Origin of the sequence: Pseudomonas sp. NPDC087336, from assembly GCF_044744285.1 — a bacterium.
In the GTDB taxonomy this organism is placed as follows: Bacteria; Pseudomonadota; Gammaproteobacteria; order Pseudomonadales; family Pseudomonadaceae; genus Aquipseudomonas.
In genome coordinates, this window is sequence record NZ_JBIUYA010000004.1 from 108,542 (window position 1) to 162,514 (window position 53,973).

A 53,973-nucleotide genomic window follows, 5' to 3' on the forward strand; every position below is an offset into this window, starting at 1 on the left:
TGTTCTGCTTGTGCTCCTGCTTGCCGGCGCGATACCAGGCTTCGCCCAGTTCACCGCCGCCGCGCACGTGAGCGATGGCGAACGCCATGCCGCGATCGAGCAGGCTCAGGCGGGCGTGGGAGAACCACGGGTCGAGGCTTTCGCCATAGGCGCCATAGCCGTACAGGTAGAGCGGAACCGGCTTGCCAAGTGCTTCGCGCTTGACCACCAGGCTGATCGGCACTTGCGTGCCATCGGGCGCCGTGGCCCACAGGCGCTGGCTGACGTAGGCGTCGGCGTCGAACGGGCCAAGTACCGGGGTTTGCTTGAGCACTTTCTGCTCACCGCTGACCAGTTCCAGCTGGCGGATTTGCGCCGGACGGTTCAATGCTTCGTAGCGCAGGCGAATCCGCTCGCTGACGAATTCCAGGCTGTTCTGCACGTGCAGGCTGTAGGCTGCGTCCGGCAGTTGCACCCGATAGCTCGGCAGGTCCTGGGGATGAACTTCGATCACCGGCAAGCCGCCGACCCGCAGGCTCAGGGTCATGGCGCCGGCATTCAGGCTCATGCCATCGATCATCACCGTGTTGCTGTGGGGGATCAGGCTCTGCCAGTCGGCCTCGGCTGGGGCCACGCCGCGATCGACAGCGGTGTACAGGGCAAAATTGATGCCGTCGCGATTGGTGCGGATGAACCAGGTCCATTGGCCATCGAGCGCGCCGTGGTCAACGTCGTACTCATGGTTTTCCACCCGGGGCGCTACGCAGGTGAAGGGCATTTGTGGCAGGTTGGCGTCGAGCACCCAGACTTCGCTGGTGGTCTTGCTGCCCACGGACAGCAGCAATTGCTGTTCGGAGCTCGAACGGTAGCAGTGCATGAAGAAGCGGCCGTCCGTTTCATGGAACACTTCTTCGGCCGCCGTGCCGTCCAGGCGATAGCGCAACAGCTTGTGCGGGCGATGGGTGTCGTCCAGTTCGCCGAAAAACAGGGTCAGGCTGTCGTTGGCCCAGGTCATGCTGCCGTCGCAATCCTGGAACTCCAGTTCACTGACGCGACCGTCGGACAACTCCTTGACGAACAGCGTGTAGATTTCGTCCCCCGTGGAATCGATGCTGTAGGCCAGGCGCTGGTGATCGGGACTGATGCTGAACGCGCCGAGGGAAAAGAAGCCGCCTTTGGCCAATTCGTTGGGGTCCAGCAGCAGTTGTTCCTGGCTTTCGTCGAGCAACAGGCTGTCGTCGGCCGGGCGGGGGCAGCGGTAGTGGCGGGCGTACTCGTCACCTGCCGTGGTGCGCGTGTAGTACAGGTAGGGTCCCCAGGGCGAGGGCAAGGACAGGTCGGTTTCAAGAATCCGGCCCTTGATTTCCTCGAACAGGGTTTCACGCAAACCCGCCTGATCGGCGGTTTGCGCCTCCTGATAACGATTTTCAGCCTTCAGGTAGTCGAGCACCGCAGCGCTGTCGCGCTCCTGCAGCCAGGCGTACGGGTCGGATCCTTCGGCCTTGTGGGCAATCGGGGCGTCAGAAACGTTGGCGGATAGGGGCATGAAGGATTCTCGGACAATGTACTGAATAGGGACTGTCAGCTCCTACATGAAGGAGCCTGATGGACGAAAAGCCGTTATCATAAGCGCCTCTTTGCCTGCCTTGCCATGGACACCATGACCGAGAACGACTATCTGATCGCTTGGGGCCTCTACGCCTTTGCCGCTTTGGGCTGCCTGCTGGTGTGGATGCGCATCACCCGCTGGATGTGGCGCTGGCTGCGCGAACCCCTGCGCCTGCTGGTGGCGGTGCTGCTGTTCAGCCCGACCATCATCGACCCGGTGAAGGAAAAAGTGGCCCCGGCCATTGCCATCACTGCCCTTGACCTGTTGTTCAAGGTCGGCAACAACGCGTGGCGGGCGATTTCCGACCTGTTCATGTACGGCATGATCGCTTTCGGTATCTACCTGGTGTTCGTGGCGATTCGTTTCGTTCTCGAGCGTGGCGCCAGGGCCCGCAAAGAGCAGGCGGCTGCCGCCCAGGCCGCGATCCGTGCCGACGAGCCGGAAGAGGATCACCCCTTCGGCGGGGCCGGCGATGATCGTTACGGCCGTCCGCCGGTGCCGGGCAATCCCCAGCGGATGCGCGTCGAACCCCGTCTGTAACCGTGCCCCTGCCATAAAGCGAGAGTTTGAGCATGTGTGAGTTATTGGGCATGAGCGCCAATGTCCCGACCGATATCGTGTTCAGCTTCACCGGGCTGATGCAGCGCGGTGGGCGTACCGGGCCACACCGGGACGGTTGGGGCATCGCCTTCTACGAAGGCCGGGGTTTGCGCCTGTTCCAGGACCCGGCGGCGAGCTGCGAGTCGGAAGTCGCGAACCTGGTGCAACGCTACCCGATCAAGAGCGAAGTGGTGATCGGGCATATCCGCCAGGCCAACGTCGGCAAGGTCTGCCTTTCCAACACCCATCCGTTCGTGCGCGAGTTGTGGGGGCGTAACTGGTGCTTCGCCCATAATGGCCAGTTGGCGGATCTGCAGCCCCTGGCCAGCTTCTACCGCCCCGTTGGCGATACCGACAGCGAAGCGGCGTTCTGTGACCTGCTCAACCGCGTGCGGGCTGCATTTCCTGAGCCCGTGGAGGTCGAAGAACTGCTGCCGGACCTGGTCGCTGCCTGCGCCGAGTATCGCAGCAAGGGCGTGTTCAACTGCCTGCTCAGCGATGGCGACTGGCTGTTCTGCTATTGCTCGACCAAACTGGCGCAGATCACCCGTCGTGCCCCGTTCGGCCCAGCGCGCCTGAAGGACGTCGATGTGATCGTCGACTTCCAGGCCGAAACCACGCCCAACGATGTGGTCACGGTGATCGCCACCGAGCCCTTGACCGAAAATGAAACCTGGACCCGCTACGAGCCAGGCCAATGGAGCCTGTGGCGACGCGGTGAATGCGTCAGTCAGGGCCGCACCGAATAAGGATCTTCCCCCATGTTGCTCAGTTATCTACGGCTGGTGTTGTTTGCGGCGGGCCTGTTGATCGGTGTCCAGGTGCCGGGGTTCATCAATGATTACGCCAAGCGGGTCGAAGCTCACTTGATTGAAGCGCAGGCCGGGCTGAGCGGGTTCCAGAACACCGCCAATCAATTCTTCAAGGGCGACATGCAGGCCCTGGTCGCCCATTATCGCGCCAGTGAAGACCCGATCTTTCGCAGCGACGCCGACAGCCTGGGCCACCTGCTGACTCGCCAGGTGGCGTTGGACAAGCAGTTCCAGGCGATGCAAGGGCCGTGGTACATCCGCTTCCTGCAAGTGGTGCTGGCCGCGGATCCGGACATTCGCAAGGAAACCTGGAACGGCTACAGCTACCAGATCCTGTTGACCCCGGAGGCGATGATCTGGGGCATGAGCGGCGCGTTGCTGCTGTCGTTCGGGATCGAGTGCCTGTTCCGCCTGATCGATTGGGTGGTGCTGGGCGGCAAGCGCCTGCGCCAGAGCCGGCCGATCGAAGAGCGGGATTTGCGCGGTTTGTAGGAGCTGGCTTGCCAGCGAATCAAGCGATGCGGTGTGTCAGGCATTGCGCCTTCGCTGGCAAGCCAGCTCCTACAGGTCAACGTTGCAAAACGATGTAATTGTCACCCACCCGACGCGCATACCCCTCCAGCACCTGCTGGCACAACGTCACAATCTCCTCGACCCATTCCACGCCCACTCGCCACGACACCACCACTTGCAGGTCCGGTGGTCGCTGGTCGATGTCCAGCAAGGTCAATTCACCCCGTGCCAGTTCCTCGGCCACCAGCACCGGCGGCAAGGCACCGATGCCAAAGCCGTCACGCAGCAACCGGGTGATCGCCGAGACCGAGTTCACGCAGTTCAGCCGCGGCGCCAGCACGCCGTTGGCCTGCATCAGGGCGAGCACTTCCTGATGGGGGTGGGAATTTTTCGAGTAGGTAATGATCCGCTCGTTCGCCAGGTCCGCGATGCCTGAGTAGTCGCGGTTGTAGAGCGAATTGCTGGCGACGATCCAGCCCATGGGGTGGCTGGCCAGTTCCAGGCTGCGCACGCTTTCCTGGCGCAGCAGATCGGTTTGCAGGATGACATCGAGAAAGCCTTTTTGCAGCTGATCGCAGAGGTTGAGCGAGGTATCGGCCACCAGTTCGATTTCCACCAGCGGGTAGTGATCGGTCATCTGCGCCACCAACGGGCTCAGCCAGGTGTGGATCACCGTGTCCATCACGCCGATGCGCACCCGACCGGCCTTGCTCGAACGGGTCTCGATCGACTGCTTGAGCGCCTGCATGGTGTCCATCATCTGCTCGGCGTATTCGAGCACTTTCAAGCCTTCCGGCGTCAGGCTCACACCGCGTGAGTCGCGAAGGAACAGCTTCACCCCAAGCTCACCTTCGAGCACGGCGATGCGGCTGGAAATCGACGCCTGGGTGGTGAAGAGCTTGTCGGCGGTGAGGCGGAAACTCTTGAGCCGGGCGACCCAGACGAATGTCTCGAGAAACTTCAGGTTCATGTGATCAAGTTTTTCTTATGGCTAGGGCGGGTTTTTATTAGTTGGACGCAGAGGGCTGGCGCGTCCAAGAATCGACACATCCGGTTCCCACGATAGGCGTCGTCGGGGCTCAGAACAATACCAATAAAACCAGCGCGGAGATTTGCCATGAGTGCGCCCGACACCACCGCCATTCCGAAAGCCACGGCTCGCCCCGGACCTTTCGACTGGTATCGCAACATCAATCAGCAGGAACGCCGCACCTTCTGGAGCTGCAAGATCGGCTATGGCCTGGATGGCATGGACACCCAGATGCTCAGCTTCGTGGTGCCGACCCTGATTGCCATGTGGGGCATCACCACAGGCGAAGCCGGGCTGATTCACACCAGCACGCTGATCGCTTCGGCCATTGGTGGCTGGGTGGCGGGGATTCTCTCCGATCGCATCGGTCGTGTGCGCACCTTGCAACTGACCGTGCTGTGGTTTGCCTTCTTCACCTTCCTTTGCGGTTTCGCGCAAAACTACGAACAACTGCTGATTGCACGGACCCTGATGGGCTTCGGTTTCGGCGGCGAATGGACGGCCGGCGCGGTGCTGATCGGCGAAGTGATCCGCGCCCAGGACCGCGGCAAGGCCGTGGGCATGGTGCAATCGGGCTGGGCGCTGGGCTGGGGCCTGACCGCGATCCTGTACGCGCTGCTGTTCTCGATCATGCCGCCGGAAGACGCCTGGCGCGCACTGTTCATCCTTGGCATCGTGCCGGCGATTTTCGTGATCTTCGTTCGCCGCCTGGTCAAGGACCCGGAAATCTACCGTGAAGCCAAGGCCAAGGAGGCCCCGAGCAATCCCTCGAAGTTCTACGAGATCTTCGCCCCCGGCATGCTCTTCACCACGATTCGCGCTTCGCTGCTGACCACCGGTGCGCTGGGTGGCTACTACGCCATCACGTCCTGGCTGCCGACCTTCCTGAAGAACGAACGCGGTTTGAGCGTACTCGGCACGGGTGGTTATCTGGCGATGGTGATCGTCGGTTCCTACGTCGGTTATGTCATCAGCGCCTATTTGACCGACATCCTCGGTCGCAAAAAGAACTTCATCCTGTTCGCCGTCGGCTCGTTCACCATTGTGCTGCTGTATACCCAATTGCCGGTCAGCAACGGCGTGATGCTGTGGCTGGGCTTCCCACTGGGCTTCTTCGCCTCGGGGATTTTCAGCGGCATGGGTTCGTTCCTGACCGAGCTGTTTCCAACGCGGATCCGCGGTTCGGGCCAAGGCTTTTGCTACAACATCGGTCGGGCGCTGGCGGCGTTGTTCCCGCTGCTGATCGGCCTGCTCAGCCAGACGGTGCCACTGAGCGTGGGCATCGGGGCCTTTGCGGCAGTGTCCTACGGCGTGGTGATCCTCGCGGCCCTGAGTTTGCCGGAAACCCGTGGCAAGCAACTCGACGCCCAGTAACTGATAACCTGCGGGCATGTCCTACGGATATGTCCGGCAGCTAAAAAGAATAAAGCCTACAGGAGTGTTCATCGTGAGCCGCCTGCTATTGAACTGCGACATCGGCGAGAGTTTCGGTAACTGGACCATGGGTCTGGACGCGGAGGTCATGCCCTTCATTGATTGCGCCAACATCGCCTGCGGTTTCCATGCCGGCGACCCGAGCATCATGCGCAAGACCGTCAGCCTGGCCCTCAGCCACGGTGTGCAGATCGGCGCGCATCCGGCCTATCAGGACCTGGTCGGTTTTGGCCGCCGCTCCATGGCCTATACCGCCCAGGAACTGCAGGACATCCTGCATTACCAGATCGGCGCCCTCGACGGCATCTGCCGGGCCCAGGGCGGGCGGGTCAGCTACGTCAAACCCCACGGCGCGATGTACAACGACATGATGGCCAACCCTGCGCAACTGCGCGCCGTGCTGCAAGCGGTGGCGTCCTATGATCGCAGTCTGCCGTTGATGCTGATGGCCACCCGCGACAACAGTACCGCGCAGCAGCTGGGCGAAGAGTACGGCGTGACCCTGTGGTTCGAAGCTTTCGCCGACCGCGCTTACGACAGCGCCGGCATGCTGGTCTCGCGGCAACTGCCAGGGGCGGTGCATCACGATCCAGAGAAAATCATCGAGCAGGCGTTGATCATTGCCCGTGGCGATCACCTCACCGCCAGTGACGGCAGCGCCTTGCACTTGCAGGCCAACACCCTGTGCGTGCACGGCGACAATGCCAGTTCGGTAGCCGCCGTGCGGCGCATTCGTGACGCTCTGAATCAGCAGGGCGCGTCATGAAACTGCGGGTAGAAGTGGTCGCGCTCGATTGCCTGATGGTGCGTCTGTTCGATGAAATCGCCGAAGCCAACATGCCATGGATGCTGGCGGCCAGCGAAAGTCTGCGGGCGGCGTTCAATGAACACCTGATCGACCTGGTGCCGTCCTACACAACCTTGATGGTGCATTACGACCTGACCGCGTTGAGCCCGACCCAGGCCCGGGAATTGATTGCCCAGGCGCTGATCGACCTGTCGCCCAATGCGCGCACCCGTGGCAAATGCCATGTGCTGCCGGTGTGGTACGACTTGAGTGTCGGTCCTGAACTGAGCCTGTTGTCACAGCGCAGCGGATTGTCGGTAGAGGACGTCATCCGCCGTCATAGCGAACGTGAGTATCAGGTGTTCGCCTTGGGCTTTGCACCGGGGTTCGCGTTCATGGGCCTGGTGGAAGAAGTACTCGCCGCACCGCGCCTGAGCACACCGCGCAAGAAAGTCGCCGCCGGCAGTGTCGGTATCGCCGAACGTCAGACGGCTGCCTATCCGGTGGTATCGCCGGGCGGCTGGAATCTGATCGGCCGCACACCGGCCAAATTGTTTGACCGCAACCGTGACGGCTACAGCCTGATGCAACCGGGCGATACCGTGCGTTTCGAAGCGGTGGGCCATGCCGAATTCATCAACCTGGGCGGTGACGACACGTCATTGGAGGCCCAGGCATGAGCCGTCTGACGATTGAAGCGAGTACACCGCTGTGCCTGTTGCAGGACGCCGGCCGTTTCGGCGTGAGGCACCTGGGCGTGACCCAGGGCGGCGCGGCTGATTGGCGTTCGATGTCCTGGGCCAACTGGTTGCTAGGTAACGGGCTGGATGCGCCGGTGATTGAAATCACCCTCGGCGGGTTCACCGTCGTGGCGCAAGACGATTGCGTACTGGCGTTGGCCGGGGCCGATCTGGGGGCGAAGGTGGACGGCGAGCCGCTGGCGCCGTGGCGCAGCTTCAGGCTGAACAAAGGCCAGCGTTTGCAATTCACCCAGCCATTGCTCGGCGCCCGGGCCTATCTGGCCGCGCCGGGTGGTTTCGATGCGCTGAAGGTGTTGGGCAGCAGCGCAACGGTGGTCCGTGAGGAACTCGGCGGCCTGGATGGCATGGGGCGTGCGCTGGATAAAGGCGCGAGTTTGAGCTATTCGGGCAATTCGTTGATGTTGCTGCGTGAATTGAGCGCAGATCAGCGCCCGGACCTGAGGCTTGATACGCCGTTGGACCTGGTGCTCGGTGCGCAGATCGGTGAGTTCAGCGGGCAGAGTCTGTTCGATGCGTTTAACAGCGTGTGGAGCCTCGACAGCCGTGCCGACCGGATGGGCATTCGCCTGTTGGGTACGGCGTTGCAGTATCAGGGCAAGCCGATGATTTCCGAGGGGATTCCATTGGGGGCTGTGCAGGTGCCGCCGGACGGGCAGCCGATCGTGCTGCTCAATGATCGGCAGACCATTGGCGGTTATCCGCGGTTGGGGGCACTGACGCCGTTGGCGCTGGCGCGGCTGGCGCAGTGCTTGCCGGGTGCGCAGGTGCGGTTGCGGCCGGTGGTGCAGGAAGTCGCGCATCGCGAGCAGGTCGAGTATTTGCATCGCTTTTTGAAACCCTAAAAGCATCGCGGGCAAGCCCGCTCCCACAGGGGTAGCGGGTGTTCACGAAATGTGTGAACAGCGCTGATCCTTGTGGGAGCGGGCTTGCCCGCGATGGCTTCAGTTCAGGCGCCAGCAATTATTTGGAAAGAAACCGCATCCCTTCCTCCAACCCCCGCAACGTCAGCGGATACATCTGGTCCTCAATCAAATCCCGAACGATATTGGTCGACGAGGTATAGCCCCAGGTGTCCTTCGGATACGGGTTGATCCAGATAAGCTTCTTGTACTTCTCCTTGAACCGCTGCATCCACACATAGCCGGCTTCTTCGTTCCAGTGCTCGACGCTGCCACCCGGCTGGGTGATTTCGTAGGGCGCCATCGCGGCGTCGCCGATGAAGATCACTTTGTAGTCGGCGCCGTATTTATGCAGCAGGTCCATGGTCGAGGTGCGCTCGGAGGTGCGGCGCATGTTGTTCTTCCACACCGATTCATAAATGAAGTTGTGGAAATAGAAGTACTCCAGGTGCTTGAACTCGGTCTTGCACGCCGAGAACAGCTCTTCGCAGATCTTCACGTGGGCGTCCATCGAGCCGCCGATGTCGAACAGCAGCAATAGCTTGACGGTGTTGCGCCGTTCCGGGCGCATCTGGATGTTCAGCAGCCCGGCATCCTTGGCGGTGTGGTCGATGGTGCCATCGATATCGAGTTCTTCGGCTGCACCCTGGCGGGCAAATTTGCGCAAGCGGCGCAGGGCGACCTTGATGTTGCGCGTGCCCAGTTCCACCGAGTCGTCGAGGTTCTTGTACTCGCGCTGGTCCCAGACTTTCACGGCCTTGCCTTGGCGCTTGCCGGCATCGCCGACGCGAATGCCCTCCGGGTTGAAGCCGCCGGAACCGAACGGGCTGGTGCCACCGGTGCCGATCCACTTGTTGCCGCCGGCATGGCGTTCCTTCTGTTCTTCCAGGCGTTTCTTGAATTCCTCGATCAGCTTGTCCAGGCCACCGAGGGACTGGATCGCCGCCCGCTCTTCGTCAGTCAGGGAACGTTCGAATTCCTTGCGCAGCCAGTCTTCCGGGATCAACGCCTGGAGGTGATCGTCGAGCTTTTCCAGGCCATTGAAGTAGGCGCCGAAGGCCCGGTCGAACTTGTCGAAATGCTTTTCGTCCTTCACCAGGATGGCTCGGGACAGGTAATAGAACTCGTCCATGTCGGCGAAGGTCACACGCTGTTTAAGCGCGTTGATCAGGTCCAGCAGCTCACGCACCGAGACCGGCACCTTGGCCGCACGCATTTCATTGAACAGATTGAGCAGCATGGCATTTGCCCCAGATGATCAACGACTGCCGCGACGGCTCATGAACGCCAGGCGCTCAAGCAGTTGCACGTCCTGTTCGTTCTTCACCAGCGCGCCTGCCAGCGGCGGGATGGCCTTGGTCGGATCGCGTTCGCGCAGCACCGCTTCGCCGATGTTGTCGGCCATCAGCAGCTTCAGCCAGTCCACCAGCTCGGAGGTCGAAGGCTTCTTCTTCAGGCCCGGCACCTTGCGCACGTCGAAGAACACGTCCAGCGCTTCGCTGACCAGGTCTTTCTTGATGTCCGGGTAATGCACGTCGACGATCCGCTGCATCGTGGTGCGGTCCGGGAACGCGATGTAGTGGAAGAAGCAGCGGCGCAGGAAGGCGTCCGGCAGCTCTTTCTCGTTGTTGGAGGTGATGATGATGATCGGGCGCTTTTTGGCCTTGATGGTTTCGTCGATCTCGTAGACGTAGAACTCCATCTTGTCGAGTTCTTGCAACAGGTCGTTGGGGAACTCGATGTCGGCCTTGTCGATTTCGTCGATCAGCAGGATCACGCGCTCCTCGGACTCGAACGCTTCCCAGAGCTTGCCCTTTTTCAGGTAGTTTCGAACGTCGTGGACCTTTTCCGTGCCCAGCTGCGAGTCGCGCAGGCGGCTGACCGCGTCGTACTCGTACAGGCCCTGGTGCGCCTTGGTGGTGGATTTGATGTGCCAGGTGATCAGCTTGGCGCCAAAGGAGTCGGCCAGTTGCTCGGCGAGCATGGTCTTGCCGGTGCCCGGTTCGCCCTTGACCAGCAACGGCCGCTCCAGGGTGATGGCGGCGTTGACCGCCAGCTTAAGGTCATCGGTGGCGACGTAGGCCTGGGTGCCTTCGAACTTCATCTGCTAATCCTCGAACGGTAACGCCGGCCTGAGCGAGGCAGGGCGGGGTGCAATAAAAGGTGCAATAAGGTGCAATCACATGGTCAGCCCCGACTATAACGCGCAGTTCGGTCGACTGTGAATGCAGACGGCTTATTCAGTCTCTGAATGGAGCGTCACATCTTGACTCAGTCAATCTTAACCGGCATCCGGCTTGGGTCGTTCATATTGGGCATTGAATGCCTGAATGAAACCATTGCGTAAAATCTGTAAAAACGCCTCGAACGCGCTGATATCTTTTTGATGGACGTTGCCGCGTAGCTCTACCCGGGTTGCAAACTGGTTCTTGGCCTGGTTTTTCAGCACGGTTTCAGAGCCGCCGACAAGAGCCTCCCAGATGGAACGAAAAATCCCTTTGTCCTTGTTTTCCACATCCTGTTGCCAGTTGAACACGTCGACATCCCTGAGCAGCGGTTTGATATAACCCGTCAATTTGGCTTTTTTCGCCTCCGCTTCGATGACCACATCGCCGTGGCCGGCATTGAAATCAAACTTGCCGTAGGCCGATGCGAAGTCGTTCATGCGTTTGAGCTGAATGTCCCGGGCCCGCATGCGAAACTCGAAATCCTCGAAGTTGCTCAGTGGATCGAACGTGGCCGTGGTTTCCAGGGGGGCGTGCCCCAGCAGCAGTGCCTTGCCTTCGAAGCGGGCGTCGCGCTTGCCTTTGGAATCGACCACGTTGGTCAGGTTGTAGATGTTCAGGTCCACTTTGGTGGCACTCAGGTTCACCGGTGGTTTGGAATTGAAGTTGCGAAAACTGACCTTGCCATCGTCAATCTGCACTTCGTTGAGGGTGATCGGCAGCAATTTACCCAGTTGGGCGCGCCAGTCGGTGCCTTCGCCGGTTTGCGAGTTTTTCTTGTTGGCCCCACCGTCGACGAAGTTGACCTCGGGCTTGACGAACTTCACTTCGGCGACCACCGCGTGGTCGTACCACAGGGAGTGCCAGCTGACCGAGAGGTCGATCAGTGGCGCATTGACGAAGGGGACAGGCACCTTGCCCTCGACCTTGACGATTTTCAGGCCATTGATCTTGTAGGCGCCGCGCCACAGGGCCAGGTCCACGTCGGCTATCTGGCCGCGGTAGTCACCCATGTTCGCCAGCCGGTCATTGAGGTAGTCGCGCACCAGGTAGGGCAGGGCGAAGTGCAGGGTAACCAGCAACACAACGAGGCCGGCGAAGCTCCATAACGGCCAGCGGTATCGACGTTTCATGGTGGTAATTCTCTGGCGTTCTATAGCCATTGACTGCGCTCACCTCCGGTCGTTCGACCTGACTGGACGCCCAAGGGCAAGAGGCTTACCTTGATGCCCTATTTCAATGCTGTCGTTAAGGACCCAGCCATGAGCCGTATCTACGCTGACAATGCCCATTCCATCGGCAATACGCCGTTGGTGCAGATCAACCGAATCGCGCCGCGCGGCGTCACCATCCTGGCCAAGATCGAAGGGCGCAACCCCGGTTACTCGGTCAAGTGCCGGATTGGCGCCAACATGATCTGGGACGCCGAAAGCACGGGCAAACTCAAGCCGGGCATGACCATCGTCGAGCCGACTTCCGGCAACACCGGCATCGGCCTGGCCTTCGTTGCCGCCGCCCGTGGCTACAAATTGATGCTGACCATGCCGGCATCCATGAGCATCGAGCGCCGCAAGGTACTCAAGGCACTGGGGGCGGAACTGGTGCTGACCGAACCGGCCAAGGGCATGAAAGGCGCAATCGAGAAGGCTGGGGAGATCGTCGCCAGTGATCCGGCGCGCTATTTCATGCCAGCGCAGTTCGACAACCCGGCCAACCCCGCCATCCACGAAAAAACCACCGGGCCCGAGATCTGGAACGATACCGACGGTGCCGTGGACGTATTGGTGGCAGGTGTCGGAACAGGCGGAACCATTACCGGCGTTTCGCGGTATATCAAGAATACCCAGGGCAAACCTATCGTCTCGGTGGCGGTGGAGCCCGCTGTATCACCGGTGATTTCCCAAAAGTTGGCCGGTGAGGAAATCAAGCCGAGTCCGCACAAGATTCAGGGCATCGGTGCCGGTTTTGTGCCGAATAACCTCGACCTGTCGATCGTTGACCGGGTAGAGCTGGTCACCGACGAGGAGTCCAAGGCCATGGCCCTGCGCTTGATGCAGGAAGAAGGCATCCTGTGCGGCATCTCCTGCGGCGCCGCGATGGCCGTGGCAGTTCGTCTGGCGGAGACCCCGGAAATGCAGGGCAAGACCATCGTGGTGATCCTTCCGGATTCCGGTGAACGTTACTTGTCGAGCATGCTGTTCAGCGATCTGTTTACCGAACAGGAGAATCAGCAGTAACCGCTGACGAAGGGTTCGAATGATGGAGAGGGGGCCTCCCTTCTTCATCAGGTGTGAGTGATCCGGATCAGCAAGTGTTCAGGCACCTTGTGTTAAGACATGCGTTGTTACGCATTGCTTGACACTGAATCTCGGGTTGCACGGGTTTTTCCCGTGATTGGCAGTGGTTACATGCCAACGGCCGCGTCGGGGAATGGCGTTGCGCAGATGTCTATCGATCAAGGAGGTGTTGATGAGCATGTCGGTTGCCGCGAAAGCGTCGTTGTTGCTGCTGTTCCTGGGCAGTACGCTCTATGTGCATATGCGTGGCAAGGCGCGCTTGCCGGTCTTGCGCCAATTCGTCAACCATTCCGCCCTGTTCGCCCCCTATAACGCCTTGATGTACCTGTTCTCCGGCGTGCCTTCAAAACCCTACCTGGACCGCAGCCGGTTTCCCGAACTCGATGTGCTCAAGGACAACTGGGAAGTTATCCGCGACGAAGCGATGCACCTGTTTGACGAGGGTTACATCCGCGCCGCGGAAAAAAACAACGACGCCGGGTTCGGTTCGTTTTTCAAGAAGGGCTGGAAGCGGTTTTACCTCAAATGGTACGACAAAACCTTGCCCTCGGCCGAGCGGCTGTGCCCGAAGACCGTGGCGCTGGTCAGCGCGATTCCCAATGTCAGGGGGGCCATGTTCGCCTTGCTGCCGGGGGGCTGTCATCTCAATCCGCACCGCGATCCCTTCGCTGGCTCCCTGCGCTACCACCTGGGGCTGGCGACGCCCAATAGCGACGCTTGCCGCATCTACGTCGATGGTCAGGCTTACGCCTGGCGTGATGGTGAAGACGTGATGTTCGACGAAACCTACGTGCACTGGGTCAAGAACGAAACCGAACAGACCCGGGTCATCCTGTTCTGCGACATCGAGCGACCGCTCAGTAATCGCTTGATCACCGGCATCAACCGCTGGATCAGCAGTCTGCTGGGGCGCGCCACCGCGCCGCAGAACCTTGCGAATGAACGCGTGGGCGGGATCAACCAGGCTTATGCCTGGAGCAAGCAATTCAGCGACAGGTCCAGTGGGGCGATCAAGCAGTGGAAACGCCGTCATCCCAAGGTCTACCGGGTAATGCGACCGGTATTGGCGATAGGCGTGCTGGTTTTGCTGGCTCATTGGCTGCTGGGCTGACACCTGTCGGCCAAAAGGGCGGGAAAAAAGATCGCCATCAGCCGATCTTTTTTTTTATTTCGGGGAGCTTTGCTATATTACGAATGTCGCCGGTAAATGCCGTCCGGGCGTCTAGAGAGTATATACGGAGCCGGTCGCAGAACTGGCGTGCGCTGAGTGCTCAAAACCTTATTCAACCCTTGCGACAGCACAATTGCCTTGGCCGTAACGCCATTGGGTCTAACCGGGCTGCGCGGGTTTCAAGCATGCCGGTTTGAATGGGCAATCCGTCTTTGAGAACCTGGGGTCCGATCCTCGCAACCTTACTGAAAAAAGGTCTGAATCAATGACCATCCTGGTAACTGGCGGTGCAGGCTTCATTGGGGCAAATTTCGTCTTGGAATGGCTGGCTCACTCCGACGAAACCGTAGTCAATCTGGACAAGCTGACCTATGCAGGCAACCTGGATAACCTCAGCAGCCTGACGGGCAATACGCAGCATGTATTCGTGCAGGGCGATATTGGTGACAGTGCCTTGGTCGAGCGCTTGCTCGAAGAGCACCAGCCCCGAGCCATTCTCAATTTTGCCGCCGAGTCGCATGTCGATCGCTCCATCCACGGACCGCAAGCCTTCATCGACACCAACATCGTGGGCACTTTCCGCTTGCTCGAAGCCGTGCGCGCCTACGCCAAGGGGCTGGCGAGCGATTCGCTGCAGGCTTTTCGCTTCTTGCATGTGTCCACCGACGAAGTCTACGGTTCGCTGGCCAAGGACGAAGCGGCGTTCAACGAAAGCCATGCGTATGAACCCAACAGCCCTTACTCGGCCAGCAAGGCCGCCAGCGACCACCTGGTGCGCGCCTACCATCACACCTACGGCCTGCCCGTACTGACCACCAACTGTTCGAACAACTACGGGCCTTATCACTTCCCGGAAAAGCTCATTCCGCTGATGATCGTCAACGCGCTGTCCGGACAGGCATTGCCGGTCTATGGCGATGGCCAGCAAATCCGCGACTGGTTGTATGTCAAGGACCACTGCAGCGCCATCCGCCGCGTGCTGGAGGCCGGCAGCGTGGGTGAGGTCTACAACGTCGGTGGCTGGAACGAAAAAACCAATCTGGAGATCGTGCACACCGTCTGCGCGTTACTCGATGAGCTACGTCCGCGTGCGGACGGCCAGCCCTACCATGCACAAATCAGCTACGTGACCGATCGGCCCGGGCACGACCGACGTTATGCCATCGATGCCCGCAAACTCGAACGTGAACTGGGCTGGAAGCCGGCAGAAACCTTCGAGACCGGCATTCGCAAAACCGTCCAGTGGTACCTGGACAACCAGGATTGGGTGCGCAATATCCAGTCCGGTGCCTACCGCGAATGGGTCGAGAAAAACTATGCCGGGCGCAGCGCATGAAACTGTTATTGCTCGGCAAGAACGGCCAGGTGGGGTGGGAGCTGCAACGCAGCCTTGCCCCCCTTGGCGAACTGTTGGCGCTGGACTCCGCAAGCCAGGAGTATTGCGGCGATCTGAATGATTTACCGGGGCTGGCGGCCACCGTGCAGCGCATCAAGCCTGACGTTATCGTTAACGCAGCGGCCTACACCGCTGTCGACAAGGCCGAAAGCGAAACGCAGCTGGCCTATCGGGTCAATGCCCAAGCGCCGGCAGTGCTGGCTCGAGAGGCGCTGCGGCTCAATGCCCTGCTGGTGCATTACTCCACCGATTATGTGTTCGCAGGGCTTGGCGACAGGCCCTGGCAGGAAAACGATCCGGTAGCGCCATTGAGTGTCTATGGCGCCAGCAAGTTGGCCGGTGAACAGGCGATTGCCACCAGCGGCTGCGCGCACCTGATCTTGCGGACCAGCTGGGTGTATTCCGCGCGGGGCAACAACTTTGCCACGACCATGCTGCGCCTGGCCCGCGAACGTGAACGCCTGTCCGTGATCGATGACCAGTTCGGCGCGCCAACCGGCGCCGAATTGCTCGCGGATGTGACCGCCCATGCCATCCGCAGCGTATTGGCCGACCCGCAATTGGGCGGGATCTACCATCTTGCCGCCACTGGCGAAACCACCTGGTGTCGCTATGCTCGTTTTGTACTCGAACACGCCGAGCGGGCAGGCATGAACCTCAAGGTTACCCCTGCCTTGGTCGACGCGATCGGCACCGAGGCGTACCCGACGCCGGCACGACGCCCAAGCAATTCCCGACTCAATACGCAAAAACTGCAAAAGGCCTTTGCGCTGAGCTTGCCTGACTGGAAAGTCGGCGTGACACGGATGCTCGCAGAAATACTGGAGAAATGAATATGCTCAATCGTAAAGGCATCATCCTTGCCGGCGGCTCCGGTACTCGACTGCATCCGGCGACCTTGTCCATCTCCAAACAGCTGCTGCCGGTTTACGACAAGCCGATGATCTACTACCCGCTGAGCACCCTGATGCTGGCGGGTATCCGCGATATCCTGATCATTTCCACGCCACAGGACACGCCGCGTTTCGAACAGCTGCTGGGGGATGGCGCCCGTTGGGGCCTGAACATTTCCTATGCCGTGCAGCCTTCGCCCGATGGCCTGGCGCAGGCCTTCATCATCGGCGAAGACTTTATCGGCAACGACCCCAGCGCCCTGGTCCTGGGTGACAACATCTATCACGGCCACGACTTCATTAACATCCTGCAAAGTGCCATGGCGCGTCAGTCTGGGGCGAGTGTCTTCGCCTATCACGTCAATGACCCGGAACGTTACGGCGTGGTCGAATTCGACGGCCAGGGCAAGGCGATCAGCCTCGAAGAAAAGCCACTCAAGCCCAAGTCGAACTTTGCAGTCACCGGGCTGTATTTCTATGACCAGGACGTGGTCGAGATGGCCAAGAGCATCAAGCCATCGGCGCGCGGCGAGCTGGAAATCACCGATATCAACAGTCTTTACCTGGAGCAGGGCAGGCTGTCGGTAGAAATCATGGGGCGCGGTTACGCCTGGCTGGACACCGGGACTCACGACTCACTGCTCGATGCAAGTTTGTTCATTGCCACGCTCGAGCGTCGCCAGGGCCTTAAGGTCGCGTGCCCTGAAGAGATTGCCTTCCGGCAGAAATGGATTGATGCCGATCAGCTGCAGAGACTGGCGGCACCCTTGGCGAAAAATGGTTACGGCCAGTACCTCAACCGTATTTTGCAAGCGGGTTGATGCCTGCAACCTTGCTTATATCGACAAGGCCTGAAGGATGTCTCCAGGCCCGTTCATTTGCTCAGCGCATGTTCGGCGCGTACCGAGTTCATGAACGCCTGCATCGCCGACGACTGGATGCGATGGCGGCGGGTGATCAGCCCGTAGGGTGGCAAGCGTGCTTCGAACTTGATCGGCAGCACCGCCAGCAGGTCACGACCGGGATAATCCTCGACCACCGACACCGGCGTGACACCGAGCATATCGGTCTGCTGGATCAACGAGAGCAAGGTCATGATCGAGGTGGTTTCGACGATGCTGCTCGGAATATCGACCCGCGCATTGTGGAACACCTGATTGATGATCGCGCGCATCGGGCTTGGTTGTTGTTGTAGCACCCAGGTCATGTTCTGCAATTCTGCCCAACCCAGTTGCTTCTCCTGCGCCAGCGGGTTCTGCGCACCGGCAATCACACACAGGGCTTCTTCACCCAGGCTGTCGAACAGCAGTTCTTCGGCCCGTGCTCCGGGCGGAATACGCCCCAGCACGATGTCCAGTTGATCCTGCAACAGCGCCTGCACCAGCACGTCGCTGGTGTCGACCTGGATGCTCATGGACAGGCGTGGATGGCTTTGCTTCAAGGTCGCGATGGTGCGGGTCAACAACCCCGAGGCCAGCGCCGGAATCGCGCCAACGGCGACCCGCCCCAGGTTGCCCGATTGCAGGGCCACCAGTTCTTCGCGCATGCCGCTGAGTTCGGCGAAGACCATGCGGGCGTAGTAGATGACGGTTTCCCCGAACGGGGTCGAGCGCATGCCCCGAGGCAGGCGTTCAAAGAGCTCGACGCCGAGCAAATCCTCAGCCTCATGCAGCATCTTGGTCGCTGCCGGTTGAGTCATGCCGATGTGGTCAGCGGCGCGTCGCAACGAGCCGAACTCTTCCAGCGCCAGCATCAGCCGTAGCTGGCGCAGTCGCAGTCGACTGTGGATCACATTGGCATCAGGAATTCGGGACATGGGCCGTACTCGCAATCAAGACTGCGGCAAGCCTGACAACAAATGTCAGGCGTTGCCAGCATTGCCGTGTCACAGCACCGATTTTGGCTTGGCGACCGGGGCTTTGCGCAGGCCGATCAGGGCTTGCAGCGCCTTGGAAATCAACGGCCAGAACAGCATCAACAGCGCTGCGGTGGTCAGGCCGCCCACCAATGGGTTGGACCAGAAGATCCCCAGGTGCCCGTCCGAGAACAGCATCGACTGGCGAAACGCATCTTCGGCCTTGTCGCCCAGTACCGCCGCCAGTACCAGCGGCGCGATCGGGTAGCCCAGCTTCTTGAACAGATAACCCAACGCGCCGAAACCAAGCATCAGCACCACGTCGAAGAACGAGTTGTGCACCGAATAGGCACCAATGGCGCAGACCATGATGATGATCGGCGCGATGATCGAAAACGGAATGCGCAGGATCGAGGCGAACAGCGGCACGGTGGCCAACACCACGATCAGGCTCACCACGTTACCCAGGTACATGCTGGCGATCAGGCCCCAGACGAAGTCATGCTGCTCCACGAACAGCGTTGGCCCCGGGTGCAGGCCCCAGATCATCAACCCGCCAAGCATTACCGCTGCGGTGGCAGAACCGGGAATGCCGAGGGTCAGCATCGGCAGCAAGGCGCTGGTGCCAGCCGCGTGGTCGGCGGTTTCCGGGGCGATCACGCCTTCGAGTTCACCCTTGCCAAAGTTGTCGCGGTTTTTCGAAAAACGTCGCGCCAGGCTATAGCTCATGAACGATGCGGCAGTCGGTCCGCCCGGGGTAATGCCCATCCAGCAACCGACCAGGGTGCTGCGCACGATGGTCCACCAGTAGCGCGGCAATTTGGCCCAGGTGCGCAGGATCACCATCGGGGTAATGCGCGCATGTTCGCCACGGAACACCAGGCCTTCTTCCACGGTGCAGAGGATTTCGCCGATGCCGAACAGACCGATCACTGCCACTTCGAAGCTGATGCCGGTCATCAGGATCGGCTGGTCAAAGGTCAGGCGCAGGTTGCCGGACACGGTGTCCATGCCGACCGCCGCCATGGCGAAACCGATCATCATCGCTACCACGGTTTTCAGCGGCGGGTTCTTACTCATGCCGATGAAGGTGCAGAACGCCAACAGGTACACCGCAAAGAACTCCGGCGAACTGAACGACATGGCGAATGCGGCAATCTTCGTCGACAGGAAGGTCAGCAACAACACCCCGGCCAGTGCCCCCAGCAAGGCCGAACTGAAGGCGGCGGTCAGGGCTTCGGCGGCGCGACCTTCGCGGGCCATCGGGTAGCCGTCGAACGTCGTCGCCACCGATGAGGGCTCACCGGGGATGTTGAACAGGATCGAGGTGATCGAGCCGCCAAACAGCGCCCCCCAATACATGCACGACAGCAGGATGATCGCCGACACGGGCGACATGGTGAACGTCAGCGGCAACAACAGTGCCACGCCATTGGGGGCGCCGAGGCCGGGCAACACGCCGACCAGGATGCCCAGCAGCACGCCGATCACCATCAGGCCGATGTGGCCCGGGGTCAGGATCAGGTTCATGCCTTGCAACAGGGAATCGAATTCGCTCATTTGAAGTTTCTCCCGACCAGGACAACCCAGTCGCCCAACGGGCCGGCATCCAGCGGGACCTTGAACCACAGCGCGAAAATCAGGTAGCTGGCCAGGACCGCGCCGAGGGATACCGTGGCGATCATCCATTTGCCGTAAGGCTTGGCGCGGACCTTGTCACGCCACATGAACCAGGCGATGAAGCACGCCGAGGCGACGTAGATGCCGGTCAACGGCATGGCAGCGACGAACAGGGCAATCGGGATGAACACCGACAGCACTTGCCTGAATGCACTGCGACTGACAAAGGCAATGCTCAGCGCTTGCCAGCGCACCACGGTCAACACGCCGTTGGCCACGCTCGCGGCGCAGAGCATCAGGCCGATGTAGAAGGGGAAGTAACCCGGCTCGGGGCCGGCATCACCCCAGCCGATACCTTGTTCGACGCTGCCGAACATCACCACCACGCCGATCAGCGCGGTGAAGAGTGTCAGGCCGAGTTCGACCCAACGGGTGCCGACCAGCGCGGGTGAATCCGAAGAATGAGACATGCAGACACCTCCAGCAGATAACGGCCGCCCGCAGGCGGGGCGGCCGCGACAACGTCAGTTTTTCAACCAGCCGGCTTCCTTGAAGACCGGGGTGACGCGGGCGGTGTCTTTTTCGATGTAGGCGGTCAGCGGCTCACCCTCGAGGAAGGTCGGCACCAGTGCGTTCTGCTTGACGTAGGTCTTGAACTCCGGGGTTTCAGTGACTTTACGCATCAGCTCGACATAAAACGCGCGCTGCTCGGCGGAGATGTCGCCGGGCATGAACACGGTGCGCGGGAAGCGGTATTGATCGATGCCCAGGCCTTGTTCGTGGCAGGTCGGCACGTCGGCCCAGGATTTGTCACCGGCGACTTTCTCGGTGTAGCTCATGCGCTCCTTGCTGAAGACGCAGAGCGGTTCGACCTGGTCGCCACGCCATTGGCTGATGCTTTCGCTGGGGTTGTTGACGTTGGCGGCGATGTGTTTGCCGGCCAGCTGGGTGGCAGCTTCACTGCCGCTCTTGAACGGGATGTACACCAGTTTGCTGTTGGTGGTCTGGTTCAGCAGCAGGGTCAGGGTCTGGTCGACATCCTTGGACTGGCTGCCCCCCATGCGCAGGTTCGACGGGTCGGCCTTGACCGCTTCGTAGAAGCTTTTCGCATCCTTCCAGGGTGCGCCTTTGTAGCTCCAGAGAATGAAGTCATCCTCGGCCACGGCGGCAATCGGCGTCAGCTCCTGCCATTGATAGCCGAGCTTGGACACCAGCGGCAACAGGTAGATGTTGTTGGTGCCGATCACCAGTTTCTCGGCATCGCCCTTGTTCATCTTCATGTCGAGAAAGGCTTCGGCACCATTGCCGCCGCCCTTGTTGAGGACGATGGTATTGACGTCGAGCAACTTGTGCGTGGTGATGATCGACTGGATCAGGCGACCCAGCTGGTCAGTACCGCCACCGGGGCCACCGGCGACAACGATTTCGACGTTCTTGTCCGGTTGCCAGGCGGCGTGGGCCAGGACGGGAAGGGCGCCGACGGCGACCAGCGTGCAGCCAAGAAACAGACGGGAAGTGCGACGGACGAATGCATTTCGCATGATGGAAGAGCCTCGTTTTTGTAGTTGTTATAAGTGACTTGTTGCGTTCGAAAAGCTGCAAGCCTGGGCCGAGTGTGGGAAGCCGCAGTCGCCGCGTCTAGTCAAAACAATACATACACCGATAGCCTGGGGTTATAGCTGGCCAAATTAAGCCGGTCTTCTGTAGGAGCTGGCTCGCCAGTGAAGGGGCCCGCCATCCCGATTCAAGATTAAAGACCGCCTTCGCCGGCAAGCCGGCTCTTACAGAAAAGAATGCGTTCAACATTGAAAGGTGGTTGAAAGCACCGCATGCCATAACCCGAGGCTATCGCCTGATTTCAAGTTTTGATTAGACGGTTATCACCGGGCCTTCGATAGTGCTCACAATGTCGCACAAGAATAATAAATCGAGGTACGCACCATGGCTCGTTCCAGTGCTTCCCTGCATCTGCCCGGCGCAGATGCCGCACCCGCAGTCGCGGCAATACCGCAAGTGACGACCGCCAGGGCCAGCAACGTACGCTGGCGGATCTTCGCGATCATCTTTGCGCTGACCATGGTCAACCTGATCGACCGGGTTTCGCTGTCCATCGCCATGCCGACCATCGCCCACGAATTTTCCCTCACGCCGAGCATGCAGGGCTTGATCCTCAGCAGCTTCTTCTGGGCCTACGCGCTGTTGCAGATTCCGGGTGGCTGGTTGATCGATCGCTTCGGCCCGCATCGGGTCATCAGTTGGTCCACCGGGTTGTGGGGCACGTTCCAGGTGTTGGCGGCGTTCGCCACGGGCGGCCTGTCGTTGTTGTTTGCCCGCGTGGCCTTGGGGGCCTCGGAAGCGCCGCTGTTTCCGTCTGGCGGCAAGCTGATCTCCTCATGGCTGGCACCCAGCGAACGCAGTCGCGGTGCGGTGTTGATGGACAGCGGCAGCCCGTTGGGCGTGGCGCTCGGCGGGTTGATCATTGCCTACCTGATTGCTTCGCTGGACTCCTGGCGCCTGGCATTCGTGATTGCCGGTGTGGCGACCCTGTTGCTGGCCTGGCTGGCGCGGCGTTATCTGCGTGATGACCCGTGCGGTCACCCGCAGGTCAATGCCCTGGAGCTGGCGAAGATCAACGCCGGGCGCGCCACGCCGGCCGCCGAAGCCGCACGGGCACCGGTCAAGGGCCTGGGCATTGCCGCCCGTTCCCTGAGTGGATTGCTGATCGGTCGTGCCAGTTGGGCGATGGTGTATTTCGGCCTGCTGACCTGGGGGCCGAGCTATCTGGCGCAAGCCCGGGGGTTTGATATCAAGGGCATTGGCGCGGCAACCTTCGTGATTTTCGTCTGCGGCGCACTGGGCTCGTTGACCGGTGGTTTCCTCTGCGACGGCTTGATCCGCAAGGGCGTGCGTCGCGGGGTGGCGGTCAAGAGCCTGCTGGCGTTTTCCGGCCTGGTGGCCCTCGGCGCGTTCCTGCTGCTGCCGACCCTGAGCGATCCTTTTGCGGCCGTGGCGCTGTTGGCCATGACCGCGTTTTTCCTGATGTGGGGCAGTCTCTACTGGAGCTTCCCGGCGTTGCTGGCAGCGCCGGCGCGGGTTGGGTTGATCGGTGGCGTGATGAACATGGCCGGCAGCACCGGCGGTATCGCGGTGCCGATCCTGGTGGGGGTGATCCTGCAAATGAGCGGTGGCTTCGCCCCTGTGCTCGGGTTCTTTGCCGCATGCTCGGCCGTGTTTGTGCTGGCGACTTTATTCATCAGTCTCGACGAGGTGCGTTATGGCTGAGCGTTGGAATGGACCGATCATCGATGCCCATCATCACTTCTGGGACCCCTCGATCAATGACCATCCGTGGCTGGCGCCCGAAGCCAATGTTGCGTTTCGCTACGGCGATTACACCGCGATCAAGCGCCGCTATTTTCCCGAGGATTACTTCGCCGATGCCGGTGAGCATCGGGTGGTGCAAACGGTGTATGTCGAGACCGAATGGAACCCCCAGGACCCGATTGGCGAAACCCGTTTCATCGAGCAACTGGCCGCCCGTTACGGGGTACCCAACGCGATCGTCGCGCAAGCCTGGCTCGACCACCCGGACGCCGTTGCGGTGCTGGCCGAGCAGGCCACCTACAAGTGTGTGCGCAGCGTGCGGCACAAACCCGGCGGGCCGACGTCACCCGAACAGTTCGGGCGAGTGCGCAGCCTGATGAGCGACGAGCACTGGCGGCGCAGTTACGCCGCGCTGGAGGGACTGGGCCTGCACTTTGACTTGCAGACCCCCTGGTGGAACCTGCCCGAGGCCGAACGGCTGGCCCGGGACTTTCCCGGCATCACCCTGATTCTCAATCACGCCGGGTTGCCCAACGACCGCAGCGCCGAAGGTTTGGCGGGGTGGCGGGCGGCGATGGCGCGGTTGGCGCAGTGGCCGAACGTGCAGGTCAAGATCTCCGGCCTGGGCCAGGCGGGCCGAGCGTGGCGCGCCATCGACAACGCCTGGATCGTGCGCGAAATCATCGCGATGTTCGGTACCCGACGGGCGATGTTCGCCAGCAACTTCCCGGTGGACAGTCTGTGTGGCTCGTTCGATGACATCTACAGCGGTTTCAAATTCATCGTCGCCGATCTGCCTCTGGCCGATCAGGAGCGACTGTTCTACAGCAACGCGCAGCGAATCTATCGCTGCGAACCTTGCGCCATTGACCGGGCGCTGCCTGAATCCTTGAGGAGTGAAGCATGAACAAGACAACCATCGCGATGGTCCTGGGTGACCCGGCGGGCATCGGCCCGGAACTGATCGCACGCTTGCTCGGCGAGCCCGACGTACGCGGCCAGGCCAACGTGATTCTGATTGCCGACGAAGCGGAAATGCGCCGCGGCATGCGCATCGCCGGGGTGGAGTTTCCCTATCGCCGGGTGGAGTCGCTGGAGCAGCTGTCTTTCGTCGATGACACACCGCTGTTCTACGATTTCCGCGGCGACACCGTCGGTGAATTTTCCCGCAGCGAGGCCAGCGTCATTGGCGGCCGCTACAGCCTCGACACCCTGGAAATCGCCCTGCGCCTGACCGAGGCCGGGACCACCGACGCGGTGCTGTTCGGGCCGTTGAACAAGACCTCGCTGCACATGGCCGGCATGGCCCACAACGATGAGTTGCACTGGTTCGCCGAACTGCTGGATTTCCACGGACCGTTCTGCGAATTCAACGTGCTCGACAATCTCTGGACTTCACGGGTGACTTCTCACGTGGCGTTGGCCGACGTCTCGGGGCTGCTCAGCCAGGAGCGGGTGGTGGAAGCGATTCAACTGATCGACACCGCGTTGAAGCGCAATGGTCTGGAGAAACCGCGCATCGGCGTCTGCGGATTGAACCCGCACAACGGCGACAACGGCTCGTTTGGCCGCGAGGAACTGGACATCATCGGTCCGGCAGTGCGCAAGGCCCAGGCGTTGGGGATCGCGGCGGAAGGACCGTACCCGGGCGACACGATTTTCCTCAAGGTCCAGGGCGACGCCAGTGCCTTTGACGCGGTCGTCACGATGTATCACGACCAGGGGCAGATCGCGATCAAGTTGATGGGCTTCTCCCGTGGCGTGACGGTGCAGGGCGGCTTGCCGATCCCGATCACCACCCCGGCCCATGGCACCGCATTCGACATCGCGGGGCAGGGCAAGGCCAATGTCGGTGCGACGCGCCAGGCGTTCGAGATTGCTTGCCGGATGGGTGGTAACAGCTACTGACTTTCAAAAACACGCAACACCCTTGAAGGAGCTGGCTTGCCAGCGATAGCGGTCTATCAGTCAGCACACAGGTGACTGACATGCCGCTTTCGCTGGCAAGCCAGCTCCTACAGTTTTATGGAATGCCTGATAACTCGAACTACCGGATAACTGCTTTTTCCTATCACCCCAGGTTATCGCCGGATACGCATAAGTGATTATCCGCAGCCACCGGGCGCTGGCTACAGTCGCTCCATCGAATGCCTGGCACCGGTCAGCCGAGCGGCTCCAGGCAGCGACACAACAATGACAAGAAGCCGGCAGCGCAAGGAAACTGTATTCATGAAAATCAAAGCGATCCGTACCCGCGTTTTCGAGTGGAAAGGCAAAGTCGTCCCACCTCAAGCGCACTTCTGCACCAATGCCAGCGATATCCTGTTCGAGCGCGGCGACGCCATGGGCTCGTTCCGTTTCCACGGCTGGCTTGTGGTGGAAGTCGAGACTGACAACGGCCTTATCGGCATCGGCAACTGCGCCCTGGCGCCGCGGGTGGCCAAGGAAATCATCGACACCTACCTCGCTCCCATCGCGATTGGCGAAGACCCGTTCGACAACGAATACATCTGGCAGAAAATGTATCGCCAGAGCCACGCCTGGGGGCGCAAAGGCATCGGCATGGCAGCCATCTCGGCGATCGACATCGCCATCTGGGACATCATGGGCAAGGCGGTCAACAAGCCGGTGTTCAAGCTGCTCGGCGGCCGTACCAAGGAAAAGATCTGGACCTACGCCTCCAAACTCTACGCCAACGATAACCTCGACCTGTTCCTCGAAGAAGCCCAGGGTTATCTGAACCAGGGTTTCACCGCGCTGAAAATGCGCTTCGGCTACGGTCCGAAAGACGGCCCGGCGGGCATGCGCAAGAACATCGAGCAAGTGCGTGCCTTGCGTAACCTGGCCGGCCCCGACGTCGACATCATGCTCGAATGCTACATGGGCTGGACCCTCGAATATGCCCGGCGCATGTTGCCCAAGCTGGCCGAGTTCGAGCCGCGGTGGCTGGAAGAGCCGGTGATCGCCGACGACATCGAGGGTTACATCGAGCTGAAAAAAATGGGGATCATGCCGATCTCCGGCGGCGAGCACGAGTTCACTTCCTACGGCTTCAAGGACCTGCTCGAACGTCGCGCTGTCGACGTGATCCAGTACGACACCAACCGCGTCGGCGGCATCACCGCCGCGCGCAAGATCAACGCCATGGCCGAGGCCTGGTCAGTGCCGGTCATTCCCCATGCCGGGCAGATGCACAACTACCACCTGACCATGTCCACCACCGCCTCGCCGATGGCTGAGTTCTTCCCGGTGTTCGACGTCGAAGTCGGCAACGAACTCTTCTACTACGTGTTCAAGGGCGAGCCGCAACCGGTCAACGGCTACATCCAGCTCGACGACAACAAACCGGGCCTGGGCCTGGAAATCTCCGATGAGTACCTGAGCGACTTCAACATCATCGAGTGACCCTGTGGTGAGCCACTTATCCACGACTTTCCGGAGGGCGACATGCGCCTGATTCAATTCGAAAACACTGCCGGTGAACGCCAGGTCGGGCTCGTCGACGGGGCACAAGTCCAGGTGCTCAACGGCACCCGCAACACCCGCGAACTGGCACTCGCGGCGATCCGCGCCCAGCGCAGCCTGCAAGAAGAAGTCGCCTTGCGTGGCACGCAGCCGGGTCCGGACTACGCACAGCTGTTGCAGCAGGGCCAGGTCCTGCCACCGCTGGACCACGAAGACCCGGCCCATTGCCTGATCAGCGGCACCGGCCTGACCCATCTGGGCAGCGCTTCGACGCGGGACAAAATGCACCAGCAGGAAGGCGCTGTCGAAGCCGGCATGACCGACACCATGCGCATGTTCAAATGGGGTGTGGAGGGCGGCAAACCAGCCACCGGGCAGGTTGGTGCGCAGCCGGAATGGTTCTACAAGGGCGACGGCAGCATCGTCGTGCGCCCCGGCGCGGACTTCCCGGTGCCGCCCTTTGCCGAAGACGCCGGTGAAGAACCGGAGCTGACCGGACTCTACGTGATCGGTGACGACGGCCAGCCGTATCGCGTGGGTTATGCCTTGGGCAATGAGTTCTCCGACCATGTCATGGAACGGCGCAACTACCTGTACCTGGCCCACTCGAAACTGCGCTATTGCGCCTACGGACCGGAGCTGCGCGTCGGAGAATTGCCCAGGCACCTGGTCGGCACCTGCCGCATCAAGCGCAATGGCCAAACGATCTGGGAGAAGGAGTTTCTCAGCGGCGAGGACAACATGTGCCACAGCCTGGCCAACCTCGAGTTCCACCACTTCAAGTATGCGCAGTTCCTGCGCCCCGGCGATGTTCATGTGCACTACTTCGGCACCGCCACGCTGTCGTTTGCCGACGGCATCAAGACCCAGCCGGGAGATCGCTTCCAGATCAGCCTCGATGAGTTCGGTGCGCCACTGGTGAACGGTATCGGCGAAAGTGCCCAGCCGTTGCCAATCGGTCAGGTGCGCACACTCTGACCCCTGTAGGAGCCGGCTTGCCGGCGAAAGCGATTTCGCACGCGACGCAGATGTTTGCCGTGCCATGGCTCTCGTCAGCAAGCCGGCTCCTACAGGTCTGCAATCGATCAAGGAATCCGCAATGACCACAATACTCGGACACAACTACATCGGCGGCCGCCGCAGCGCCAACGGCAACCTGCAGCTGCAAAGCCGCGACGCCACCAGCGGCGAGCCATTGCCCGGCACCTTCTTCCAGGCATCCGAAGCCGAAGTGGACGCGGCCGCCAAAGCCGCCGCCGCGGCGTACCCGATCTACCGTAACCTGAGCGCGGAAAAACGCGCGACGTTCCTCGATGCCATCGCCGATGAAATCGATGCGCTGGGCGATGACTTCGTCGCCACCGTGTGCCGCGAAACCGCGTTGCCCGCCGGGCGTATCCAGGGTGAACGCGGTCGCACCAGCGGCCAGTTGCGCTTGTTCGCCAAGGTGCTGCGTCGCGGTGATTTCTATGGCGCACGCATCGACCGCGCGTTGCCGGAGCGCCAGCCATTGCCGCGCCCGGATCTGCGGCAGTACCGCATCGCCCTGGGGCCGGTGGCGGTGTTCGGCGCGAGCAACTTTCCGTTGGCATTCTCCACGGCCGGCGGCGATACCGCTTCGGCTCTGGCCGCCGGGTGCCCGGTGGTGTTCAAGGCCCACAGCGGGCACATGGCAACCGCCGAGTGGGTGGCGGACGCCATCATCCGCGCCGCCGAGCGCACCGAAATGCCGGCCGGGGTGTTCAACATGATTTATGGCGCTGGCGTCGGTGAATGGCTGGTCAAGCACCCGGCGATCCAGGCGGTGGGTTTCACCGGCTCGCTCAAGGGGGGCAATGCCCTGAGCCACATGGCCGCGAGTCGGCCACAGCCGATCCCGGTGTTCGCCGAGATGTCGAGCATCAACCCGGTGTTCCTGCTGCCCGAGGCACTGGCGGTGCGCGGTGAACAGATCGCGGCGCAGCTCGCCGGTTCAGTGACCCTGGGGTGTGGTCAGTTCTGTACCAATCCAGGCCTTGTGATCGGCCTGCGCTCACCGCAGTTCAGCACCTTTCTCGAAAGCTTTTGCGCGAGCATGAACCAGCAACCTGCGCAAACCATGCTCAATGCCGCAGGGCTGGACAGTTACAGCCGAGGCTTGGGTGAGCTGCACGAACATCCCGGGCTGAGCCATGTGGCGGGCAAGCCGCAACAGGGCAAGCAGGCGCAGCCACAAGTGTTCAAGGCCGATGTCAGCCTGTTGCTCAAGGGCGATGAACTGCTTCAGGAAGAAGTGTTCGGGCCGACCACCATCGTCATCGAAGTCGAGGACCGCGCGCAGTTGGCGGCGGCGCTGCAGGGCCTGCGCGGGCAACTGACGGCGACCTTGATCGGCGAGGCCGACGAGTTGCTGGAGTACCGCTGGCTGGCGGAGATGCTGCAGGAAAAGGTTGGGCGGATTTTGCTCAATGGTTATCCCACCGGTGTCGAGGTGTGCGAAGCGATGGTGCATGGCGGGCCGTATCCGGCGACATCGGATTCGCGCGGGACGTCGGTGGGGACGTTGGCGATCGATCGATTCCTGCGGCCGGTGTGCTTCCAGAATTTCCCGGATGCGTTGCTGCCCGAGGCGTTGCAGAACGCTAATCCGCTGGGGATTCGGCGGTTGGTGGATGGCGAGGTCAGTGCCTCAGCCTTGTAGTGTCTGAACTGACTCTATCGCTGGCAAGCCAGCTCCCACAGTGATTGATGTTGTACACAGACCCTGTGTTGACACCTGACCCTGTGGGAGCTGGCTTGCCAGCTCCCCAGTGATTGATGTTGTACACAGACCTTGTGTTGAACACCTGACCCTGTGGGAGCTGGCTTGCCAGCGATGGGGTCTTCGGTGTTAGCACACATCTATTTGCCGGTTACCTGCGCCACCTTCACCGCAGCAGGCTTCAACACCAGCCACAACGCCGCCGCGATCAACACCCCGCCATACACATGCGCCATCGACAGCGGTTCATCGAGAAACAGCGCCCCCCACAACACCCCGAACGGCGGGATCATGAAGGTCACGGTCGAGGACTTGACCGGGCCGATCGCACTGAGCAAGCGGAAGTAAATGATGTAGGCAAACGCGGTACACGCCAGCCCCAATCCCAACAGCGACAACCAGACATTCCAGCCGCCCCAGCTAGCCGGCGGCTGGCTGCTCACGCTGTAGCCGAACAACGGCAGCAGGAACAGCGTGGCGCCGAGCATGCTGCCCAGCGCCGACAGGCGACTGTCGAGCCCACCGGCCTGATCGAGCCAGCGGCGGGCAAGAAAACCGGCAAAGCCATAACAGGTGGTGGCGAGCAGGCAGGCGAGGGCGCCCATCAGCAATTGCAGATCGAAGGCCACGGGACCGGCGCGGGTCAGTACACCGACGCCGAGCAGCCCGAGGAACACGCCGCCGAGCTTGGCCCCCGAGAGTCGTTCATGGAAGAACAGGCCGCCGATCAACACACCCATCAGCGGCGTGGTGGCATTGAAAATCGCCGAATAACCGGCCGGCAGCACTTGCGCGGCCACCGAGTAGAGCGTTGCCGGAATCCCTGAGTTGATCACCCCCAGCAGCATCACGGTCTTGAGTTTGCCCTTGAAGTCCCAGCTGATGCGCATCAGCGCGAGAATCACCAGCAGCCCGAGCGCCGCGATCGACACGCGGAAAAAGGCCGTGGGAATCGTGCCGATCACCGGCGCGATGATGCGCATGAACAGAAAGCTCGCACCCCAAATGGCCGCCAGTGACAGTAAGCGCAATAGATCGACGGGGTTCACAGCGTGTTCCTTGCTTGATGGGGCCGAGAGTGTTGCCGAGCCTCTAAACGATGGCAACCGCAAAACGCGCATATAACTCTCAAGGGTGTCGAAATTACACTTCTCCTGCACCTGCTTCACTGGCTAAGCTCAGGGCTCACGAATTCCCGCAGAGGTCTCACCATGCCGCAGCAATGGCCAGCCGCCGACATCGCCCGCCTGATCCTCGATGGCTTTGACGATTACCGCGAGCATTTCCGCCAGATCACCGACGGCGCCCGGGCCCGTTTCGAGCAGGCCAAGTGGCAGGAGACGCAGTCGGCGTCGGCGGCGCGGATCAACCTCTACGAAGAAAAGGTCAGTGAAACGGTGGCGCGCCTGCACACCGCCTTTGACACCGACACGCTGGACGTCAGTTGCTGGCCGCTGGTCAAGAGCGCGTACATCACCCTGATCGACCTGCGCTTTGACGATGAATTGTCCGAGACCTGGTACAACTCGATTTTCTGCGGGCTGTTCAGCCATGACCTGATCAGCGACGGCTGCATGTTCATCCACACCACGCGGCCGAGCCTGCGCCGCGCCCGCGCCGCGCAAACCCGCACCTACAAGCCCCAGGGCCAGCTGGCGGGCATGCTCTCGAGCATCTTTGCCGATTATCGCTTCAGCGAGGAGTACGCCGACCTGCCAGGCGACCTGCGCCGCCTTGAAGCGCAGCTGCGCGAGAACCTGCCGGACTGGGTGTGCAAGGACCCGCAGCTCAGCGTCGAACTGTTTTCCTCGGTGCTCTACCGCAACAAGGGCGCCTACCTGGTGGGGCGCATCTACACCGCCGATGAGCAATGGCCGCTGGCGATCCCGCTGCTGCACCTTGAGGGGCGGGGCATCCAGATCGATGCACTGATCACCGACGAAGCCGACGTGTCGATCATCTTCTCCTTCACCCGTTCGTATTTCATGGTGGATGTGCCGGTGCCGGCGGAGTTCATCGGCTTCCTCAAGCGTATTTTGCCGGGCAAGCACATCGCCGAGCTGTACACCTCGATCGGCTTCTACAAGCATGGCAAGTCCGAGTTCTACCGGGCGCTGATCAACCACCTGGCCAACACCGACGACCAGTTCATCATGGCCCCCGGCGTGCGCGGCATGGTCATGAGCGTGTTCACCCTGCCGGGTTTCAACACCGTGTTCAAAATCATCAAGGACCGCTTCTCGCCGTCGAAAAACGTCGACCGCGCCACGGTGATCGAGAAGTACCGGCTGGTGAAAAGCGTCGACCGTGTCGGGCGCATGGCCGACACCCAGGAGTTCGCCGACTTCCGCTTCCCGCTGGGCAAGTTCGACCCGGCGTGCCTGGAGGAACTGCTGGACGTCGCGCCGTCCACGGTGTCGGTGGAAGGCGACACGGTGCTGATCCGTCACTGCTGGACCGAGCGGCGGATGACGCCGCTGAACCTGTACCTGGAAAACGCCAGCCCGGCGCAGGTGCGTGAGGCCCTGGAGGATTACGGCCTGGCGATCAAGCAACTGGCGGCGGCGAACATCTTTCCCGGTGACATGCTGCTCAAGAACTTCGGCGTCACGCGACATGGGCGTGTGGTGTTTTATGACTATGACGAGATCTGCTTCCTGACCGAAGCCAACTTCCGGCACATCCCGCAACCGCGTACACCGGAAGATGAAATGGCGTCCGAGCCGTGGTATTCGATCGGGCCGTTGGACGTGTTCCCTGAGGAATTCCCGCCGTTCCTGTTTGCCGATTCGGGCCAGCGCAAGTTGTTCGATCAACTGCATGGCGAGCTGTACAACGCCGATTACTGGAAGAGCCTGCAAGAGGCTATTCGCGCCGGCAAGGTGATCGACGTGTTCCCGTATCGCCGCAAAGATCACGATAGCGAGTAACCCTCCTTGCTGATCGTTCCCACGCTCTGCGTGGGAATGCCTCAATGGACGCTCTGCGTCCGCTCTTGGGACGCGGAGCGTCCCGGGCTGCATTCCCACGCAGAGCGTGGGAACGATCACATGGAAGCCCAAATCTGCGACAATCGCCCCCCTGCGCCACTAGACGACTGAATTGCGTACCCGATGACCGACGAATCGCCCTCCATCGACAAACTGCTGAAAAACCTCGATCACGCCATGCTCGCCGACCGCCACCGGCTGCGGCGGCAGTTGCTTGAGCTGCGCAAGAAACCCGACGAGGCCAAGCTGGCCCAGTGGGGGGCGCGGATGCAGGCGTCCTGTGACCAGGTGCTGGCCCGCAAGGCCAGCCTGCCGTTGATTCGTTACGACGACAGCCTGCCGATCGCCGCCAAGCGCGACGAAATCAAGAAGGCGCTGGAAAAGCACCAAGTGCTGATCATTGCCGGTGAAACCGGGTCGGGTAAAACCACCCAGTTGCCGAAGATCTGCCTGGAAATCGGCCGCGGCCAACATGGCCTGATCGGCCACACCCAACCGCGCCGAATCGCCGCACGCAGCGTCGCCGCCAGGGTCGCCGAAGAACTCGGCACGCCGTTGGGTGCCCTGGTCGGCTATCAGGTGCGGTTCGAGGATCAGAGCGACGCCAATACCCTGATCAAGTTGATGACCGACGGCATCCTGCTGGCGGAAACCCAGAACGACCGTTATCTGGAACGCTACGACACCATCATCGTCGACGAAGCCCACGAACGCAGCCTCAACATCGACTTCCTGCTGGGTTACCTGAAAACCCTGCTGCCGCGTCGTCCGGACCTGAAAGTCATCATCACTTCGGCGACCATCGACCTGGAGCGCTTCTCCAAGCATTTCGATGACGCGCCGATTGTCGAAGTCTCCGGTCGCACCTTCCCGGTGGACACCTGGTACCGCCCGCTGACCCTGGAACAGGACGAGGAGGGCAACCGGGTCGAGGATGACCTGACGGTGGACCAGGCGATCCTCGCCACCCTCGACGAAATCGCCGCCCATGAGCGCAGCGAACGCCGCAGCCCCGGTGACGTGCTGGTGTTCTTGCCCGGCGAGCGCGAGATTCGCGACGCCGCCGACATGCTGCGCAAGGCCCAGCTCAAGCACACCGAGATCCTGCCGTTGTACGCGCGCCTGTCACCGGCCGAGCAGCAGCGGATATTCCAGTCGCACCCGGGCCGTCGCGTGGTGCTGGCGACCAACGTCGCGGAAACCTCGCTGACCGTGCCGGGCATCCGTTACGTGATCGACAGCGGTACCGCGCGCATCAGTCGCTACAGCTATCGCGCCAAGGTCCAGCGCCTGCCCATCGAAGCCATTTCCCAGGCCAGCGCCAACCAGCGCAAAGGCCGATGCGGACGGGTCGAGCCGGGCATCTGTGTGCGCCTGTACAGCGAAGAAGATTTCCTGGGGCGCCCGGAATTCACCGATCCGGAAATCCTGCGCACCAACCTGGCCGCCGTTATCTTGCAGATGCTGCATCTGCGCCTCGGCGAGATCACCGCGTTCCCGTTCATCGAGCCGCCGGACGGCAAGGCGATCAGCGACGGTTTCAACCTGCTGCAAGAACTCTCGGCAGTGGACCGCAACAGCCAATTGACCCCCCTCGGTCGCCAACTGGCGCGACTGCCGGTGGACCCGCGCATGGGCCGCATGCTGCTGGAAGCGGCGAAACTCGGCAGCCTGCAGGAAGTGCTGATCGTCGCCAGTGCCATGTCGATCCAGGACCCGCGCGAACGACCGCCGGAGCGTCAGCAAGCGGCGGATCAGGCCCATGCGCAATGGAAAGACGCCGACTCGGACTTCGCCGGGCTGGTCAACCTGTGGCGCGGGTTCGAAGAGCAGCGCCAGGCGCTGACCGCCAGCCCGCTGCGTAACTGGTGTCGCAAGAATTTCCTGAATTACCTGCGTCTGCGCGAGTGGCGCGATTCCCATCGCCAATTGAGCCTGATCTGTCGCGACATGCAGTTGAGCCTCAACAAAGAGCCGGCGGACTATCCGAAGCTGCACAAAGCGGTGCTGGTGGGGCTGCTGAGCCAGATCGGCCAGAAAACCGAAGACGGCGATTACCTCGGCGCGCGTCAGCGACGTTTCTGGATTCACCCCTCCTCAGGTATCGGCAAGAAACGCCCGCAATGGCTGATGACCGCCGAACTGGTGGAAACCACCAAGCTGTATGCACGGATGGTGGCCAAGATCGATGCCGACTGGATCGAGCCTCTGGCCGGGCACCTGATCAAGAAAAACCACTTCGAGCCCCATTGGGAGAAGAAGCGTGGCCAGGTCGTGGCCTTCGAGCAGATCACCCTGTTCGGCCTGATCGTGGTCGGCCGCCGGCCAGTGCACTACGGTCCGGTCGACCCGGTGGTGTCCCGTGAACTGTTCATCCGTGAAGCTTTGGTGCGCGGCGAGATCCAGTCGAAAGCCAAGTGCCTGACGGCCAACAAGCAGTTGCTTGAACAGCTCGACGAACTGGAAGCCAAGGCCCGTCGCCGGGACATCCTGGCGGACGAAGAAACCCTCTACGCCTTCTACGATGCGCGCCTTCCGGCAGAGATCCACCAGACCGCGACCTTCGACAGCTGGTACCGGATCAACAGCCAGAAAGATCCGCAACTGCTGATCATGCGCGAAGAAGACGTACTGGCCCGCGAAGCCAGTGAAGTCACCGCCCAGCATTATCCGGACACGCTGCACATCGGCGACCTGGAACTGGCCCTGAGCTACCACTTCGAACCGAACCACCCGCGCGACGGCGTGACCCTGCGTGTACCGGCACCGCTGTTGCCGATGCTGCCGCCAGAGCGCCTGGAGTGGCTGGTGCCGGGGGTGATCGAGGCCAAGTGCATTGCGCTGGTGCGCAACCTGCCCAAGGCCTTGCGCAAGAATTTCGTGCCGGTGCCGGATTTCGTCAAAGCCGCGTTGCAACGCATGACCTTCGCCGAAGGCTCGTTGCCCCAGGCCCTGGGTCGCGAGTTGTTGCGCATGACCGGCGCCCGTGTCAGCGATGAGGCCTGGAGCGAAGCGGCCCAGCAGGTCGAAAGCCACCTGCGGATGAACCTGGAGATCGTCGACGCCCAAGGCAAGTTCCTCGGTGAAGGGCGCGACCTGGCCGAGCTGACGGCCCGTTTCGCCGAGGCCAGCCAGGCCGCCCTGGCTGTGCCGCAAACCGCGAAAAGCCAGCAACCGGTCGAACCAAAAGTGTTCGCCGCCGTCGCCGAGAAAACCCAGCAGAAGATCGCCGGGTTGTCGATGACGGTTTATCCGGCACTGGTGGAAGAGGCGGGGACAGTCAAGGAAGGACGTTTCTCGACGCCGGCCGAAGCCGAGTTCCAGCATCGCCGCGCCCTGCAGCGCTTGCTGATGCAGCAACTGGCGGAGCCGGCGAAGTTCCTGCGCGGCAAGTTGCCGGGCCTGACCGAAATGGGCCTGCTGTATCGCGACCTGGGGCGTGTCGATGCGCTGGTCGAAGACATTCTGTTGGCCAGCCTCGACAGCTGCATTCTCGACGGTGAAGACCCCTTGCCACGGGACGGTGCCGGCCTGGCATCGTTGGCTGAACGCAAGCGCGGTGCCTGGACCGAACATGCCGAACGCGTGGCCAGGCTGACCCTGGAAATCCTCAAGCACTGGCACGGTCTGCAAAAACGCTTCAAGGGCAAGATTGACCTGGCGCAAGCCGTGGCCCTGAACGACATCAAGCAGCAGCTCAGCCACCTGGTGTATCCGGGGTTTGTCCGGGAAACACCGATGCAGTGGCTCAAGGAGCTGCCGCGCTACCTCAAGGCGATCGAACAGCGTTTCGAAAAAATTGGCGCCCAGGTGCAACGGGATCGGGTCTGGAGCGGCGAGTTGTCCGGCCTCTGGACGCAATACCAGACCCGCGCCAACAAACACGCCCAGGAAGGCAAGCGCGATCCGCAGCTGGAGCTGTACCGCTGGTGGCTGGAGGAATACCGGGTTTCGCTGTTTGCCCAGCAACTGGGGACCAAGGTGCCGATCTCCGACAAGCGCCTTAGCAAGCAGTGGAGCCAGGTCGAGCCATAACCCGGACCCTTGTAGGAGCTGGCTTGCCAGCGAAGGGGCCCTTGAGTCCTGCATCGCCCATGATGACGCCTTCGCCGGCAACCCGGGCTCCTACAGCGATTGTGTATGCCGCCATGTATTGCAAAAAGGGGCGAAAATCCAAGGTTTATGGCAAACTTCGCGACCATAAACGCCGGTTTCGCGGCCTAGAGCCTTCGGCCAGCTCGCGCGACGGATCAAGCGATGCCAGGTTTGCGTCCCCAGGATGGGAATAGACCCTTTGTGTATTGGTACGACTGTACCAATACTTTCTGCCTGAACAGATTAGAGACACGACCATGCATAACGTCGTCATCAGCGGCACCGGCCTGTACACCCCGGCCAACAGCATCTCCAACGAAGAGCTGGTGCAGTCTTTCAATGCTTATGTAGCTCAATTCAACACCGACAACGCCCAGGCCATTGCCCGCGGTGAAGTCGAGGCGCTGACCGAGTCCAGCGCAGCGTTCATCGAGAAAGCCTCCGGTATCAAAAGCCGCTTTGTCATGGACAAGGAGGGCATTCTCGACCCGCAACGCATGGTGCCACGCTTGCCGGAGCGTTCCAACGACGAATGGTCGGTGCTTTGCCAGATGGCCATCGGTGCCGCCGAACAAGCCTTGCAACGCGCCGGCAAGACCGCCGCGGACATCGACGGCGTGATCGTCGCCTGCTCCAACCTGCAACGTGCCTATCCGGCCATTGCCATCGAGGTCCAGGAAGCGCTGGGCATCCAGGGTTTCGGTTTCGACATGAACGTGGCGTGCTCCTCGGCCACCTTCGGCATCCAGGCCGCGGCAAACAGTGTCCAGCTGGGCCAGGCCCGCGCGATCCTGATGGTCAACCCGGAAGTCTGCACCGGCCACCTGAATTTTCGCGACCGCGACAGCCACTTCATCTTCGGCGATGCCGCGACCGCGGTGATCATCGAGCGCGCTGACCTGGCCACCTCCAGTCACCAGTTCGACATTGTCAGCACCAAGCTGCTGACCCAGTTCTCCAACAACATCCGCAACAACTTCGGCTTCCTCAACCGCGCGGCGCAAGAGGGCATCGGAGCCAAGGACAAACTGTTCGTGCAGGAAGGCCGCAAGGTGTTCAAGGAAGTCTGCCCGATGGTCGCCGAGCTGATCGCAGCGCATCTTGAAGAGAATCAACTCAACGTAGGCGACGTGAAGCGCTTCTGGCTGCACCAGGCCAACCTCAGCATGAACCACCTGATCGTCAGGAAACTGTTGGGCCGTGAAGCCACCGAGCAGGAAGCCCCGGTGATTCTCGATACCTATGCCAACACCAGTTCGGCCGGTTCGGTGATTGCGTTCCACAAGCACCAGGACGACCTGGCCGCCGGCTCGCTGGCAGTGCTCAGCTCGTTCGGCGCCGGTTATTCGATCGGTAGCGTGCTGTTGCGCAAACGCTGATTTCGCCGGCTAAAAGATCGCAGCCTGCGGCAGCGCCTACAGGGTTTCGTAATCCCCTGTAGGCGCTGCCGCAGGCTGCGATCTTTTTTTGTGCACAAAACTCTGGCATCCCTGCCGGAGTCGTACAGCGGGGGCATCAGAACTTCGCTTCGGCATCCAGTTGCAGGGTGTTGATGTCGGAGTCTTTCAGGTTGACGCTGGCGTTGGTGTAGTCGGAAGTCGCCATGTAGTACGTCGCACCCAGGGTGAAGTTCTTGTCGAGCTCGTAACTGACTTTCAGCTTGCTGCCGCGCGAACCGGTGAAGCCGTTGGCGAAGTCAGAGTCGGTGAAGGCACCCACCACCGAGTTCTGCTGCACGTCGCGGTAGTTGTAGTCCAGGCCGAAGCCGTAGATCTTGGTCTTGACGCCGGCCAGCCAGCCAGTGTCCTTGTCGTTGCTGGCTTCGGCGTTGTGCACGTACTGGCCGTACAGCGACAGCGGCATTGGCAGGCCGCCGATGTCGATCTGGCTGAAGCCTTCCCACAGGCGGAACTGTTCGCCCGGGGTGTTGCCGTTGACGGCCAATGCGCACGGCGTGGTGGTGGCGGTGCAGTTGCTGTCTTCGTCGTTGTCGTAGTTGTAGAGACTGCCGCCCACGGTCATTTTCAGGTTGTCGGTAATGGCGAAACGCGCACCCAACTGGCCAGCGTACAGGCGCAGGTCATGCTTGAACTGCACGCCTTCGCCGTCGACGTTGTCCTTGAGGGTGTAGTGACCGGCGCTACCGAACAGCTCGGTGTTGCCTAGCGGGTATTTGTAAGTCAGGGCCAGGCCTTCGGGGTTGATGTCGCTATCCCAGATGATGTCGCCCATGCTCACCCATGGCTGCAACATCTTGCCGCCGATCACGTGCAGGTTCTTGATGGCGTCGGGGTGGTAATCGACATAACCCAGGTCCAGCCAGATCTGCTTCTTGTCGAAGTAGTTGTTCAGGTCCTGGTTGGTGGAGCGCGCGTCGTCGTTGCTGCCGGTGGCAATACGGATACCGGTGTCCACTTGCGGGTTGATTTCGCTGAACGCACCCAGGCGGGCACGAATACGCTGGCGATCCTGGTCTTTGTTGTTGGAAACGCCATCGTTGTGGACGTTTTCCTGACGGAAACGCACATCGCCCTTGAATTGGGTCTTCGCCGCCCACGCCAGTTTCTGGTCGAAGGTGCTCAGCTCATTGGTTTTCTTCGCGGTGGCCGCGATCTGCTCGTTGGTCTCTTGCTGGGCCTGACGAGCGATTTGCTGGTCTTTCTGATCACGTGCCAGCTCGGCTTGCAGTTCGGTGTACTGGGCGTTGGTAATCGAGCCGTTAGCCTTGAGCATGTCGAGCAATTTGGCGTCGACTGCAGCGCTGGCAGGAACACTCATGGCCAGCAACAGGCCGCCACACAAGGCCGCCGCAGTTTTCGTGGAAGCAAGACGCATATCAATCTCCGAAGATGAGAGTGGATGGCGGGACCATCCTGGGCACAACCGACCATGGGGTGGACGGAAAACAGTGGCCGGATATAACCCGGCGCTCTAAAAACAGGCGCCAGTATCGCGATGGTTTATGACAGAGCGGTGGCAAGATGGTGGCATGTCGATGACGATGCAAAGTCGTTGCAAACGATTGTTCCAGAGCGCTGTCGTCGAAATGCCCGTGTGCAATGCACACCGATAGGCGATACTCGCGGAGCTTTAACGCCATGAAGAGTGAGGATGGTGATGCCGTTGCAACGCCTGCAAAGTCTGTCCGAAATCGACCCGCAAACGTGGGACGCGCTGGTACCCGAGAATCAGCCATTCCTGCGTCACGCATTTCTCGGCGCGTTGGAAGACAGCGGCAGTGTCGGGCCTCATTCCGGCTGGCAACCCGAGCATTTGCTGCACGTAGAAGGTGATCGACTGATCGCTGCGTTGCCCAGCTATCGCAAATGGCATTCCTACGGCGAGTACGTGTTCGATCACGCCTGGGCCGATGCCTGCGAACGTGCTGGCATCGATTACTACCCCAAACTGCTGACTGCCGTGCCGTTCAGCCCGGTCAGCGGCCCGCGTTTGCTGGCGACCAGGGTCGAAGACGGTTTTGAACTGCTCAAGAGTCTGCCGGGCTATCTGGAGATCGAACAACTCTCCAGTGCCCACATCAACTTCAGCGACCCGTTCACCGACGCCGCATTGGCCGAACAACCCGGCTGGTTGCAGCGCATCGGCTGTCAGTATCACTGGCAGAACCGTGGCTATCGGGATTTTCAGGATTTTCTCGACGCCCTGAGTTCGCGCAAGCGCAAGCAGATGCGCAAGGAACGCGAGCAAGTGGCAGGGCAGGGGATCGATTTTGAATGGCTCGAAGGCCGGGAATTGACCGAGGCGCAGTGGGATTTTGTCTACGCCTGCTACGCCAACACCTACGCGGTTCGCCGGCAACGACCTTACCTGACGCGGGAGTTCTTCAGCCTGCTGGCTGAACGCATGCCGCAATCCATTCGGGTGGTGTTGGCCAAGCAAGGCTCACGTCCCGTGGCGATGGCTTTCAGCCTGGTTGGCGGCGACAGTTTTTACGGGCGTTATTGGGGGTGCCTGGCAGAGTTCGATCGGCTGCACTTCGAGACGTGCTTCTATCAGGGTATGGACTACGCGATTGCCAATGGCTTTGCGCGTTTCGATGCCGGCGCCCAGGGTGAGCACAAGTTGATTCGCGGATTCGAGCCGGTCATCACGCACTCCTGGCATTACTTGCGCCATCCGGGTCTGAAAGCGGCCGTGAAGGACTTTTTGCAGCAAGAGCGGATCGGGGTACTGGCCTACGCGGATGAGGCGAAGACCGCCTTGCCTTACCGGCAAGGCTGATCTTCGCGGTGCTGTCGCTCAGAGCTGTTCCTTGCCCAGCCAGCGATACAGCACGCCGCCGACGACTGCGCCGAGCAGCGGCGCGACCCAGAACATCCACAATTGCTGGATCGCCCATCCGCCAACGATCAGCGCCGGGCCGGTACTGCGTGCCGGGTTGACCGAGGTGTTGGTGACCGGGATCGAGATCAGGTGGATGAGGGTCAATGCCAGGCCAATGGCTATCGGCGCAAGCCCCGCCGGCGCACGATTGTCGGTGGCACCGAGGATGATCAGGATGAACATGGCGGTCATCACCAACTCACAGACGAACCCGGCCGCCATCGAGTAGCCGCCAGGGGAGTGTTCGCCGAAGCCGTTGGACGCCAGGCCTCCCGCCAGTTCGAAACCGGGTTTGCCACTGGCAATGAAATACAGCAGGGCGGCGGCAATTACCGCGCCAATCACCTGGGCGATGATGTAGGCCGGCAGTTCCTTGGCCGGGAAACGTCCGCCTACCACCAGTCCCAGCGACACCGCCGGATTCAGATGACAACCGGAAATGTGGCCAATGGCAAATGCCATGGTTAGCACCGTCAGGCCAAACGCCAGGGATACCCCCAGCAAACCGATCCCGACATCCGGGAACGCAGCGGCCAGTACCGCACTGCCACAACCACCCAACACCAGCCAGAAGGTGCCTACCAATTCTGTAGCGGAACGTTTGAACAGAGACATGAGAGCGTGTCCTTTCGAGAGTTTGCTGCCTTGTGCATCCAGCAGATGGACTGCAGAACCACCTCCAGAACCTTGGATCAGTACAGCACCGTTTTTATAAAGTTCCAGTGGGCATAAAAAACCGCCAACGCCCGTTGCGCGGGCGTGGCGGTTTTTTGCTGCATTTGTAGGCGCAAGTTCGCTCCTGCAGACCTAGTCGATCCCCACAAACCCCCCGGTCTGGTGCTGCCACAACCGCGCATACAAACCGCCGTGGGCCAGCAGTTCGGCGTGCGTGCCGGTTTCAGCGATCCTGCCATTTTCCAGCACCACCAGCCGGTCCATCCGGGCAATGGTCGAGAGCCGGTGGGCGATGGCGATCACGGTCTTGCCCTGCATCAGGGTCTCGAGGCTTTCCTGGATCGCGGCTTCGACCTCCGAATCCAGGGCCGACGTCGCCTCGTCCATGATCAGGATCGGCGCGTCCTTGAGCAGCACGCGGGCGATGGCGATGCGCTGGCGCTGGCCGCCGGAAAGCTTCACCCCGCGCTCCCCGACATGGGCATCGAAACCACTGCGGCCTTCAGCGTCCGACAGCAGCGGGATAAACCCGTCGGCACGGGCCTTGTGCACCGCTTCCCAGAGTTCGGCATCGGTGGCGTCGGGTTTGCCGTACAACAAGTTATCGCGGATCGAGCGATGCAGCAGGGAGGTGTCCTGGGTAATCATGCCGATGCGTTCGCGCAGGCTTTCCTGGCTGACGTCGGCGATGTTCTGGCCATCGATGAGGATGCGTCCGCCTTCCACGTCATACAGGCGCAGCAGCAGGTTCACCAGGGTCGATTTACCCGCACCGGACGGGCCGATCAGGCCGATCTTCTCACCGGGCTTGATGCTCAGGTCGAGGCCGCCGATGATTCCGCTCTGCTTGCCATAGTGGAAGTCGACGTCTTCGAAGCGCACTTCGCCACGGGCCACAGCCAAGGGTTTGGCCTGGTCGCGATCGGTTACGCTGACCGGTTGCGAGATGCTTTGCAAGCCATCCTGGACCATGCCGATGTTTTCGAAGATGCCGGTGACCACCCACATGATCCAGCCGGACATGTTGACGATGCGGATCACCAGCCCGGTCGCGAGTGCAATGGCACCCACGGTGATCAGCGACTGCGTCCACAGCCACAAGGCCAGGCCGGTGGTGCTGACGATCAGCAGGCCGTTCATGCTGGTGATGACCACGTCCATGCTGGTGACCACACGGCCGGCCAGTTGGGCTTTTTCGGTTTGTTCCTTGATCGCTTCGCGCGCGTATTGCTGCTCGAAGTTGGTGTGGGCAAACAGCTTCAGGGTGGTGATGTTGGTGTAGCCGTCGACGATCCGCCCCATGAGCTTGGAGCGCGCATCGGAGGCCACCACCGAGCGGTCCTTGACCCGTGGCACGAAGTAGTAGAGCGCGCTGATGAAGGCGATGATCCAGGTCAGCAGCGGGATCATCAGGCGCCAGTCGGCTTCGGCGAACAGCACCAGCGAGCTGATGGCGTAGATCAGCACGTGCCACAGCGCATCCACCGCCTGCACCGCCGAATCGCGCAGGGAGTTGCCCGTCTGCATGATGCGCTGGGCGATGCGCCCGGCGAAGTCGTTCTGGAAGAAATTCAGGCTCTGCTTGAGCACGTAGCTATGGTTCTGCCAGCGGATCAGGCTGGTCATGCTCGGGCTCAGGGTCTGGTGCACCAGCAGGTCATGCAGGCCGACGAATATCGGGCGCAAGACCAGTGCTACCACCATCATCCAGGTCAGTTCGAGGCCGTGTTGCTTGAAAAAATCCGCATTGGGCGTGCCCTGGGCCAGGTCGATGATGCGGCTCAGGTAACTGAACAGCGCCACTTCAATCAGTGCACCGATCAGGCCAACGATCAGCAGGGCGGCAAAACTGGGCCAGACCTGCTTCAGGTAATAGGTATAGAAAGGCAAGACCTGATCTGGCGGTGCGGCTGTCGGGGCATCGCGGAAGACGTCGATCAGTTTTTCGAAGCGGCGATAAAGCATCGGTTTTTCGCCCGCGAACGGGCTCTCCTTCAAACGGTATGAGCGTTGCCGGCAACACCGGCAACGACTCGGACATCCTTGTCCAGCTTAGTCTCAGTCGATGCGCTTGGCCGACTTGATGAACACCGGGTCTGCAGGCACATCCTTCATGCCGCTACGCACGGTGGTCGGCGAGTTGACGATGATGTCCACCACGTCCATGCCCTTGACCACCTTGCCGAATACCGCATAGCCATCACCCTGGTCGAGGAAGTCGTTGTCCTTGACGTTGATGAAGAATTGGCTGGTGGCCGAGTCAGGTACCGACGTACGCGCCATGGACAGGGTGCCACGAACGTTGACCAAGCCGTTCTTGTGCTCGTTCTTGATCGGCGCCTTGGTTTCCTTTTGCTGCATTTGTTGAGTGAAACCGCCGCCCTGGACCATGAAGCCCGGAATCACGCGGTGGAAAATCGTGTTGTTGTAGAAGCCACTGTCAACGTACTCAAGGAAGTTCTTGGTGCTGATCGGGGCCTTGACCGGGTCCAGTTCGATTTCGATCTGGCCGTTGGTGGTCTCCAGTAGAACATGCGGTGCCTTGGCAGGCGTTGCCGCCATCAGATTGGCGGCAAACAGAACGGAGCCAGCGGCGAGGGCGATTTTTTTCAGCATGGGTCAGTGATCCTGATGGGTGGTGTCGACTGCGGTGAGAAACTCGAGCAGCGTCTGGTTGAAGCGTTCGGGCTGGTCCAGCGGGGTGGCGTGACGTGAATCTTCGATCACTGCCAGCCGCGCATTCGGCAGCAGCCTGACGTAGTTTTCCTTCAGCGCAACCGGTGTGTAGTCGCGGTCGGCGCTGACGATGAGGGTTGGACAGGTGACCTTCGAAAGTCGTTCCTGAACACCCCAGCCAACAATGGCATCGAAGCTTGCGAGATAAGCATGTTTGTCGTTTTTTGCCCAGCGCTCGGCCATCTTTTGTCGCAAATCGGCCTGCCCGGGTTTGGGGAACAGCTTGGCGCCCAGGGCTTTGCCGATGCTGTGAAGGCTCAGTACACGCATCAGGCTCCAGCGCTTGAACCACTGCCAGTAATCGTCGCGGCTGCGCAACTTGACCTCGGGCGCGCTATTGACGATGCACAGGCTCTTGAGCAATTGCGGCTGATCCACGCCCAGTTGAAAACCGATCATGCCCCCCATCGACAACCCAACGTAATGGGCGGGCCCCAGGTTCAGGTGCTCCATCAGCGCCACCAGGTCGGCGCTGAACCCGGCAATGCTGTAGCGCTCGCGGGGTTTGTCCGAGCGCCCGTGGCCGCGCACATCCGGGACGATCACCCGGTAGCGGGCAGCCAGCGTCGGGATCTGTTCTTCCCAGTCCAGGGTACTGGAACCCAGGCCGTGGACCAGCAGCAACGGCGTGCCGTGGCCATATTCCTCATAGTGCAGGTTGCAACCTTCGTGTTCGAAATAGGCCATGCATTACCTCCGTGTCAGGCTTGTTCTGGGGCGGCGAACGGTGCGTCCAGTGGTGCGGTGTCGAACGTGCGCAGCAGCTCGACAAGAATCTGCGTCGCCGGGCCGAGCGGTTTGTCCTTGTTCGAATACAGGTAAAAACTCGGGTTGCGGCTGCCACCCTGGTCCAACGGTAGCAGCTTGAGCGTACCTTCCTTGAGTTCCCGTTCGATCATGTGCCTGGGCAACCAGGCGAACCCCAGGCCGCTGCCGACGAATGTGGCGGCGGTAGCCAGGCTGCCGACGGTCCAGCGTTGTTCGGCACCGAGCCAGCCGACGTCCCGTGGTTGCTGGCGCCCGGAGTCGCGGATGACCACTTGCAGCTGGCTTTCCAGGTCCTGGAAATTCAGTTCGCGATTGAGGCGGTGCAGCGGGTGTTCCGGATGGGCGACCGCGACGAACTCGACGTCGCTCAATTCCGCGCCCAGGTAACCGGGAATGCTGAAACCACTGATGGCGAGGTCGGCCACGCCTTCGAGCAGGACCTCCTCCACGCCCGACAGCACCTCTTCACGCAGACGCACGCGGCAGCCACGGCTTTGCGGCATGAACGCGGTCAGCGCGCGGACGAGGCGGGCGCTCGGGTAGGCGGCATCGACCACCAGGCGCACTTCGGCTTCCCATCCTTGCTCCATGTGATGGGCCAGGTCTTCGAGCTGGCTGGCCTGTTTCACCAGTTGCCGGGAGCGGCGCAGCAACACGCCGCCAGCCTCGGTCAGTACTGCTTTGCGCCCGTCGATGCGCAACAACGGCACGCCGAGCTGGTCTTGCATGCGCGCCACGGTGTAGCTGACCGACGACTGCGAGCGGTGCAGCGCTTCGGCGGCCTGGGCGAAGCCGCCGTGGTCTACCACGGCTTGAAGCGTTCGCCATTGATCAAGGGTCACGCGGGGCGCTTTCATGATGGGCTCCTGTTGTCCTAAGCTGCGCAGTTCTTATTGGAGACTGCTGAATGAAAAAAATTTGTTGTGCGTTACTGGCGATGTTGCCGTTGACTGCGTTTGCCTACCCCATCGACGTACAGAAAGAGCTCAATGGACTGAAGATCGACTACACCACCTACGCCTCCGATTACGACATGGGCTCGATCACCGTGAACAACTACGGCGACACCGCTGCCGAATGTTCGGTAGTGTTTCGCAACGGTCCTGAATCGCCCAAGACCCGCAGGGTCAATCTGGACGCGGGTAAAAGCGCGGATCTTTCAGCCAAGTTCAATCGCAAGATCATCAAGCTGTACATCAGCATGACCTGCAAGCCGAAATGACACCCAGCGGAGCATGCCAATCGCCGATGCTCCGCTTATAAACGAATTTCTTGATCGGTTATAGCAGTTATTTGCGCTTTTTCATCGATATGACTCTGTTTAACCTTCACTCCATCGACTTACAGCATTCTCAGATGGAGCCTACATCCCATGTCCCGTGTTCTGATCATCGAAAGCAGTGCCCGTCAGCAAGACTCGGTTTCCCGTCAACTGACCCAGACCTTCATCAGCCAATGGCAAGCCGCTCACCCGGGCGATCAGATCACCGTTCGTGACCTGGCGGTCAACCCGGTGCCACACCTGGACATCAACTTGTTGGGCGGCTGGATGAAACCCGCCGATCAGCGCAGCGACATCGAACAACTTTCCCTGGAGCGCTCCAACCAGCTGACCGAAGAGCTGCTCGCCGCCGACGTGCTGGTGATGGCAGCGCCCATGTACAACTTCGCCATCCCGAGCACCCTCAAGGCCTGGCTTGACCATGTGCTGCGTGCCGGCGTGACCTTCAAGTACACCGAAACCGGCCCGCAGGGTCTGCTCAGTGGCAAGCGCGCTTATGTACTGACCGCTCGCGGCGGGATCTACGCCGGCAGCACCGCGGATCACCAGGAACCCTACCTGCGCCAGGTCATGGGCTTCATCGGCATCCACGACGTGACGTTCATCCACGCCGAGGGCATGAACCTGGGCGGCGACTTCCAGGAGAAAGGCCTGAACCAGGCGAACGCCAAGCTTTCCCAGGTGGCCTGAGCCGTTAATCGCCAGATAATCACCGGATGTTCTAGTGACCTGGCGCGTTACCCTTCAAGCCTGCACGCGCATCGAACCTCCCTTTGCACTTGTTGCTCCTGAGTGCTCTTGCCCGATTGAACGCTTTAGCGAGATCGGGCTTTTTTTTGCCTGGGTTTTTGTATCGTTTGACTGTTCGCGATAACGGGCAAAACCCGTTATCTTCGCCACCATTCAAAACGAGGCGAGCATGGGCTATCTACTTTTTGTCACGCTGATCCAGGCGTTTTCCTTCAGTCTGATCGGCGAGTACCTGGCCGGTCACATCGACAGTTACTTCGCGGTGCTGATACGCGTGCTGCTGGCGGGGCTGGTGTTTATCCCGCTGACCCGCTGGCGTTCGGTGGAACCGGCGTTCATGCGCGGCATGTTGCTGATCGGCGCACTGCAATTCGGTGTGACCTACGTCTGCCTGTACCTGAGCTTTCGCGTGCTGACGGTGCCGGAAGTGCTGCTGTTCACCATCCTCACGCCGCTGCACGTGACCCTGATCGAAGACGCGTTGAACCGTCGCTTCAATCCCTGGGCCCTGATCGCGGCACTGGTGGCGGTGGCGGGGGCGGCAGTGATTCGCTTCGACCGGATCAACCCGGACTTCTTCATGGGTTTCCTGCTGTTGCAGCTGGCCAACTTCACCTACGCCGCCGGCCAGGTGCTGTACAAACATCTGGTCGCGCGCCATCCAAGCGATTTGCCGCATTACCGGCGTTTTGGCTATTTCTACCTGGGCGCATTGGCGGTGGCGTTGCCGGCGTTCCTGCTGTTCGGCAAACAGGACTTCCTGCCTGAAGCACCGTTGCAATGGGCTGTGCTGCTGTTCCTCGGCCTGGTGTCGACCGCGTTGGGGCTGTACTGGTGGAACAAAGGCGCCTGCCTGGTAAATGGCGGGACGCTGGCGGTGATGAACAACCTGCATGTGCCGGTGGGGTTGCTGATCAATTTGCTGATCTGGAATCAGCATGAAGAGCTGGGGCGGTTGTTGCTGGGTGGGTCGGTGATCTTGATGGCGGTGTGGATTAGCCGGTTGGGTGTACGCCAGCCAGCAGTCGCACACTGATTCATCGGCATGCGCAAACGGCCGACTATCATTCTAGCGTGCGCCCTCAAATTGACGGCCTGCAAAAACAGAATGCCGTTGCATTTTATTTTTTTCCGCCGAGCGTAGGTGAGACAAGAAAATGGCCAAAGCTGCCGATGTGGTTGTGCAATGCCTGGAAAGTGAAGGCGTCGAGTATGTATTCGGCATTCCCGGCGAGGAAAACCTCGACCTGCTTGAATCCCTGCGCAAGTCGACAATCAAGCTGGTGCTGACGCGTCACGAGCAATCCGCCGGCTTCATGGCCGCCACCTACGGCCGCCTCACGGGTAAGACCGGCGTCAGCCTTTCGACCCTGGGCCCGGGTGCAACGAATTTGGTCACGGCCAGCGCGTACGCCTATCTGGGCGGCATGCCCATGATGATGATTACGGGGCAGAAGCCGATCAAGAAGTCCAAGCAAGGCCGTTTTCAGATCATTGACGTCTGCGGCATGATGGCGCCGATCACCAAGTACACCCACCAGTTCGCCTCGGCAGACAACATCCCGGCGCGCATGCGTGAAGCGTTTCGTCTCGCTGAGGAAGAGAAGCCCGGAGCCGTCCACCTCGAACTGCCGGAAGATATCGCCGCTGAGCAAACCGATAGCATGCCAATGCCGCGCAGTCTGCATCGCCGGCCATTGGCCGAGCACAAGGCTGTCGAGGCTGCTGTCGAGAAGTTGCAGAACGCCCGCAGCCCAATCCTTGTGATTGGCGCAGGTGCCAACCGCAAGATGACCGCCAAGGTTTTGAAGCAACTGATCGACGATACCGGCATCCCCTTTATCACCACCCAGATGGGCAAGGGCGTGGTGGATGAGCGCCACCCGCGTTTCCTCGGCAATGCCGCGCTGTCGTCGGGGGATTTCGTGCACCGCGCCGTCGAGGCGGCCGACCTGATTGTCAACATCGGCCACGATGTGATCGAGAAGCCGCCGTTTTTCATGGTGCGTGGCGGCACCGAAGTCATCCACATCAACTTCCGCTCCGCTGAAGTCGATGCCGTGTATTTCCCGCAGATTGAAGTAATCGGTGATATCGCCAACGCCGTCTGGCAAATCGGCGAAGCGCTGAACGATACCAGCCATTGGGACTTCACACGCTTGATGGCGATTCGAGATGCTAACGAAGCCCAGATCATCGAAGGGGCGGACGACAACAGGTTCCCGGTCTACCCGCAGCGTCTGGTTGCCGACATTCGTCGGGTGTTGCCGTCCGAGGGCATCGTTGCCCTGGACAACGGCATCTACAAGATCTGGTTTGCCCGCAATTACAAGGCTCACAAGCCCAACACCGTGCTGCTGGACAACGCGCTGGCGACCATGGGGGCGGGTCTGCCTTCGGCCATGGCCGCGCATTTGGTGTACCCGGATCGCCCGGTGATTTCCGTGTGTGGGGACGGCGGCTTCATGATGAACAGCCAAGAGCTGGAGACAGCGGTTCGTCTGAACATGAATTTGACCGTGGTGATCCTGCGGGACGACGGCTACGGCATGATCCGCTGGAAGCAGGCGAACATGGGCTTTACCGATTTCGGCCTGGATTACGGTAACCCCGATTTCGTAAAGTACGCCGAGGCCTATGGCGCCAATGGCCACCGCGTGGAGAGCGCCGAGGGTTTCCTGCCGCTGCTGGAGCACTGTGTCAAGACACCCGGTGTGCATGTGATCGACTGTCCTGTCGATTACAGCGAAAACGACCGCATCCTGAACATGGAGTTGCGCCAGCGTAGCGCTGCCATTTGATCTCGTAGGGAGATTTGTTGGCAGGCTCGTATACCTGATCGCGAGCATCGGCGGGCACAGGCTCAAGCATTGAAGTCCTGGCAGGTTCAAGTACAAAAGGGCCCTTCGAGGGCCCTTTTGTTGTATGCGTCTTCTGAACTCAATGCCCGATCATGCCTGGCGCGCTGCCATTGCCGAGTAGCTGTTCATCAGGTTGCGGTAGTTCGGGATGCGCTGCGACAGCAAGTTGCCCAAGCCTTCGATGTCGTTGCGCCAGTCGCCCTGCAATTCGCAAGCGACCGAGAACCAGTTCATCATTTGAGCCCCAGCCTGGGTCATACGGTTCCAGGCGGCCTGTTGTACGGTGGTGTTGAAGGTACCGGAAGAATCAGTGACCACGAATACTTCAAAGCCTTCTGCGAGGGCAGACAATGTAGGGAAGGTCACGCAGACGTCAGTCACCACACCGGCGATGATCAATTGCTTGCGACCGGTCGCCTTGATGGCCTTGACGAAGTCTTCGTTGTCCCAGGCGTTGATCTGGCCAGGTCGGGCGATGTAAGGCGCGTCCGGGAACATCTCTTTGAGTTCGGGTACCAGTGGGCCATTGGGGCCTTGTTCAAAGCTGGTGGTGAGGATGGTTGGCAGCTCGAAGAACGTTGCCACGTCGGCCAATGCCAGTACGTTGTTCTTGAATTCGTTGGGCGAAAAGTCTTGAACCAGGGAAATCAGGCCGGTCTGGTGGTCAATCAACAAAACTACGGCGTCGTCTTTGTTCAGGCGGTTGTAGGTAGCGTTGCTCATGATGAAATCCTTTCGAGGTGGGTGAGTGGCGTCGTTCAACATGAGCACAGATTAGGGTTTGCGATGAGGCAGAAAAAGCGGGTGAAAAGCGTTTAACTGTCAACCTGGAGGAGACAATCTGGATTGGGTTTGCGCTGCTAGATGATGTGTTTTTCGGACTCCGGAATGTGGCTCGCGCCCAGAACCGCCGGTAACAGGCCGGCCCGCAAATCCCCGCCACTGGGCTGTTGATACAGGCTCAAGCCAAACTCCGGCAACACCGCCAGCAGGTAATCGAAAATATCCCCCTGGATCCGCTCGTAATCGGCCCACGCCGTCGTGCGGGTGAAGCAGTAGATTTCCAGCGGAATGCCTTGGGCGGTGGTTTGCATCTGGCGGACCATGCAGGTCATGTTCGGCTGAATCTCTGGATGGCTCTTGAGATAGGCCAGCGCATAGGCGCGAAAAGTGCCGATATTGGTCATGCGCCGGCGGTTGGCCGACATCGCCGCGACATTGCCCTGGGCTTCGTTCCAGGCCTTGAGTTCGGCCTGTTTACGGCTGATGTAGTCAGTCAGCAGATGCACCTGGGACAGTTTCGTCTCTTCATCATCGCGGATGAACCGCACGCCACTGGCATCAATGAACAGGCTGCGCTTGATCCGCCGGCCACCGGACTGCTGCATGCCGCGCCAGTTCTTGAATGACTCGGACATCAGGCGCCAGGTCGGAATCGAGACGATAGTCTTGTCAAAATTCTGCACCTTGACCGTATGCAGCGTGATGTCCACTACATCGCCATCGGCACCGACCTGTGGCATCTCGATCCAGTCACCGACCCGCAGCATGTCGTTGCTGGTCAGCTGCACGCTGGCGACGAACGACAGCAGGGTGTCCTTGTAGACCAACAGAATCACCGCCGACATGGCGCCCAGGCCCGACAGCAGCAACAGCGGCGAACGGTCGATCAATGTGGCAACGATGACGATCGCGCCAAACACGTACAACACCATTTTCGCCAGTTGCACATAGCCCTTGATCGAGCGCGTGCGGGCGTGTTCGGTGCGGGCGTAGATGTCCAGCAGGGCATTGAGCAGGGCCGTGATCGACAGCAGCAGGAACAGGATGGTGAACGCCAGCGCCACGTTGCCGAGGAAAACCATCGCGGTTTTGCTCAGCTCAGGGACCAGGTGCAGTCCGAACTGGATGACCAGCGACGGTGTGATCTGTGCCAGGCGTTGGAACACCTTGTTGTGACGCAGGTCGTTGATCCAGTGCAGCGCCGGCTGACGACCCAGTATTTTGCTGGCGTGCAGGATCAGGTAGCGCGCCACTCGTCCGAGGGCCAGGGCGATGACCAGCAACACCATCAATGCCAGGCTGGCATGCACGAGCGGGTGCTGGTCGAGGGCACCCCAGAGGTCTTGGGCATTGAGCCAGAGCTGTTTGATATCCATAGGCAAAAAAGATTCTTCTAGGGGGCACGAGGGGCGATTAGAGCATTTAAGACGCTTTGCATTACCGTCGGTGACAAATGGGGCAATAAAAAAACCACTGTTTACCGCCATTTGTATAAAGAAACTCGGCCTACGCGCTCGAAACCGGTACCCTATGCAGCTGTTTTTTTGTATTTCTTCGAGGTAGCACCCGTGTTTTCCGAATTCGCCTTGCACGAACGCCTGCTCAAAGCCGTGGCCGAGCTGAAATTTGTCGAGCCAACGCCTGTGCAAGCAGCGGCTATTCCGCTGGCGCTCCAAGGGCGTGACCTGCGGGTGACAGCGCAAACCGGTAGCGGCAAGACCGCTGCATTCGTTTTGCCGATCCTCAACCGCCTGATCGGCCCAGCCAAGATCCGCGTCAGCATCAAGACCCTGATCCTGCTGCCGACCCGCGAACTGGCCCAGCAGACCCTGAAAGAAGTTGAACGCTTCTCGCAGTTCACCTTCATCAAGTCCGGCCTGATCACCGGCGGTGAAGACTTCAAGGTCCAGGCCGCCATGCTGCGCAAAGTGCCGGACATCCTGATCGGTACGCCGGGGCGGATGATCGAGCAACTGAACGCCGGTAACCTCGACTTGAAAGAAGTCGAAGTGCTGGTGCTCGACGAAGCCGACCGCATGCTCGACATGGGTTTCGCCGAAGACGTGCAGCGTCTGGTGGACGAGTGCACCAACCGTCAGCAGACCATGCTGTTCTCCGCCACCACCGGTGGTTCGGGTCTGCGCGAGATGGTCGCCAAGGTGTTGAACAACCCTGAGCACTTGCAGCTCAACGCGGTCAGCCAGCTGAACGAGACCACCCGTCAGCAAATCATCACCGCTGACCACAACCAGCACAAAGAACAGATCGTCAACTGGCTGCTGGCCAACGAGACCTACCAGAAGGCCATCGTCTTCACTAACACCCGGGCCATGGCCGACCGTATCTACGGCCGCCTGGTGGCCCAGGAATACAAGGCGTTCGTGCTGCACGGCGACAAGGACCAGAAGGATCGCAAACTGGCGATCGACCGTCTGAAGCAGGGCGGGGTGAAAATCCTCGTGGCCACCGACGTTGCCGCGCGCGGCCTGGATGTTGACGGCCTGGACCTGGTGATCAACTTCGACATGCCGCGCAGTGGCGACGAGTACGTACACCGTATCGGTCGTACCGGCCGCGCCGGCAACGATGGCCTGGCCATCTCGCTGATCTGCCACGGCGACTGGAACCTGATGTCGAGCATCGAGCGCTACCTCAAGCAGAGCTTCGAGCGCCGCACCATCAAGGAAGTCAAAGGCGCTTACGGCGGACCGAAAAAGGTCAAGGCCTCGGGCAAAGCCGTCGGCGTGAAGAAGAAAAAGACCGACGCCAAGGGCGACAAGAAAAAAGTCGCCGCCAAGACCCCGACCAAGCGCAAGAGCGTCAATCGGCCCAAAAGCGACTCTCTGGTCAGCAAGGACGGCATGGCTCCGCTCAAACGCCGCAAGCCAGAGGCGCCGGCCGCTGAGTAAGCGTTTCGGCTAGCCCAATAAAAACCCGGACAGTGTCCGGGTTTTTTTTCGTGTATTCAGCTCTCGGCTTTTTTCTCGGCCGTACCCAATTCCTTGAGCCGCTGATCGATCAACTCTGATCGTTCCCACGCTCTGCGTGGGAATACCGCCAGGGACGCTCCGCGTTCCGCTGACGACGCATGACATGAGCCATGCGCAACGGTGACGCGGAGCGTCACAGGATGCATTCCTACGCAGAGCGTGGGAACGATCATTTGGGTGCCCCATTAAACCTTCGTGTCTTCAGCTCTCGGCTTTTTTCTCGGCCGTACCCAATTCCTTGAGCCACTGATCGATCAACTCTGATCGTTCCCACGCTCTGCGTGGGAAT

45 protein-coding genes (1 of these 45 running past the window's edge) are annotated in these 53,973 nt (G+C 60.7%); 27 read left to right on the top strand and 18 right to left on the bottom strand.

Going from position 1 to position 53,973, the window contains the following annotated elements:
- On the bottom strand, positions 1–1,525 hold the 5' portion of the coding sequence (locus tag ACIO0C_RS05485; protein ID WP_401308845.1) for a S9 family peptidase. Its footprint begins 530 nt before the window's first position; only the first 1,525 of its 2,055 coding nucleotides appear in the window; the start codon lies at positions 1,523–1,525; its stop codon lies off the left edge, out of view.
- A 105-nt stretch (positions 1,526–1,630) separates the two neighbouring features.
- Here ACIO0C_RS05485 and ACIO0C_RS05490 point away from each other — a divergent pair, with 105 nt between their 5' ends.
- The 3 genes from ACIO0C_RS05490 to ACIO0C_RS05500 are packed head-to-tail and all read left to right on the top strand — an operon-like array spanning position 1,631 to position 3,492.
- A complete protein-coding gene (locus ACIO0C_RS05490; protein ID WP_180203018.1) occupies positions 1,631–2,128 on the top strand; it encodes an MFS transporter in 498 nt (165 codons plus the stop codon).
- A gap of 32 nt (positions 2,129–2,160) precedes the next feature.
- The gene (locus tag ACIO0C_RS05495; RefSeq protein ID WP_401308848.1) at positions 2,161–2,937 is read left to right on the top strand and encodes a class II glutamine amidotransferase; all 777 of its coding nucleotides are present in this window, start codon (positions 2,161–2,163) and stop codon (positions 2,935–2,937) included.
- Positions 2,938–2,949: 12 nt separating this feature from the next.
- On the top strand, positions 2,950–3,492 hold the full coding sequence (locus ACIO0C_RS05500) for a DUF2937 family protein (RefSeq protein WP_401308851.1): 543 nt from the start codon (positions 2,950–2,952) through the stop codon (positions 3,490–3,492).
- 76 nt (positions 3,493–3,568) lie between these two features.
- Here the strand turns inward: ACIO0C_RS05500 and ACIO0C_RS05505 are convergent, their stop codons facing one another.
- A complete protein-coding gene (locus ACIO0C_RS05505) occupies positions 3,569–4,483 on the bottom strand; it encodes a LysR family transcriptional regulator (protein ID WP_401308854.1) in 915 nt (304 codons plus the stop codon).
- Positions 4,484–4,630: 147 nt separating this feature from the next.
- Between ACIO0C_RS05505 and ACIO0C_RS05510 the strand changes: the two genes are divergently transcribed.
- From ACIO0C_RS05510 to ACIO0C_RS05525, 4 genes are all read left to right on the top strand, one after another.
- Positions 4,631–5,917, top strand: coding sequence for an MFS transporter (locus tag ACIO0C_RS05510; RefSeq protein WP_401308857.1), 1,287 nt, complete (start codon positions 4,631–4,633; stop codon positions 5,915–5,917).
- Between the two features lie 73 nt (positions 5,918–5,990).
- Positions 5,991–6,743 (top strand): 5-oxoprolinase subunit PxpA, encoded by a 753-nt coding sequence (locus tag ACIO0C_RS05515; RefSeq protein ID WP_401308860.1) that lies wholly within the window; start codon positions 5,991–5,993, stop codon positions 6,741–6,743.
- Positions 6,740–7,444 carry a 5-oxoprolinase subunit PxpB gene (gene pxpB, locus ACIO0C_RS05520; protein WP_401308863.1) on the top strand — a complete coding sequence of 235 codons (705 nt, stop codon included), beginning with the start codon at positions 6,740–6,742 and terminating at the stop codon, positions 7,442–7,444. Before ACIO0C_RS05515 ends, pxpB begins: the two co-directional genes overlap by 4 nt.
- A complete protein-coding gene (locus ACIO0C_RS05525) occupies positions 7,441–8,367 on the top strand; it encodes a biotin-dependent carboxyltransferase family protein (RefSeq protein ID WP_401308866.1) in 927 nt (308 codons plus the stop codon). The genes pxpB and ACIO0C_RS05525 overlap by 4 nt, the downstream gene beginning before the upstream one ends.
- 118 nt (positions 8,368–8,485) lie before the next feature.
- Here the strand turns inward: ACIO0C_RS05525 and ACIO0C_RS05530 are convergent, their stop codons facing one another.
- The 3 genes from ACIO0C_RS05530 to ACIO0C_RS05540 all read right to left on the bottom strand — a co-directional run bounded on the left by ACIO0C_RS05530 (position 8,486) and on the right by ACIO0C_RS05540 (position 11,782).
- Positions 8,486–9,664 (bottom strand): VWA domain-containing protein, encoded by a 1,179-nt coding sequence (locus ACIO0C_RS05530; protein WP_046816791.1) that lies wholly within the window; start codon positions 9,662–9,664, stop codon positions 8,486–8,488.
- A gap of 18 nt (positions 9,665–9,682) precedes the next feature.
- Positions 9,683–10,528 carry a MoxR family ATPase gene (locus ACIO0C_RS05535; protein WP_008055443.1) on the bottom strand — a complete coding sequence of 282 codons (846 nt, stop codon included), beginning with the start codon at positions 10,526–10,528 and terminating at the stop codon, positions 9,683–9,685.
- 177 nt (positions 10,529–10,705) lie between these two features.
- A complete protein-coding gene (locus tag ACIO0C_RS05540; protein WP_401308869.1) occupies positions 10,706–11,782 on the bottom strand; it encodes a DUF748 domain-containing protein in 1,077 nt (358 codons plus the stop codon).
- 129 nt (positions 11,783–11,911) lie between these two features.
- Between ACIO0C_RS05540 and cysK the strand changes: the two genes are divergently transcribed.
- The 5 genes from cysK (at position 11,912) to rfbA (ending at position 17,227) form a co-directional block, all read left to right on the top strand.
- Positions 11,912–12,886 (top strand): cysteine synthase A, encoded by a 975-nt coding sequence (cysK, locus tag ACIO0C_RS05545; RefSeq protein ID WP_401308872.1) that lies wholly within the window; start codon positions 11,912–11,914, stop codon positions 12,884–12,886.
- Between the two features lie 232 nt (positions 12,887–13,118).
- Positions 13,119–14,057 (top strand): aspartyl/asparaginyl beta-hydroxylase domain-containing protein, encoded by a 939-nt coding sequence (locus ACIO0C_RS05550; protein WP_401308875.1) that lies wholly within the window; start codon positions 13,119–13,121, stop codon positions 14,055–14,057.
- 325 nt (positions 14,058–14,382) lie between these two features.
- Positions 14,383–15,453 carry a dTDP-glucose 4,6-dehydratase gene (gene rfbB / locus ACIO0C_RS05555; protein ID WP_008055436.1) on the top strand — a complete coding sequence of 357 codons (1,071 nt, stop codon included), beginning with the start codon at positions 14,383–14,385 and terminating at the stop codon, positions 15,451–15,453.
- A complete protein-coding gene (gene rfbD / locus ACIO0C_RS05560) occupies positions 15,450–16,346 on the top strand; it encodes a dTDP-4-dehydrorhamnose reductase (RefSeq protein WP_401308878.1) in 897 nt (298 codons plus the stop codon). The genes rfbB and rfbD overlap by 4 nt, the downstream gene beginning before the upstream one ends.
- A gap of 2 nt (positions 16,347–16,348) precedes the next feature.
- A complete protein-coding gene (gene rfbA, locus ACIO0C_RS05565) occupies positions 16,349–17,227 on the top strand; it encodes a glucose-1-phosphate thymidylyltransferase RfbA (protein ID WP_401308881.1) in 879 nt (292 codons plus the stop codon).
- Positions 17,228–17,280: 53 nt separating this feature from the next.
- Here rfbA and ACIO0C_RS05570 read toward each other — a convergent pair whose 3' ends face one another.
- From ACIO0C_RS05570 to ACIO0C_RS05585, 4 genes are all read right to left on the bottom strand, one after another.
- Positions 17,281–18,222 (bottom strand): LysR family transcriptional regulator, encoded by a 942-nt coding sequence (locus ACIO0C_RS05570; RefSeq protein WP_274073559.1) that lies wholly within the window; start codon positions 18,220–18,222, stop codon positions 17,281–17,283.
- A gap of 69 nt (positions 18,223–18,291) precedes the next feature.
- On the bottom strand, positions 18,292–19,821 hold the full coding sequence (locus tag ACIO0C_RS05575) for a tripartite tricarboxylate transporter permease (RefSeq protein WP_008055429.1): 1,530 nt from the start codon (positions 19,819–19,821) through the stop codon (positions 18,292–18,294).
- A complete protein-coding gene (locus ACIO0C_RS05580; protein WP_401308886.1) occupies positions 19,818–20,351 on the bottom strand; it encodes a tripartite tricarboxylate transporter TctB family protein in 534 nt (177 codons plus the stop codon). The genes ACIO0C_RS05575 and ACIO0C_RS05580 overlap by 4 nt, the downstream gene beginning before the upstream one ends.
- 54 nt (positions 20,352–20,405) lie before the next feature.
- A complete protein-coding gene (locus ACIO0C_RS05585) occupies positions 20,406–21,422 on the bottom strand; it encodes a Bug family tripartite tricarboxylate transporter substrate binding protein (protein ID WP_401308888.1) in 1,017 nt (338 codons plus the stop codon).
- Between the two features lie 400 nt (positions 21,423–21,822).
- On the opposite strand from ACIO0C_RS05585, the gene ACIO0C_RS05590 reads away from it, so the two are divergent.
- From ACIO0C_RS05590 to ACIO0C_RS05615, 6 genes are all read left to right on the top strand, one after another.
- The gene (locus tag ACIO0C_RS05590; protein WP_401308891.1) at positions 21,823–23,163 is read left to right on the top strand and encodes an MFS transporter; all 1,341 of its coding nucleotides are present in this window, start codon (positions 21,823–21,825) and stop codon (positions 23,161–23,163) included.
- The gene (locus ACIO0C_RS05595; RefSeq protein WP_401308894.1) at positions 23,156–24,112 is read left to right on the top strand and encodes an amidohydrolase family protein; all 957 of its coding nucleotides are present in this window, start codon (positions 23,156–23,158) and stop codon (positions 24,110–24,112) included. Before ACIO0C_RS05590 ends, ACIO0C_RS05595 begins: the two co-directional genes overlap by 8 nt.
- Complete coding sequence (locus ACIO0C_RS05600) at positions 24,109–25,113, top strand: 4-hydroxythreonine-4-phosphate dehydrogenase PdxA (RefSeq protein ID WP_401308897.1); 1,005 nt, start codon at positions 24,109–24,111, stop codon at positions 25,111–25,113. The genes ACIO0C_RS05595 and ACIO0C_RS05600 overlap by 4 nt, the downstream gene beginning before the upstream one ends.
- A gap of 321 nt (positions 25,114–25,434) precedes the next feature.
- On the top strand, positions 25,435–26,610 hold the full coding sequence (locus ACIO0C_RS05605) for an L-rhamnonate dehydratase (RefSeq protein ID WP_180202916.1): 1,176 nt from the start codon (positions 25,435–25,437) through the stop codon (positions 26,608–26,610).
- Positions 26,611–26,652: 42 nt separating this feature from the next.
- Positions 26,653–27,648, top strand: coding sequence for an AraD1 family protein (gene araD1 / locus ACIO0C_RS05610; protein ID WP_401308900.1), 996 nt, complete (start codon positions 26,653–26,655; stop codon positions 27,646–27,648).
- 121 nt (positions 27,649–27,769) lie between these two features.
- Entirely contained in the window at positions 27,770–29,350 is a 1,581-nt protein-coding gene (locus tag ACIO0C_RS05615; protein ID WP_401308902.1) for an aldehyde dehydrogenase (NADP(+)), read from the top strand.
- Positions 29,351–29,550: 200 nt separating this feature from the next.
- On the opposite strand, the gene ACIO0C_RS05620 is transcribed toward ACIO0C_RS05615, so the two are convergent.
- Entirely contained in the window at positions 29,551–30,459 is a 909-nt protein-coding gene (locus ACIO0C_RS05620; RefSeq protein ID WP_401308905.1) for a DMT family transporter, read from the bottom strand.
- Positions 30,460–30,621: 162 nt separating this feature from the next.
- Here ACIO0C_RS05620 and aceK point away from each other — a divergent pair, with 162 nt between their 5' ends.
- The 3 genes from aceK to ACIO0C_RS05635 all read left to right on the top strand — a co-directional run bounded on the left by aceK (position 30,622) and on the right by ACIO0C_RS05635 (position 37,874).
- Positions 30,622–32,340 carry a bifunctional isocitrate dehydrogenase kinase/phosphatase gene (gene aceK, locus ACIO0C_RS05625; RefSeq protein ID WP_401308908.1) on the top strand — a complete coding sequence of 573 codons (1,719 nt, stop codon included), beginning with the start codon at positions 30,622–30,624 and terminating at the stop codon, positions 32,338–32,340.
- A gap of 183 nt (positions 32,341–32,523) precedes the next feature.
- On the top strand, positions 32,524–36,435 hold the full coding sequence (gene hrpA / locus ACIO0C_RS05630; RefSeq protein WP_401308910.1) for an ATP-dependent RNA helicase HrpA: 3,912 nt from the start codon (positions 32,524–32,526) through the stop codon (positions 36,433–36,435).
- A gap of 317 nt (positions 36,436–36,752) precedes the next feature.
- Entirely contained in the window at positions 36,753–37,874 is a 1,122-nt protein-coding gene (locus ACIO0C_RS05635) for a beta-ketoacyl-ACP synthase III (protein WP_401308913.1), read from the top strand.
- 136 nt (positions 37,875–38,010) lie between these two features.
- On the opposite strand, the gene ACIO0C_RS05640 is transcribed toward ACIO0C_RS05635, so the two are convergent.
- Positions 38,011–39,330, bottom strand: coding sequence for a putative porin (locus ACIO0C_RS05640; RefSeq protein ID WP_401308916.1), 1,320 nt, complete (start codon positions 39,328–39,330; stop codon positions 38,011–38,013).
- A gap of 282 nt (positions 39,331–39,612) precedes the next feature.
- Between ACIO0C_RS05640 and ACIO0C_RS05645 the strand changes: the two genes are divergently transcribed.
- Positions 39,613–40,737 carry a GNAT family N-acetyltransferase gene (locus ACIO0C_RS05645; RefSeq protein ID WP_401308919.1) on the top strand — a complete coding sequence of 375 codons (1,125 nt, stop codon included), beginning with the start codon at positions 39,613–39,615 and terminating at the stop codon, positions 40,735–40,737.
- 18 nt (positions 40,738–40,755) lie between these two features.
- On the opposite strand, the gene aqpZ is transcribed toward ACIO0C_RS05645, so the two are convergent.
- From aqpZ to ACIO0C_RS05670, 5 genes are all read right to left on the bottom strand, one after another.
- Entirely contained in the window at positions 40,756–41,454 is a 699-nt protein-coding gene (gene aqpZ / locus ACIO0C_RS05650; protein WP_020801285.1) for an aquaporin Z, read from the bottom strand.
- Between the two features lie 192 nt (positions 41,455–41,646).
- Positions 41,647–43,479, bottom strand: coding sequence for an ABC transporter ATP-binding protein (locus ACIO0C_RS05655; protein WP_401308922.1), 1,833 nt, complete (start codon positions 43,477–43,479; stop codon positions 41,647–41,649).
- Positions 43,480–43,572: 93 nt separating this feature from the next.
- Positions 43,573–44,130 carry a peptidylprolyl isomerase gene (locus ACIO0C_RS05660; RefSeq protein WP_046816816.1) on the bottom strand — a complete coding sequence of 186 codons (558 nt, stop codon included), beginning with the start codon at positions 44,128–44,130 and terminating at the stop codon, positions 43,573–43,575.
- 3 nt (positions 44,131–44,133) lie between these two features.
- On the bottom strand, positions 44,134–44,937 hold the full coding sequence (locus tag ACIO0C_RS05665; RefSeq protein WP_401308925.1) for an alpha/beta fold hydrolase: 804 nt from the start codon (positions 44,935–44,937) through the stop codon (positions 44,134–44,136).
- 14 nt (positions 44,938–44,951) lie between these two features.
- Positions 44,952–45,875, bottom strand: coding sequence for a LysR family transcriptional regulator (locus ACIO0C_RS05670; protein WP_401308927.1), 924 nt, complete (start codon positions 45,873–45,875; stop codon positions 44,952–44,954).
- 50 nt (positions 45,876–45,925) lie between these two features.
- Between ACIO0C_RS05670 and ACIO0C_RS05675 the strand changes: the two genes are divergently transcribed.
- The 4 genes from ACIO0C_RS05675 (at position 45,926) to ACIO0C_RS05690 (ending at position 49,851) form a co-directional block, all read left to right on the top strand.
- On the top strand, positions 45,926–46,240 hold the full coding sequence (locus tag ACIO0C_RS05675) for a 3-phosphoglycerate kinase (protein WP_401308930.1): 315 nt from the start codon (positions 45,926–45,928) through the stop codon (positions 46,238–46,240).
- Between the two features lie 150 nt (positions 46,241–46,390).
- Entirely contained in the window at positions 46,391–46,990 is a 600-nt protein-coding gene (locus tag ACIO0C_RS05680) for an FMN-dependent NADH-azoreductase (RefSeq protein WP_401308932.1), read from the top strand.
- 229 nt (positions 46,991–47,219) lie between these two features.
- Complete coding sequence (locus ACIO0C_RS05685; protein ID WP_401308935.1) at positions 47,220–48,086, top strand: carboxylate/amino acid/amine transporter; 867 nt, start codon at positions 47,220–47,222, stop codon at positions 48,084–48,086.
- Positions 48,087–48,207: 121 nt separating this feature from the next.
- Positions 48,208–49,851: an acetolactate synthase large subunit gene (locus ACIO0C_RS05690; protein WP_020795415.1), complete on the top strand. Its 1,644-nt coding sequence runs from the start codon at positions 48,208–48,210 to the stop codon at positions 49,849–49,851.
- Positions 49,852–50,001: 150 nt separating this feature from the next.
- Here ACIO0C_RS05690 and ycaC read toward each other — a convergent pair whose 3' ends face one another.
- Entirely contained in the window at positions 50,002–50,634 is a 633-nt protein-coding gene (gene ycaC, locus ACIO0C_RS05695) for an isochorismate family cysteine hydrolase YcaC (RefSeq protein WP_008060104.1), read from the bottom strand.
- Positions 50,635–50,771: 137 nt separating this feature from the next.
- On the bottom strand, positions 50,772–52,070 hold the full coding sequence (locus ACIO0C_RS05700) for a mechanosensitive ion channel family protein (protein WP_401308938.1): 1,299 nt from the start codon (positions 52,068–52,070) through the stop codon (positions 50,772–50,774).
- Positions 52,071–52,262: 192 nt separating this feature from the next.
- On the opposite strand from ACIO0C_RS05700, the gene ACIO0C_RS05705 reads away from it, so the two are divergent.
- Entirely contained in the window at positions 52,263–53,603 is a 1,341-nt protein-coding gene (locus ACIO0C_RS05705) for a DEAD/DEAH box helicase (protein WP_008060106.1), read from the top strand.
- Positions 53,604–53,973: the final 370 nt, after the last annotated feature.

Coding starts and splice junctions, on each gene's coding strand:
- ACIO0C_RS05605 (WP_180202916.1), top strand. CDS start 25,435: ATGAAAATCAAAGCGATCCGTACCCGCGTTTTCGAGTGGAAAGGCAAA.
- ACIO0C_RS05685 (WP_401308935.1), top strand. CDS start 47,220: ATGGGCTATCTACTTTTTGTCACGCTGATCCAGGCGTTTTCCTTCAGT.
- ACIO0C_RS05635 (WP_401308913.1), top strand. CDS start 36,753: ATGCATAACGTCGTCATCAGCGGCACCGGCCTGTACACCCCGGCCAAC.
- ACIO0C_RS05550 (WP_401308875.1), top strand. CDS start 13,119: ATGAGCATGTCGGTTGCCGCGAAAGCGTCGTTGTTGCTGCTGTTCCTG.
- ACIO0C_RS05570 (WP_274073559.1), bottom strand. CDS start 18,222: ATGTCCCGAATTCCTGATGCCAATGTGATCCACAGTCGACTGCGACTG.
- ACIO0C_RS05615 (WP_401308902.1), top strand. CDS start 27,770: ATGACCACAATACTCGGACACAACTACATCGGCGGCCGCCGCAGCGCC.
- ACIO0C_RS05640 (WP_401308916.1), bottom strand. CDS start 39,330: ATGCGTCTTGCTTCCACGAAAACTGCGGCGGCCTTGTGTGGCGGCCTG.
- aqpZ (WP_020801285.1), bottom strand. CDS start 41,454: ATGTCTCTGTTCAAACGTTCCGCTACAGAATTGGTAGGCACCTTCTGG.
- ACIO0C_RS05585 (WP_401308888.1), bottom strand. CDS start 21,422: ATGCGAAATGCATTCGTCCGTCGCACTTCCCGTCTGTTTCTTGGCTGC.
- pxpB (WP_401308863.1), top strand. CDS start 6,740: ATGAAACTGCGGGTAGAAGTGGTCGCGCTCGATTGCCTGATGGTGCGT.
- ACIO0C_RS05540 (WP_401308869.1), bottom strand. CDS start 11,782: ATGAAACGTCGATACCGCTGGCCGTTATGGAGCTTCGCCGGCCTCGTT.
- ACIO0C_RS05675 (WP_401308930.1), top strand. CDS start 45,926: ATGAAAAAAATTTGTTGTGCGTTACTGGCGATGTTGCCGTTGACTGCG.
- ACIO0C_RS05655 (WP_401308922.1), bottom strand. CDS start 43,479: ATGCTTTATCGCCGCTTCGAAAAACTGATCGACGTCTTCCGCGATGCC.
- ACIO0C_RS05670 (WP_401308927.1), bottom strand. CDS start 45,875: ATGAAAGCGCCCCGCGTGACCCTTGATCAATGGCGAACGCTTCAAGCC.
- ACIO0C_RS05645 (WP_401308919.1), top strand. CDS start 39,613: ATGCCGTTGCAACGCCTGCAAAGTCTGTCCGAAATCGACCCGCAAACG.
- ACIO0C_RS05700 (WP_401308938.1), bottom strand. CDS start 52,070: ATGGATATCAAACAGCTCTGGCTCAATGCCCAAGACCTCTGGGGTGCC.
- ACIO0C_RS05660 (WP_046816816.1), bottom strand. CDS start 44,130: ATGCTGAAAAAAATCGCCCTCGCCGCTGGCTCCGTTCTGTTTGCCGCC.
- hrpA (WP_401308910.1), top strand. CDS start 32,524: ATGACCGACGAATCGCCCTCCATCGACAAACTGCTGAAAAACCTCGAT.
- rfbB (WP_008055436.1), top strand. CDS start 14,383: ATGACCATCCTGGTAACTGGCGGTGCAGGCTTCATTGGGGCAAATTTC.
- ACIO0C_RS05595 (WP_401308894.1), top strand. CDS start 23,156: ATGGCTGAGCGTTGGAATGGACCGATCATCGATGCCCATCATCACTTC.
- ACIO0C_RS05680 (WP_401308932.1), top strand. CDS start 46,391: ATGTCCCGTGTTCTGATCATCGAAAGCAGTGCCCGTCAGCAAGACTCG.
- ycaC (WP_008060104.1), bottom strand. CDS start 50,634: ATGAGCAACGCTACCTACAACCGCCTGAACAAAGACGACGCCGTAGTT.
- rfbD (WP_401308878.1), top strand. CDS start 15,450: ATGAAACTGTTATTGCTCGGCAAGAACGGCCAGGTGGGGTGGGAGCTG.
- aceK (WP_401308908.1), top strand. CDS start 30,622: ATGCCGCAGCAATGGCCAGCCGCCGACATCGCCCGCCTGATCCTCGAT.
- rfbA (WP_401308881.1), top strand. CDS start 16,349: ATGCTCAATCGTAAAGGCATCATCCTTGCCGGCGGCTCCGGTACTCGA.
- ACIO0C_RS05530 (WP_046816791.1), bottom strand. CDS start 9,664: ATGCTGCTCAATCTGTTCAATGAAATGCGTGCGGCCAAGGTGCCGGTC.
- ACIO0C_RS05535 (WP_008055443.1), bottom strand. CDS start 10,528: ATGAAGTTCGAAGGCACCCAGGCCTACGTCGCCACCGATGACCTTAAG.
- cysK (WP_401308872.1), top strand. CDS start 11,912: ATGAGCCGTATCTACGCTGACAATGCCCATTCCATCGGCAATACGCCG.
- ACIO0C_RS05600 (WP_401308897.1), top strand. CDS start 24,109: ATGAACAAGACAACCATCGCGATGGTCCTGGGTGACCCGGCGGGCATC.
- ACIO0C_RS05665 (WP_401308925.1), bottom strand. CDS start 44,937: ATGGCCTATTTCGAACACGAAGGTTGCAACCTGCACTATGAGGAATAT.
- ACIO0C_RS05500 (WP_401308851.1), top strand. CDS start 2,950: ATGTTGCTCAGTTATCTACGGCTGGTGTTGTTTGCGGCGGGCCTGTTG.
- ACIO0C_RS05590 (WP_401308891.1), top strand. CDS start 21,823: ATGGCTCGTTCCAGTGCTTCCCTGCATCTGCCCGGCGCAGATGCCGCA.
- ACIO0C_RS05690 (WP_020795415.1), top strand. CDS start 48,208: ATGGCCAAAGCTGCCGATGTGGTTGTGCAATGCCTGGAAAGTGAAGGC.
- ACIO0C_RS05580 (WP_401308886.1), bottom strand. CDS start 20,351: ATGTCTCATTCTTCGGATTCACCCGCGCTGGTCGGCACCCGTTGGGTC.
- ACIO0C_RS05495 (WP_401308848.1), top strand. CDS start 2,161: ATGTGTGAGTTATTGGGCATGAGCGCCAATGTCCCGACCGATATCGTG.
- ACIO0C_RS05525 (WP_401308866.1), top strand. CDS start 7,441: ATGAGCCGTCTGACGATTGAAGCGAGTACACCGCTGTGCCTGTTGCAG.
- ACIO0C_RS05575 (WP_008055429.1), bottom strand. CDS start 19,821: ATGAGCGAATTCGATTCCCTGTTGCAAGGCATGAACCTGATCCTGACC.
- ACIO0C_RS05510 (WP_401308857.1), top strand. CDS start 4,631: ATGAGTGCGCCCGACACCACCGCCATTCCGAAAGCCACGGCTCGCCCC.
- araD1 (WP_401308900.1), top strand. CDS start 26,653: ATGCGCCTGATTCAATTCGAAAACACTGCCGGTGAACGCCAGGTCGGG.
- ACIO0C_RS05490 (WP_180203018.1), top strand. CDS start 1,631: ATGGACACCATGACCGAGAACGACTATCTGATCGCTTGGGGCCTCTAC.
- ACIO0C_RS05505 (WP_401308854.1), bottom strand. CDS start 4,483: ATGAACCTGAAGTTTCTCGAGACATTCGTCTGGGTCGCCCGGCTCAAG.